Origin of the sequence: Xenophilus azovorans DSM 13620, assembly GCF_000745855.1 — a bacterium.
Taxonomy (GTDB): domain Bacteria; phylum Pseudomonadota; class Gammaproteobacteria; order Burkholderiales; family Burkholderiaceae_C; genus Xenophilus; species Xenophilus azovorans.
Map to the genome: position 1 here is coordinate 53,388 of NZ_JQKD01000011.1, position 54,182 is coordinate 107,569.

Below are 54,182 nucleotides of genomic sequence, written 5' to 3' on the forward strand. Positions count from 1 at the left end.
GCTCGGGAGGAAAGAAGAACCACCCGTGGGCTGATTGGCAGGCCCGGTCGTCGCTAGAACCGTCTGCTCATCCAGCAATCACACCCGGCCCATGTCGTGGCTGGGGCCGGCATCGTCTGGCGCACATCCGCGCACAAAGGGAGCCCGTTTTTGCGCCGGCGGGCACCGGCACCGAATACCGCTGACCACGAAGGGTCTCCGGGTGGCTCGCACAGGCAAGCCATCGGGGGACCCTTCGCAGCGTGCGGAAGAGATGCGGACGGGGAGAACGCGCGGGGTGCGGTTCGCGGAGAAGCTACCTTCAGGTCCCGCGGCCGGGGGCGGCTGAACGGGACGCGCACACGGACAAGAAGGCGTTGCGCGCTGGGCGTCCCGCAGGGCATGCGGAACACGGGCCACGCCGCCGATGGCGGGCACGGCTCACGGGGAACGGGGGTCGGTCAGGAGCCTTTGCGGCCGCTCTTGCGTGGGCGCGAGGCACCACGCTTGGACGTGCCGGTTTCGACCGGCAGCGTGCCTTTGCAGTCGGGATAGCGACTGCACGACCAGAACGGGCCGCTCTTGCCGGTGCGTTGGCGCGTGGGCGCGCCACACTGCGGACAAGCCGGTCCTTGGGGCACCTTGATGGACAGGGACGTGCTGCCGTACTGCGCGATCAACTGCGAAATCCATGCAGCCTGCTTGCCGATGAACACATCCAGGGTGAGTTGTCCGGCCTCGATCATGTCCAGCGCCTGTTCCCAGACGGCGGTGGTGCCGGGGTCGGCAATCGCCGCGGGCACGGCGTCTATCAGCGTGAGCGCCGCATCCGATGCGCGGATGGAGCGTCCCTTCTTCACGATGTAGCCGCGGGCGATCAGCCCGCTGATGATGTTGGCCCGGGTCGCCTCGGTGCCGATGCCCGTCGTGTCCTTGAGCTTCTGCTTCAGGCGCGGGTCGGTCACGAAACGCGCAACGCCCTTCATCGCCTTGACCAGTTCGCCCTGGGTATAGGGCTTGGGCGGCATCGTCTTGAGGGCCTTGATGTCGGCCCCGGCGACCTGACATGCCATCCCGTCGCGCAATGCGGGCAGCACCTGGCTGCGCGGGGCATCGCCGTCCTCGTCGGCGCTGCCTTCACGTTCTGGCTCGGCCAGCACCAGGAGCCAGCCCTTGACGACGACCTGCTTGCCCGTGGCCACCAGCTTCTGCTGGCCGCAGGAGAGGTCCGCCACGGTGCGGTCGAACTCGTGGTGCGGGAGGAACTGGGCCAGGTAATGCGCCCGGATCAGCCGGTACACCGCCTGCTCCTTCTCGCTCATGGCGGAGAGGTTCGCGGGTTCGAGCGTCGGGATGATGCCGTGGTGCGCCGTCACCTTGCTGTCGTTCCAGGCGCGCGAGCGCTGGGCGCGGTCGAGCTGGCCCATGATCGGGGCCAGCGTGGGATCGGTCTTGAGCAGGCTGTCCAGGACCGTGGGCACCTCGGCGAACATGCTTTCGGGCAGGTAGCCCGAATCCGAGCGCGGGTACGTCGTGGCCTTGTGCGTCTCGTACAGAGCCTGGGCGATCTCCAAGGTTTCCTGCACGTCCAGCCCAAGCTGCTTGGAACAGACTTCCTGCAAGGTGCCCAGGTCGAACAGCAGCGGCGGGCCTTCGCGCACGCGCTCGGTCTCGACCGACACCACCTGGGCACTGCCCGCGGCGCGGATCTGTTGCGCGGCCTGCTGTGCGACGGGCTGCTGCAGGCAGCGGCCGGCGTCGTCGGTGCTGGCGTCGGGTGCCACCCACTGCGCGGTGAACGTCTGACCGCCTGCGGACAGGGACACGTCGATGGCCCAGTACGGCACGGACACGAAGGCCGCGATCTCTCGGTCGCGGTCCACCACGAGTTTGAGCGTCGGGGTCTGTACACGCCCGACCGACAGCACGCCGTCGTAGCCGGCCTGCCGCCCGAGCACGGTGAACAGCCGGCTGAGGTTCATGCCGACGAGCCAGTCGGCGCGCGAGCGCGCCAGCGCCGAGTAATACATCGGCAGCGTCTCGGCCGAGGGCCGCAGCTTGGCGAGCGCGGTGCGGATGGACGCATCGTTGAGCGCCGACAGCCACAGGCGTGCTATGGGGCCGCGGTATCCGCACAGGTCGATGATCTCGCGGGCGATCAGTTCACCCTCGCGGTCGGCATCGGTGGCAATGACGAGATGGGTCGCCTTCGCCAGAAGCGTTTTGACGACCTTGAATTGCGTGGCGGTCTGCGGTTTGACCTCGACCCGCCACTGCTGAGGGATGATGGGCAACTGCTCCAACGACCAGCGCTTGAGCGCCGCGTCATAGACCTCGGGTGCTGCCGCTTCGACGAGATGGCCGATGCACCAGGTGACCGTGACGCCGGAGCCGTTGAGGCAGCCTTCACCGCGCTGCGTGGCGCCGAGAATCCGGCCGATGTCTTTGCCCTGGGAGGGCTTCTCGCACAGAAACAGCCGCATGTCCGTCCATCCGCTTCCCGTTGTTCATGGAGTTGCTGGGATCGAGGATGCCGAGCGCCTGTTGGGGCAGCAGCAAACAAGCTGCATGCGGCAGCGACCGCTTTCACGAGATGGGATGGCTGAGGCGGGGATGGCGTGCGGCCGGCGATGTGCGAGTCGGGAGCCGCGATGTTCGGGAGCGCGTGGAAGCCGGTGGACGCTGGTGGCGCTGTCCCCTGGGGATAGCTCGCGAGGACATGGGGGGCGGCAACGTACTGCGGCCGCCCCCCCGTCGGATCACTTCCTGCGCTTGGGCTCCTTCGGCGCAGCCGGTTCCTGGGCGGCCTGGGGCTTGGGCTGCGCGTCCTGTGCGGTCTCCTGCGATTTGGGGCTCAGGACGACGGACTCGATGCGGAACGGCAGGATGCCGACGCTGCGCGCGTTGATCTGCCAAGTCTCACGTGGCTGATCCTCGTTGTCGGTCCAGGGTTCGCGCTCCATGCGGCCGACGACCAGCACGCGCATGCCCTTCTGGTAGAGGTCCTTCCAGTGCGCGGCGTCGCGGTGCCAGATTTCCACCGGCGCCCAGAAGCCGCCGCGATCCTCATAGTCGCCGCCCTTGGTGGGAACGGGGTTGTCGAAATACACGTTCAGCCGCAACAAGCGCCGCGGTTCGTCGTTGCCGTTGGGGAACTCCCGGTACTCGGGGGGCGAGCCGATGTTGCCTTCGCCCGAAAAATGCGTGCTCATGTTGCAATCTCCTTGGTGGTTGAAATACCCGCACCTGGTCGGCGCCGGGCGCGTGCTGGGATGCCCGGCGCAATCACCGATCGCGCATTGCGGCGGGAAAGGACGTGAGCCGGCGCAGGTAGGCGTCTTCCGCCTCGGCGGCCTTGCTGGCGCACTCCTGCGCCTGCCTGCCCAGGGTGTGCAACAGGCTGATCTGCATGTTCAGCGTGATGCGCTGCAGCTCGATCGCGTGCAGGTCGGCCAGCAGGTTGACCGGCGTGCTGGTGCTCGCCATCAGCTCCTGCCACAGGGCCACGCCCATGGCCGAGCGGTCGTGCCTGCGCCAGCGCAGGAACGTCGTTCCCGCGCCAGTGGTCTGCTGGGCCAGTTCCACGGGCAGCAGGTGGAAGGGATGCCCACTGGCCTGTTGCAGCACTTGTCGCTGCGCCAAGCCGATCAACTCGTCGCGCATGGCGAAGCACTGGCCGGCCCAGGCCTCCAAGTCCCCTTTACCTTTAAAAGGCTTTAAAAGGCCTTTTAGAGAGGCCGCGTGTTCCAGGCGCATGAAGGCTCCCTGTTGCAGGCCCCGGAAGTAGCGGGTCGGCTGGTTCAGATCGCTCATGCGGATTCGTCCTCGCCGGCAGTGGCTGCGTTTTCGGACGGGTCGGCAGCAGCGGCCGCATCACCATCGACGCTGGTAGCGGCTGCGGCAGGACTCTCACCGCGCTGTTGCAGACCACGGCGCACGATGGGTGGCGCAAACTTCGAGCGGCGCGTGCCTTCGAGCACGTCCTGCGGCAACTCGCCGAACTTCTCCAGCGCGGCCCGCGCTGCCGCATTCTTCGCCGCGAAATCGTCGCGGGTGCAGCCCGAATAGCGATACTGCTGGGCCAGCGAGAACAGGCTGCGCAGCGCGTGCGCGCCCTCGTTGAGCCAGCGCTCTAAGGTGCTGCGGTCGATCAGCGCGGTGTGGTGGGCGAGGATCAGCTTGCGCGCGATGTCGTCGTAGTCGGCCAGGAGATAGACAGCGGCAAAGCCCAACTGCGCATTGACGAACAGCGGCAGCTTGACGGGCTGCACGTTGAGGTTCTCGCCCAGGGTCAACGCGGCGGGCACGCCGGCCAGGGCCTGGTCCACCTGTTCGCGCAGCGTCTGCAGCGTGGTCTTGGTCTGGTCGAGCTTGTCCTCGATGCGCAGCATCCACCAGTCGCTGTACGGGTCGTCCTGCTCCGAGCCGCGCTTCATTTTGTTCATGACGGCGATGTAGCCGTTCAGGCCGACGATGCCCGGTCGCCCCTCGGCGGCGGCGCGGCCATGCCAGATGCGCGAGGCGTGGTGGGTGTGCAGCGTCAGCGACATTGCGCTGCGCAGGGAGCCGAGGTTGAGTTGCATTGGTTCGTTGCTGGTTGCCATGGTGATCGCTCGCTGGTGGACAGGGAGCCGCCAGCATCCGCATGCGGCGGAAGGCAGTCAGTCAACAAACCGAAATGAGCCGGCCCCCGGTTCTGTGCGCGCTGGCGGCGCAGCGCGCAACGGTCCCCTGGGGACCGCTCCGCAGATGGGCATTCACGTTGGCGCTCCGGGCCTCGGTCGTCGACGGGTTGCGTGCTGCACCGCACGTCGCGCTGTCGTTCGACACCATCCTTCGCAGCACGGCCGTCCCCAGGGGACCGTTCCGCTGAGCGCCATGGAGGTTTGCTTCATGGCCTTGCCAGGCGCTTTGCCCAGGTTTCGCGCAGCAGGTCGCGCCGTCACCCGGCGCTTCACCGCACAGCCGTCCCCAGGGGACCGTTTCTGCCGACCGCCATGGAGATCTACTTCACGGCTTTGACGAGCCCTGTGCTCAGGTCTTGCGCAGCAGGTCGCGCAGGCGCTCGATGTGCTGCCGGGCCACCTCGGGCGGCACGACGTTGCGCGGCGGCTCGGATGGTGGCGCTCGCGCCGCCGATGGTGTTGGCGGTGCCGGGCCGGTCTGCTTGGCCCACGCATTGAACTCGCCGCGCATGGCGCGCTGGATGATGCCGAACAGATATCCGGCGGGGTTGCGGATGCCATGCTTGCCGCACCGTGCGGCCCATTCGTCCAGCACGGCCTGCCCCAGGGCAGCGTCCACCTGCTGCAACGCCATCCTGGCTCCGGCCTGCTGTTCCGCCTTCAGTTCCGCGAAGCGCTTGGGCCATTGCAGGTCGCCCAGCGCACGCGCCTGCGCGGTAGTACGTACTTCATTAATACGACTACTACGTACTGTACGGTCCTGCTTCGGATTCCGAAGAGCGCCGTCTGGCGCGGGTTTCGGCCCTGCTTCGGATTCCGAAGAGGGGCGTTCGCCATTCCGAAGAAGGCTCGCGGGCCCTTCTTCGGAATCGTGGATCGCATCCTCCTGTGGATAACTTTGAGTGGCGGTGATGCCCTGGTCGGCCAGGCGCTCGGCGAGCACTTGCAGCCGCGACGGCAAGGTGCGTCCGGACAACATCGGGTCGTCCGCGATCTCCTGGAGGGTGTTGAGTCCCACCACCTGAACGGCCTTGGCCGAATGCCCCAGCGACTGGCTGACCAGGGCCAGGTAGTCGGCGTCGAGCTGCATGGCCTCGAACGGTGTCAGGGGTTCGTCATGCAGGACGTAGAGGTTTCCGAGGATGCGGCCGGTCTTGGGGTCGCGCCGTCGTCGCACGAGGCTCAGCCAGCGCGTCAGGCGCAGCAGCGTCAGCGCCCGCGCGACGGTCTCGTGGGAGGCTTGTCCCGCGCAGGGCATGGACGCCAGCCAGGGGCGCAACTGCTCATAGGTCGGGAACGCCGTGACGCCGTCGTCGTTGAGCATCAGCCGGAACACCTGCCAGGCGTTGCGCTCCAGCGGTGTCAGGCGGCGGTCGAGGAACAGCCGCCGCGGCACGCTCTCGTGCCGATTGCCACTGAACAGGAAGGCGTCGCCGGACGCGGCAGGCGTGGGCACTGCCATGGGCGCTGGCGCGCTGGGATGTGGCTTGGGCGTGAGGTCCTTCAGCGCAGCGTCGAACAGGTCGGCGAGTGCGACGGGGCCTTGACGCGGGGCTCGTGGGGCGGTGTCGTCCACGGCCATGGCCTAGCCCAATCCCTGATCGACCCAGTTCCTGATCGCGGCCCAGACCACCGAGAGCGGCAGTGACATACCCTCGGCCAGGTCCATGGCCGCATCGAGAATCGAGGTCTCGTCCTCCAGATCGACGTTCCTGCTGCTGGTCACGGCTTTCCATTGCCGCCACAGTTCGGTGTCCTGGGTCTCGTCCAGGACGGGGTGGCGCCCCTTGCGCTTGGGCAGGCCGAGGATCTCCCGCCGCAGGGCGACTTCCTGATGGGTCAGGCCATAGAAGCGGCTGACCATCTCCGTGCTGGCCCCCAGCCGCAGCATGCGATCGACCGTGGCGATTTCCTTCTCCACGTCCTGTGCCTGGTTGAGCAGGCGCTGCAGCACTTCGCGGTTGACCGTGACCGAGCACCACGAGACGCTGGCGTTGGCCAGCACGCTGATCAGCGCGGGGTGCTTGAGCGCATCCAGCTCGGCCTCGCCGAAGCCCATGGCCTTGCAGCGGCGCAGTTGGCCGTTGCGAAGGTCATACAGCGCCTGGGCGATCACGGCCTGGTTGAGCGGATGCGATGTGGACATGCGACCTCCCTCGCTCACGTCCCGGGCGCCGTGGTGCCGGCTTCCAGGTCCAGCAGACGCCGGGCCAAGCGGAGCAGCCGAAAGAGCTTGACCAACGCGGTGTCGCTCAAGCGCCTTGCGCCGCTGCCATGGCCTTGGCTCTGGCCGTGCAACAGGGTCGGCAGGTCGGCGGCGAGCTGCGCGCCGTCCAGGCCCGCTTCGGCGACGGGCTGACCCGTCAGCGAAGTGAGGAGCGTCAGCACCGCGCGGCCGAGCGGCGACGGGGCTTGGCCGCGGGCGCGGCACGCAAACCCGATGCCATCGGCGCGATCCTCGATGTACTCGTCCAGGCCTGCCTCCCCGGCGATCTCGCGCGCGAACTGCGCGATGTGGATGCGCAGCCGATCGGGCGTGTCCAGGCCGGCGTCGATGTACCAGACATCGGAGATCGGATAGAGTCCGCCGGCTTGCACCGGGATGGACTGCAACACGCTCGCCGAGAAGTCGGGCGGCAGCGCATCGCCCAACTGGTCGGCGACCATGCGCTGGATCGACTGCAGCCGTTCGGTCGTCGGTGCCGGCGAGACGATGTGCTCACGAAGCAGATCGCTCGGTGCAGCCGCCGGGCTTCCCGTGGCCGCTTCGCCAGCCGCCGTGTCGTCGTGGCGCAAGGTGGGCTCGGACGCCGGAGGGCTGGCGGGTGGAGGACCGGCCGCCGCTGCAGGCGTGGCGATGGACGATGCTGCGCCCGGCGGAGTCGGCGTGCCGGCGGTGGGCGAAGGCAACGCCGGCTGCGCCGCAGGTGGCGTCGGGTCACTGACCAGCGCCCGGTGGCGGCTTTCCGATTCGGTCAGGTCCAGCGCCAGCACGTCGTAGCCGATGCCCAGCAGCTCGGACATCTGGCCGATCAGCTCGTCTTGCACGCGCTGCGGCGCGAACTCGTCGCCCTGCGTGTCGAACTGCGCCAGCACCTCCTGAAAAAAGCTGTCGAAGTCCAGCGGCAGCGAGCGGTCCTTGGCGTAGTGCTCCCAGGTGCGTTTGCAGGCCGTGCGCATGACCGACAGCCGCTCGACCTGGTGGCGCCCAAGGCCGCCATAAAGCACGGTGGGAATGGCGGGCAGCAGGTAGCGCACCGCGTCGGCCATGCGGGTGATGTGCGACCGCTGGACGGGGAAGCCATCGGCCGCCAGGCGGCGGGCCAGTTCCGACTGGCTCAGGGCGGCGCCGCTCTCCTGCTCGTAGAACTCCCGTGCTTTCTCGACGCCGAGCGCGCGCTCGATGAACGTGAGGCCGCCGCGCAGTTCGTTCTCGGCAAGATGCCCGGTCAGCGCGACGATTTCACCGCGCTCCGGCCATGGTCGGAACAGACACGATATGCGGAAGAAGCGTTCTTCCTTGGTCTCCGACCAGAGTTCGCGCAGGATCGCCAGCCGCGTGTTGCCGCCGTTGCGGATGATGTAGTGGTCCCCGCCGGGCCGGCGCGTGATAGCCGGCGCCGCGTCCAGGCCGCGCTCGCGGATGGACGCCTTGATTTCCTCGTAAGCCGGGTTGCGCTTCATGCGCGGGTCATGGTCGTAGGGCCGCAACTGGTCCAGCGTCACGACCATGGGCGTGTCCGCGATCGGGTCGCTCAAGGCCGTAGCCGCTGGGCCGCTGCGCTCGAAGCCGGCCGCGAGCAGCTTGCCTGCCATGTCCTGCGAGGTCATGTCAGCCATGGCCGCACCCCTCGCAGTCCCCACGACCGCCGGCCGGCGCCATGCGGGCCTCTCGCTCGGCGCGGCGGATCTGCGCACGGGCGTTCAATTCGGCCCGGTGGTCACTCGCTGTCGAACTCGTGTAGATCGCCGCGCAGCCGGCCTTGGTGAACTTGAGGTGCCCGCCCGGCGTGCGCTTGACGTGCCAGCCCTCACCGACCGCGAACTCGATCAGGGCGCGCAGCCGCTTGTGGCCGCGGGCCAGCTCATGTGCGTTCGCCATGGGGCCTCCCAGGATCAAGAGGTCGCTGCGGGCGGCCGGATACTTGAGCCAGTCGGTCCTGCCATTGCGGGAACAACTCGCTGGCGAGCGCGCGCATCGTGTCGAGCGCGGCAGGGGCGACTCTGCCGGGCGGCTGGCGGTGCTCGACCCGATGCACCGGCAGGCCGCGCGTTGCGGCACGTGGATACGCTTCTATGGCCGGCACGTCGGTGGCGAGCACGCGGATGCCGGCGCTGTCCTGGAACAGGTCGCGCAGGGCCTGCTGGATCAGCCGTGCGTTGGCGGACACCGGGTGGACGCGGTTGATGAGCAAGTGCAGCGGCGGCGGTTCGATACCCAGGTGCCGGTACGGCGCAATGTCTTCGAGCAACTGCATGGTGCCGCGCCGCAGCTCGCGTGCCGCGAGGATTTCCGGCGTGACGGGCGACAGCGCGAGATCGGAGGCGAGCACCGCCATCTCCAGCAGCACGGAACGCGCGCCCTGGGTGTCGATCAGCACCAGGTCGTAGAGGGGAGCAAGTGCTGGCAGCAGATGCCGCAACCGCAGGCGGCCATCCGGCGCATGCAGCAACAACGTGTTCAGCTCGCCCCGGTGGTCGTTGGACAGCACCAGGTCCAGGCCCGCGATGATCGTGCGGGACACGAGCTGGCCAAGGTCGCGCTCGTTGAAGGCCAACAGCTCATAGATGCCGCCCGGCGCGCGCTGGGTCAGTTCGTAGTAGGAGGACAAGGTGGGCTGCACGTCGAGATCGAGCAGCAGCACGCGCAGGCCCGCGTCCGCGGCGAGCCCGCCCAGGTTGGCGGCCGTCGTGGTCTTGCCGACGCCGCCCTTCGTTGAAATGATGGACACGACCTGCATGGCGCTCTCCGGCTGGGAATGGGAAGTCCGCGGGAGAGCGGGTCAGGTCCGGTGGTTGAGGCGCTCGGCGATCCACTGGTCGATTTCGATCGAATCCCAGCCGACAGCGCGCACGCCCAGGCGCAGCGCCTGAGGGAACTGGCGCTTCTTCATCAGGTTGTAGATGTGGGCGCGTTTGAAGCCGGACTTCGCTTCGACTTCATCGAGCCGCAGGATGCGGCGCTCGTTCGGCGGGAGTACAGGGGTCTGCGACATGGCGGTCACTCCTGAACGCTCGGTGGCGTTTGTTGGCGTGACCTCTATTCAATAGACCTGGCTGCGGAAAGACATTGCAAATGCAATCTCCGCGATTGCACATACAAGCTGGATAACCTCATGCGCTTGCGCTACGAACGTACCTCTTAGCGTTGGCGAACTTTCCGTTTAAGGTGCGCTCAGTGATGCCCATGGTGCCGCCGTAGTGGGCGACCAATGCAGAGACAAGGGCCTCCTGCGTTTTGAAGCTGGAATAGGGCACGCCTGAAGGCGACTGGCTCAGCATCAGCGTCAACATCCCTCCAATGATGTTGAGATAGGTCGTTTCCGCCCGTTCGCTGATCTCGCATTGCTTGGATGCCAACAGCACCGAGGATTGCTTGAGTAGCGTGTCGTGCTGCTCCTGCAGTTCTCGCATCTCACGTCGGGCTTGTTCAAGCGCGGCCTGAAGGGCCAGCCGCTCCACGAGGATCGCCTGTCCTGTTTCCATGGTGATGAAAGGATGCGCCATGCGTTCGCCACGGCTGAACAGAAATCCTGGCCGGTGCTCGGGATAGTGGGTGCGCATCCAGCGTTTTAGATCGACATGGCGAACAGTCAGATCCAGAGAATTGAGCAGCTTCGGATCATTGAGCGTGATCCCGTTCTTGCCGTAGGGCAGCTCTCCGTTGAGGATGCCGTCATAGATACGTTCCGAGTGCAGCCGGCACTCATTCCATCGAGGGCAGTTCAGCGACCGAGGCAGGACACGCGGTGACGCGATCGTGGCCAGGATCATCGGGAGATACCGCAGCAACCCAGCCCATCGGATGGCCGCCTCGATGGGACGATAGAACACCTTTGATGTTGAAATGTCCTTGTGCATGTCTTCGTCTCCTTTCGGGTGCGCTACATCACCGGCTCCTTTCTTGCCCAAGGGCTGTTGTGTCGTTATGGCCTGCGACGGACGCTTGAGGCGATGCCCTAAGCGAAGGCGGAGGAGGCCATTGGCGTCCGCCGCAGGTGGCCTTGTCTTGCTTGATATGCAAGAATCGATCAGTTGCCGGCCCATCGAGCGATGAGGACGCAAGCTCGATATTGGCGCTCACGGTACCAGCGTCATAGGTGGCGCAAAGCCCATCAAGACCGATTTGGTATGGTCTGATATCCAGACGGTTCAAGACCAGCGAGTTGAAGCGTTCGACGCCCCTACGTCCAGTTGGTGACTGGAAATCAGCGGTTAGTGATGCATCGCTCCACATGCTGATATATCGACAAAGTATCTGCCGCAGTACCAGTGACCCTGCCAGGTTGCCCCAGCACATAGGAGACGGAGATGGCTGAACATTCCCATGAACATCAACATCACACATCCGGTCAGATGGGTAAGCACGGCCGACCATACGCCAAGTTCTGGGTGAACATGGTGTTGGGCCTCGTCGTCATGTACTTCGTAATGTTCAGCATGATCGACGGCGCCAGGGACTTCAGAAACAATCTCAACATGCTCTACATGGCGGTCACTATGTGGGCGCCAATGGGCATCTTCATGCTAGCGACAATGCCCGGCATGTTTCCAAACCGGCGGCTCAATCTCGTGCTGTACGGCTTGTTTGCCGTTCTCACACTCGGTTCTTTTGCCGCGACCCGTGCTCAAACCGGAATCGGCGATCGACAGTTCATCGCGTCTATGGTCCCGCACCATTCGGGAGCGATCCTCATGTGCCGCGAGGCGCAGCTCTCAGATCCGGAACTCGTCAACCTATGCCAAGCGATTTCCGATGGCCAGCGCGCGGAGATCGAGCAGATGAACCGGATTGCTGCACGCCTTCGTTGAGGCTGGCTGCCACTACACTGGCGCCGCGTTGCGCTCCGGCGAAGTTAGCCGCAGCGATGTAAAGATGAGTACTTGCGGTGTTCCGATGCCGGCGGTTGTGTCCTACAGCCGTCCAGGTGCCAGGCAGTCCACGCGACACCACCCCGCGCTGCCTGCGGAGCGAGCGCAAGTCATGATCGTCGCAAGTTGGAGTTCGATAGCGAACCCGCTCAGCAGCTGGACGCATCAGGCGTAACGACGGGTGGATGGATCATCCTTGGACGCTGGTGGAAGTGGTTGGATGAACTTTGTTGCCGAGGGCGAAAAACAAGGCTATAATTGAGTTCTTCGCTGATCACCACAGTGGAGAAAGTGATTGGGAAACAGAGACTTAGCGCTCTAGTGCATGACTCGTTTCCCGCTCCAGTTTTGAAAAAGGGAAGCAGCCGCTTCCCTTTTTTTCAGGTGCCCTGGGTGCCTGAGCGGCGCGATAGCAAAGCGGTTATGCCCCGGATTGCAAATCCGGTCAGGCCGGTTCGACTCCGGCTCGCGCCTCCACCTCTTTGTCGCGAAGAGCCCCGCCAACCCGGTTGACGGGGCTCTTTTCGCATGGCTGGGCCGCTGCGGCGCCCGGCGCCCGGATGGTGAAATTGGTAGACACAGCGGACTTAAAATCCGCCGCCCCGAAAGGGGCGTACCGGTTCGATTCCGGTTCCGGGCACCACGGGCCTCGCTCCTTCCCAAAAAAAGAAACCCGCCGAAGCGGGTCCAACAGCAGCTCTTGCGGAGGAGGAGGGAGGAGAAGAGACGAGCTGCCGAACCCGCACTATCCCGGCGCCACCTTAGACGAGGCTTAAGCCGCGCCCGGCGCGCCGGCCGCCCTGTGCATCGAGATGGCGCGGAAGGGGCAGACGATGGCGCAGTCGCTGCATCCGGTGCAGCGCGCCGGATCGTGCAGCGTCGCGGTTTTCTTCCAACGGACGGCCTCCAGGCTCAAGGTGCGCGGCTCGCACGCGGCGACGCACCAGCCGCAGCCGGTGCAGCGGGCGGGGTCGATCCGGGGCAGCCAGCCGGGACGTGGAGGGTGGGCCATCAGGCGGTGCGGGGAAGAAGCTGCGAGTGTCGCCGCAACGGGCCGGTCGAATACACTGGCAGGCCTGCCGTGGCGCGCCGCCGGTCGGACGCCACGCCTGCACATCCACGGTGCCTTCCGGCATCGGCGGGGCCGGATGCTTCGGGCCCCGCGCGCCGCCGGTTCCACCATGCCACCACGAGTACAAGGGAGCTGCTCATGCCTCGCTACAACGCTCCATTCGAGATCCACGTGCACGGCGACGTGCCGCTGCGGTCCGACGTGACTTACACCCAGATCCAGGAAGCCCTCAAGCCGCTGTGGAGCTATGCCGGCGCGAAATCGCTGGCGGATGCCGCCGCCAGCGCCTACGAGGAGGAGCCGGGCATTCGCTACGAGCAGAAGGACCGCATGCTCCAGATGTGCTGGACGCTCGAGGGCGACGAGGACTTCCGCCAGGCCCTGGACGAGATGTGCATGGGCGTGAACGAACTGGCCGAGCAGGGCGCGGCCATCGAGGTCACCTTCTACGACACCGAGTTCGACGAGGAGGAGGACGGCGATCCCGAGGAGGAATCGCGCGACGACTTCATCATGCTATTCGTCGGCCCCAACCCGGCCGCCATCATGCAGGTGCAGCGCGACCTGCTGGTGGAGGACGTGGTCAACCTGATGGAGCGCCATTTCGACGGTGCCGAACTGGGCGGCGTGGTGGCCGAGATCGACAAGCTCTTCAGCGATCGCTTCGACGCGCTGGTGAACTCGCTCGAGATCGGCAAGCGCCCGCGCGGCGGCACCGGCGGCCCGGGGGCGGGCGGGCACGGCGGCGGCCGCAGGCCGCGCCACCTGCACTGACGGACGATAACGATGCCCGCCTTGGCGGGCATCGTCCTTCCATGTCCCTGTTTTCCTCATCGGTCCTGCTTTCCGGCGTGCGCAAGCGCGAGGTGTTCGGCTGGGCGATGTACGACTTCGCCAACTCGGGCTACACCACGGTCGTCATCACGGCCGTGTACGCGGCCTATTTCGTGGGCGGCATCGCCCGCTCGGCGCCGTGGGCGGCCTTTGCCTGGACGCTGGCCCTGAGCATCGCCTATGCGGTGGTGATGCTCAGCATGCCGGCCATCGGCGCCTGGGCCGACCGGCATGCCGCCAAGAAGCGCGTGCTGATGCTGGTCACCGCCGGCTGCGTGGTGGCCACCGCCGCGCTGGCGCTCACGCCGCGCTTCGCGCAGGACGGCGGCATGCAGGGCGTGCTGCTGGCGATGCTGCTGGTGGTCGTGTCCAACACCTTCTATTCCTACGGCGAGTCGCTCACCGGCGCCTTCCTGCCCGAACTGGCGCGGCCCGAGGGCATGGGGCAGGTCAGCGGCTGGGGCTGGGGCTTCGGCTACGTCGGCGGCATGCTGACGCTGGGGCTGTGCCTGGCCTACGTGCTGTGGGCACAGTCGCGCGGGCTGCCGGCCTCGCACTTCGTGCCGGTGACGATGCTGGTGACGGCCGTGGTGTATGCGCTGGCCGCCTGCGCCACCTTCGCGCTGCTGCCCGAGCGGGCCCGGCCGCAGCCGCAGCGCGCGCGGGTGAGCCCGTGGCGCCAGCTGCACGCCACCTTCGTCGCGGCGCGCACCCAGCGCGACTTCATGTGGCTGCTGGCCTGCACCGTCTGCTACCAGGCGGGGGTGGCGGTGGCGATCGCACTGGCGGCGATCTACGCGGAGCAGGTGATCGGCTTCGTGCCGCACGAGACGATGGTGCTCATCTTCGTGCTCAACCTGGCGGCTGCTGGCGGCGCCTTCGCCTTCGGCTACGTGCAGGACCGCATCGGCCACCGCCGGGCGCTGTCGATCACGCTGCTGGCCTGGGTGGCGGTGTGCCTGATCGCCGCAGGCGCGACGAGCAAGGGCGGCTTCTGGTGCGCGGCGGCCATCGCCGGGCTGGCGATGGGCTCCAGCCAGTCGGCGGGCCGCGCGATGACGGGCGTGCTGGCGCCGCCCGCCAAGCTCGCCGAGTACTTCGGCCTGTGGACCTTCGCCACGCGGCTGGCGAGCATCGTGGGGCCGCTGTCCTACGGCGCCATCACCTGGATGACCGGCGGCAACCAGCGGGTGGCGATCCTGTCGACGATGCTGTTCTTCCTGGCCGGGCTGGCGCTGCTGGCGCCGATCGACATGCGCCGGGGGCGCGAGGCGGCGCTGGCCGCGCGCTGACCTCGAGTCAGGGCGCCCGCAGCGCCCTGGGCACGGGGTAACGCCCGTCTTCGTAGCGCAGGGTCAGCGATTCGTAGCGCGCCGTGCCGGTCTTCTCCACGCACTGGCCGTCTTCCTGCACCAGGGAGCGCAAGGGGGTGAGCGTGCGGGCGAGCACCAGGTCGGCGAAGCCGTCGCCGGCATGCGGCCGGCCGACGGACACCAGCGTGCGCAACTGCTCGAACTGGCCGGCGCACTGCAGGTCCCATTCGCCGCTGTCGCGTTCCAGTTCGACCTCGTCGAGCACCTGCCGCAGCTTGCCGCCCTCGGGCACGTACAGGCGCAGCGTCTCGCTGGCGAAGGGGTTGGGCCGGGAGCTGCCGCCGTAGCGCACGCGCAGGCCGAAGGCGCGGGCGCCGGGCGAGAGCACATAGCGGCCGGTGTCGATGCGGATGTCGCGGATGCGGATGGCGTCCTCGGCCAGCGCCTCGGGCTGCAGCACGCGCGCCAGCACGGCGTCGCGGTCGGTGTTGCCGTTGTCGGGGCGCTGGATCACCAGCACCTCCAGGTCGAGCGTGCGGCCGGCGGCGCCGCTGCCTTCCCGCTCCAGCGGCAGCACGACGATGCTGCGGCCCGGGTAGGCGGGCCAGGCCTTGCAGGCGGCCAGGGCGCTGTCCAGCGTGCGCTTCGGATGCAGCCGGGCATGCATGCGTTCCGCCAGGCCGCTTTCGCAGGCGGCATGCGCCGCCGGCGCGGCGACGGCCAGGAGGGCCAGCAGGGAGGCGGACAGCAGCGCGGCGCGGCGGTGGCGCGGGAGGCGGGGACGCATGCCCCGATTGTCCGGCGCGCTCAGGCGGCCGGCAGGGCCTGCGGCGTCACGCGCTGCGCAGGATCGGTATCTTTCGACGCCTGCGCGCCCGGCGCGGGGGCGAGCCAGCGGCGGGCGGCGGCTTCCAGTGCGGGCAGGTCGCCGCTGCCGGTGAGTTCGATGCCGCCGGCAGCGCCGGGGCCTGCGAGCAGGCCGGCCTCGGCCAGCAGCTGGCGCGTGCGCAGGGACACCGGCGCGCCGGTGTCCAGGAAGCGCACCGAGGCCGGCGCATGGCGCCGCAGCACGCCGGTCGCGAAGGGGTAGTGGGTGCAGCCCAGCACCACGGTGTCCGTTTCGCCAGCCCCGGCACCGAAGGGGCCGGCCGCCTGCATGTAGCGGGCGCACAGCGCGTCGATTTCGCCGGCATCCGCGCGCTCGATGGCATCGGCCAGCCCGTCGCAGGGCACGGCCACCACCTGCGCGCGGGGCGCCGCCGTTTCCTGCAGCCGCCGGAACTTGGCGCTGGCCAGGGTGCCGCGGGTGGCCAGCACGGCAATGCGGCCGCGGCTGGCGGCCACGGCGGGTTTGAGCGCCGGTTCCACCCCCACGATGGGCAGCCCGGGCCACAGGGCCCGCAGTTCGTGGATGGCGGCGGCGGTGGCGGTGTTGCAGGCCACCACCAGCGCCTTCACGCCCCGGCCTTCGACCAAGTCATTCGCCACGGCCAGGGTGCGTGCGAGCACATAGGCGTCGCCGCGCTCGCCATACGGCGCGTGCGCGGTGTCGGCGTAGTAGACGAAACGCTCGTGCGGCAAGGCCTCGCGCAGCGCCTCGAGCACGCTCAGGCCGCCGACGCCGCTGTCGAACACGCCGATGGGCGAGCGGGCGTCGGCGTGCATGCGGTCAGGCCGTCTCCAGGGCGATGCCCTTGAACTCGCCGCTGGCGATGCGCTTGCTCCACTCGGCGGGGCCGGTGACGTGCGCGCTGGTGCCGCCGGCGTCGACCGCCACTGTCACCGGCATGTCCACCACGTCGAACTCGTAGATGGCTTCCATGCCCAGATCGGCGAAGCCGACCACCTTGGCGGTCTTGATCGCCTTGCTGACCAGGTAGGCGGCGCCGCCCACGGCCATCAGGTAGGCGCTCTTGTGCTTCTGGATGGCCTCGATGGCGGTCGGGCCGCGCTCGGCCTTGCCGATCATGGCGATCAGGCCGGTCTGCGACAGCATCATGTCGGTGAACTTGTCCATGCGCGTGGCGGTGGTCGGGCCAGCGGGGCCGACGGCCTCGTCCTTCACCGGATCGACCGGGCCGACGTAGTAGATGACGCGGTTGGTGAAGTCCACCGGCAGCGGTTCGCCCTTGGCCAGCATGTCCTGGATGCGCTTGTGCGCGGCGTCGCGGCCGGTGAGCATCCTGCCGTTCAGCAGCAGCGTCTGGCCGGGCTTCCAGCTGGCGACTTCCTCCTTGGTCAGCGTGTCCAGGTTGACGCGCTGGCTCTTCTGCGTGTCGGGCGCCCAGTCCACCTTGGGCCACAGGTCCAGGCTCGGCGGCGTGAGGTACGCCGGGCCGGAGCCGTCGAGCACGAAGTGCGCGTGCCGCGTGGCGGCGCAGTTGGGGATCATCGCCACCGGCTTGCTGGCCGCGTGCGTGGGATGCATCTTGATCTTGATGTCGAGCACCGTGGTCAGGCCGCCCAGGCCCTGCGCGCCGATGCCCAGCGCGTTGACCTTCTCGTACAGCTCCAGGCGCAGCTCCTCGACCTGCGTGAGTTTCTCGCCCTTGGCGGCCTTGGCCTGCAGCTCGTACATGTCCAGGTCGTCCATCAGCGACTCCTTGGCCATCAGCACCGCCTTCTCGGCCGTGCCGCCGATGCCGATGCCCAGCATGCCGGGCGGGCACCAGCCCGCGCCCATGGTCGGCACCGTCTTGAGCACCCAGTCGACCACCGAGTCGCTCGGGTTGAGCATCACCATCTTGCTCTTGTTCTCGCTGCCGCCGCCCTTGGCCGCGACGGTGATGTCCACCGTGTCGCCGGGCACGATCTCGGTGAAGACCACCGCGGGCGTGTTGTCCTTGGTGTTCTTGCGAGCGAACTGCGGATCGGCCACCACGCTGGCGCGCAGCGTGTTGTCGGGGTGGTTGTAGCCGCGGCGCACGCCCTCGTTGACGGCGTCTTCCAGGCTGCCGGTGAAGCCGCCCCAGCGCACGTCCATGCCGACCTTGAGGAAGACGTTGACGATGCCGGTGTCCTGGCAGATCGGGCGGTGGCCGGTCGCGCTCATCTTGCTGTTGGTGAGGATCTGCGCCATCGCGTCCTTGGCCGCCGCGCTCTGCTCGCGCTCGTAGGCGCGGGCCAGGTGGGCGATGTAGTCGGCGGGATGGTAGTAGCTGATGTACTGCAGGGCCGCGGCGATCGATTCGATCAGGTCGTCTTGCTGGATCGTGGTCATGGTCGTGTCGTGGGGGAGAGGAGGCAGATGGCCCGTCGTGGCGCGGGTCTGGCGGGATTATCGGACGGCCCGTCCCATCCACGCCGGCGCGGCAAGACCATGAAGATGAGAACTCTTCTCGTTTGAGCCGATACTCGCAGGTTCCGATCCACCGAGCGAACACGAGCATGACGACCAGCACCCGCACCGAGAAAGACACCTTCGGCCCCATCGACGTCCCGGCCGACCGGCTGTGGGGCGCGCAGACCCAGCGCTCCCTGCAGAACTTCGACATCTCCGGCGAGCGCCAGCCCAAGGAGATCATCCACGCGCTGGCGTTGGTCAAGCGCGCCTCGGCGGTGGTCAACCAGCAGCTCGGCCTGCAGGACGCGAAGAAGACCGACGCCATCGTCGCCGCGGCCGACGAGGTGCTGGCCGGCAAGCACGAGGGCGAGTTCCCGCTGGTGGTGTGGCAGACCGGCTCCGGCACCCAGACCAACATGAACGTCAACGAGGTGCTGGCCAACCGCGCCAGCGAGCTGCTGGGCGGCCCGCGCGGCGAGGGGCGGCTGGTGCATCCGAACGACGACGTGAACCGCAGCCAGTCGAGCAACGACGTGTTCCCCACCGCCATGCACGTGGCGGCGGTGCAGGCCGTCACGCACCGGCTGCTGCCGGCCATCGCCAGGCTGCGCGCCACGCTGGCGAAGAAGTCCGAGGACTTCATGGACATCGTGAAGATCGGCCGCACCCACCTGCAGGACGCCACGCCGCTCACCCTGGGCCAGGAGATCTCCGGCTGGGTCGCGCAGCTCGACCAGAACGAGCGGCACGTGCGCGCAGCGCTGCCGTACCTGTGCGAGCTGGCACTGGGCGGCACGGCGGTGGGCACCGGCTTGAATGCGCCCAAGGGCTATGCCGAGGGCGTGGCCGCCGAGCTGGCGCGGCTGACCGGGCTGCCCTTCGTCACCGCACCGAACAAGTTCGAGGTGATGGCCGCCTGCGACGCCTTCGTGCATGCGCACGGTGCGCTCAAGACGCTGGCCGCCAGCATGAACAAGATCGCCAACGACGTGCGCTGGCTCGCCAGCGGCCCGCGCAGCGGCATCGGCGAGCTGAGCATCCCCGAGAACGAGCCGGGCTCGTCGATCATGCCCGGCAAGGTCAACCCGACGCAGAGCGAGGCGGTGACCATGCTGGCCGCGCAGGTGATGGGCAACGACGTGGCCATCAACATCGGCGGCATGTCGGGCAACTTCGAGCTGAACGTGTTCCGCCCGATGGTGGCGCACAACTTCCTGCAGAGCGTGCGCCTGCTGGCCGACGGCATCACCAGCTTCAACGACCACTGCGCGGTGGGCATCGAACCCAACCGCGAGCGCATCGCCGAGCTGGTGAGCCGTTCGCTGATGCTGGTGACGGCGCTGAACACGCACATCGGCTACGACAAGGCGGCCTTCATCGCCAAGAAGGCGCACAAGGAGGGCACCTCGCTACGCGAGGCCGCCATCGCCTCGGGGCATCTGACGGGCGAGCAATTCGACGCGTGGGTCGTGCCGGAGAAAATGACGGGCCGCTGAGCCGGCGCGAATGAAAAAAGGCCGCATCCAGCGGCCCTTTTCCTTGTGCGCGGCGCTCAGCCGCCCGCGGCCTTCAGCGCCGCATCGATCCAGCCGTCGAAGGTCTTCTGGTGGCCCTTGATCCAGGCATCGGTGTGGCGCTCCACGTCGGCAGGCTTGTTCTCGCCGTCGCGCATGCGCAGGTTCTGCGCGTTGATGTCGCCCACCGGGAGCTGCATCACCTCGAACAGCTTCGCGGCGGCCGGGTTCTTCTCGGCGAAGGCCTTGTTCGCCACGATGCGCTGGGTGTTGGCGACGAAGCCGTAGTTCTTGCCGTTGGCCAGCTTGGTGTCGATCTTGGCCTGCTCGCCGGGCAGGGCGGAGAAGGGCACCTGCAGCCAGGCCACTTCCTGGCCGGGGCGCAGCACGCCGCTCACCCAGTAGGGCGTCCAGGTGTAGTAGAGGATCGGCCTGCCCTGCTTGAAGCGCGTGATGGTGTCGGCCATCAGCGCCGCATAGCTGCCCTGCACGTGCCGGACGCTGTCGCGCAGCTTGTAGGCGTCGAGCTGGTGCTCGATCACCGCCTCGCAGCCCCAGCCGGGGTTGCAGCCCGTCAGGTCGGCCTTGCCGTCGCCGTCGGCGTCGAAGAGCTTGGCGATCTTCGGGTCGGCGAGCTGGTCGATGCTGGTGATGCCGTGCTCGTCGGCGGTCTTCTTGTCGATCAGGTAGCCCTGCACCGCGCCGGTCGAGTACCTGCCGGTGCGCGAGAGCTTGGCGTCGCCGCCGGCGTTCTTGTAGAAGTCGGCGTGCAGCGGGTCCCAGTGGTCGGCCATGAAGGTGGCGTCGCCGTTGGCGATGGCGATGTGGGCCGTCGGGTACTCCACCTCGCGGATGGGCTGCACGTCGTAGCCGAGCTTCTCCAGCGCGCGCGAGACCAGCAGCGTCTGGAAGGTCTCCTCGGCGATCGAGCTTTGCAGCGGCTGCACCCGGATGCCCTTGCCGGGCAGGGCCTGTGCAGTGGCGGCGGCGCTGCCGGCGGCCAGCAGGCCGGCGGCGAGGAGGGCGCGCCAGCGGGCGAGGGGAGAGGACGGGATCGTCATGCGGTGGCTCCTTTGGGTGTTGTTGCGGGAGAAGCAGGGGCTCAGTGCGTGCGGGCGGCGAGGACCGGCTGCGCTTCGGCGTTCGGTGTGGAAGCTGCGTCGGCAGTGGCCTGCCGCTTCGGCTGCATGAGCCGCCAGGCCAGCCCGACCGGCCCGGCCTGCCACCAGTGGCGCGCGCCGCGGCGCGGCTGGCCCATGGCCTGGGTGATGCGGTCCAGCGTGATGGCCAGCAGCACGATGCCCAGGCCGCCGATGGTGGCCAGGCCCATGTCCAGGCGGCCGATGCCGCGCAGCACCATCTGGCCCAGGCCGCCAACGGCGATCATGGAGGCGATCACCACCATCGACAGCGACAGCATCAGCGCCTGGTTGATGCCGGCCATGATCGAGGGCATCGCCAGCGGCAGCTGCACCTTGGCCAGCAGCTGCCAGGGCGAGGCGCCGTACGAGCGCGCGGCCTCCACCAGGTCGGGCCGCACCTGGCGGATGCCCAGCGTGGTCAGGCGCACCAGCGGCGGCAGCGCGAAGACGATGGTGACGATCACGCCCGGCACGTTGCCGATGCCGAACAGCATCACCACCGGCACCAGGTAGACGAAGGCGGGCGTGGTCTGCATCGCGTCGAGCAGCGGGCGCACGATGCGCTGGGCGCGCTCGCTGGCGGCCAGGCCGATGCCCAGCGGCAGCCCGATCAGGACGCAGAAGGCCAGCGAGGTCAGCACCAGCGAGAGCGTGGTCATGGCCTCGGGCCAGATGCCCAGCAGCGCCACCAGCAGCAGCGAGACCACGGCGCCGATCGCCACCGCGCGTCCGGCGCACTGCCAGGCGATCAGGCCCAGCAGGGCCAGCATCACCGGTGCGGGCACCGCCAGCAGCGCCGACTCCACGCCGCCGAGCGTGGCGTCGATGGGGCCGCGCACGGCCTGGAAGAAGGGGCGGAAGTGCTCCACCGTCCAGGCCAGGCCGCCGTTGATCCAGTCGTGCACCGGCAGGCTGCCGTCCCACAGCTGGGAGAGCTGGAACCCGCCGGCGGTGTCGAGCGCGCCGGGATCGGGGGTGGCGGCGGCCGCGGTGCCGTCCAGCCAGCCGGCGTCGCCGCCGCCCTCGGCGATGGCGGCCCACGGGTCGTCATCCGCCGCGGGCGCGGGGCTCGCCGGCGCGGCGCCGACGGCCGCCCAGGGATCGTCGGCGGCCGGTGCGCCGGGGTTCACCAGGCCGTCGAGCGCAGTGCGGTCGGTCGTGCTCGGAAGGGTGTTGTCGTCCATCTTTCTGTCCTCCTGAGGTGTGGGTTCAACCGGTGTTGCGGTCCATGAAGCGCAGCAGCGTGGTCTTGCTGATGGCGCCGACGTAGCGGCCGCCTTCGTCCACCACCGGCAGCGGCCAGGGCGACTGCGCCACCTGGCCGAACAGTTCATTGACGGGGTGGATGGCGGCCACCGTGCGCACCTCGGGCAGGAAGGCGTGGTGCAGGCCCAGCGAGCCCTCGTGGTCCTTCAGCGCGGTGCGCAGCGATTCGGCCGAGACCAGGCCGAGGAACTGCTGGCGCGTGTCGACCACGAAGCCGAACTCGCGGTCCTGGCTCTCCAGCATCGACAGCGTGGAGCGCGCGCCGCGGCTGGGCGTCTCGGCCACCACCACCTGGGTGCGCCGAGCGATGTCGCCGGCCTTGAACACGGCCGCCGCATCGACGCCGCGCACGAAGTTGCGCACGTAGTCGTCAGCCGGGTTGCGCAGGATCTCCTCGGGCGTGCCCACCTGCACCACCTGGCCGTCCTTCATGATGGCGATGCGGTCGCCGATGCGCATGGCCTCGTCCAGGTCGTGCGAGATGAAGACGATGGTGCGCCGCTTGACCTGCTGCAGCCGCAGCAGCTCGCTCTGCATGTCGGTGCGGATGATCGGGTCGAGCGCGGAGAAGGCCTCGTCCATCAGCAGGATGGACGGGTCCGAGGCCAGCGCGCGGGCCAGGCCCACGCGCTGCTGCATGCCGCCGGAGAGTTCGTCGGGGTAGCTGTCGCCCCAGCCGGCCAGGCCGACTTGCGCCAGCGCCTCGTCGGCCTGCGCCAGGCGCGCTGTCTTGTCCACGCCGGCCAGCTCCAGGCCGAAGGCGGTGTTGTCGCGCACCGTCATGTGCGGCAGCAGCGCGAAGGACTGGAACACCATGCTGATGTCCTTGCGGCGCAGGGCGCGCAGCTCGGCGTCGGAGAGCTTGAAGATGTCGCGCCCGTCGACGACGACGCGCCCGGCGCTGGGCTCGATCAGCCGGTTGAGCAGGCGCACCAGCGTGGACTTGCCCGAGCCGGACAGGCCCATGATGACGAAGATCTCGCCGGCCTTGATGTCGAAGTGCGCGTCGAAGACGCCGATGGACTGCCCGGTGCGGGCGAGGATCTCCTGCTTGGACAGGCCCTCGCGCACCAGCGCGAGCGCGGCCTCCGGGTCGTCGCCGAAGACCTTGAACACGTGGTCGATCTGGATGTCTTTTGCCATGGCGGCAGGCCTCCTTGGGTAAGGGTGGGCTTGGCAATGGCCGCCTGGAAAAGCAAGCGTGCAGGCGACCGCGGACCGCAGCCGCAGGGCAGGCACTGAAGACGACGAGGTGCGACGCAGCCAGCGCCCGTCACGCACAGCGGGGGCCGTTCGGCGGGCCTGGTCGAGGGGGCCGAGCGGAGCAGTGCGACGCGGCGTCGGGGTGGCTGGCAGCGCCAGCCGCCGCCGGCCAGGGGCCGGCGCAGGGATCTGGCGCCGCGACGGGATGCAGGAACGATCCGCGAGTAGCGCGCAGAGCGCCGGCGGAAAGCCCGCCGGCTGTGGAAAAGACCTCTATTGTAGTCGACTTTGTCCGGATGAAATCCGGATGTTCCCGAATTCAGCCGCGTTCTGTGGTCATGTCACCGGGATGTGGATGGATCAGCCGGCAATTCACTGGGGCCGTCGGCGCGAGGCCGATCGCGCGGCTGCCAGCCGCTCGATGCGGTCGACCACCCAGTCGACCGTGCGGTCCGTCCAGGCGTCGACGCGCTCGCCCAGCGTGGGCATGGGAGGTCGGTCCAGTTCCAGTTGCGCGATGAGTTCGCGCGCTTTGTCGCTGCCCTGCGCGGCCGCCAGGCGCAGCCAGCGCTCGGCTTCCAGCAGGTCGGGTGCCGGGCCGTCGTGGCGCAGGTGCAGGCGGGCCGCCTGCAGTTGCGCTTCGAGCAGGCCGGCCTCGGCGGCGCGCCGGTACAGGTCCAGCGCGGCGCCCAGGTCGGGGGCGGCGGCCTCGCCGTGCGTCAGGCGCTGGGCACGGATGCACAGGGCCTCGGGTGAATCCTCGGACGGCTGGCTGGGCGCGGGCATCTCCGGCGGCCAGGGCTCGCCGGCGCGCGGCGGCAGGGGCGCCTTGGCCCGTTCGGCATCGCGCAAGGCCTCGGGCCACCAGGCGGCGGCCGCCGCCTGCAGCCCCTGCGGCACCGCGCCGGATGTGCCGAACAGCCGTCCGCACAGGGCCGCCAGGGGCAGGAAGAGCAGGGCGCCGTCGGCATTCCGCGCATCGCCGAAGCGCGCGCTCAGCGCGGCATGGAAGGGGTGGGCCGGCAGCGGCGGCGGCGGCGCCAGCGCCGCGGCCTGCGCCGGCAGCAGCCACTGCGGGGCACGCTCCATCGCGCGGCCGATCACTTCGCCGGCATAGAAGGCCAGCAGGCACAGCAGCTGGCGCTGCGCCGCGTCGGCCAGGAAGTCGGCCTCCTGCGGCCGGCGCGCGCTGCGCACGGCGTCCAGGAAGATGTCGATGCGCCCCAGGCTGGCCGGGGAATAGTCGAGCCGGCAGCGGCGCAGCAGGGGCTCGAAGGGCAGGCCGCCCTCGGAGGGCAGGCCGCGCTCCCACCGGGCAAGACTCGACTGTGCGGCGGCGCCCGGGGTCACGGCCTGGCCTTTCAGTGCCTGTCTTCCGGGCCGGACATCAGCCGGTCGGTGTAGGCGATGGCCATGGCCGAGAGCAGGAACACCGCATGGATCACCGTCTGCGCGATCAGCACCTTGTCGGTGTAGTTCTCGGCGTTGATGAAGGTCTTGAGCAGGTGGATGGAGCTGATGCCGATGATCGACATCGCCAGCTTGACCTTGAGCACGGAGGCGTTGACGTGGCTGAGCCACTCGGGCTGGTCGCGGTGGCCCTCGAGGTTCATGCGGCTGACGAAGGTCTCGTAGCCGCCGACGATCACCATGATGAGCAGGTTGGAGATCATCACCACGTCGATCAGCGCCAGCACCACCAGCATGATGACCGTCTCGTTGAGCGTGGTGATGGGCGCCGTGGTCTTGTAGCCGATGCTGGTGATCAGCGCCTGCAGGGCCTTCTCGCTGCCGAAGGCGGCCTCGACCAGGTGCGTCAGCTCGATCAGGAAGTGCACCACGTACACCGCCTGGGCCACGATCAGGCCCAGGTACAGCGGCAGTTGCAGCCAGCGGCTGGCGAAGATCAGGCTGGGCAGCGGGCGCAGGGGCGAGCCCTTGGGCGGGTTCATGTCGGAAGGATCGGGCAGGGACATCGCGGCGAGGGTGTCGTCGGGGGAGGCGGATTCTAGAAGCCCGCAGGGCCGCGCCTTCGCCCCGATGCACCCGTGCGCGGGCAGGACTACCATCGTCCGCGTCAGTGCTTCGTAAGAGTGGCGCCGCACAGTCCGTCCCGACAACTGCCTAGAAGGAGACACCAGTCATGAGCAGCAGCTCGTCCGCGATCGAATCCGTCCTCGTCGAGAACCGCGTCTTCGAACCCGACGCCCGTGCGCGCGAAGGTGCGCGCATCGCGGGCATGGACGCCTACCAGGCGCTGTGCGACGAGGCGGCGAAGGACTTCGAGGGCTTCTGGGCCCGCCGCGCCCGCGAGCAGCTGCAGTGGACCAAGCCCTTCACGAAGACGCTGGATGAATCCAACGCGCCCTTCTACCAGTGGTTCGCCGACGGCGAACTCAACGCCAGCGCCAACTGCCTGGACCGCCACGTCGGCACGCCGGTCGAGAACAAGACCGCGATCATCTTCGAGGCCGACGACGGCACCGTCACCCACGTCACCTACAAGGAACTGCTGGCGCGCGTGGGGCAGTTCGCCAACGCGCTGAAGGCGCAGGGCATCGCCAAGGGCGACCGCGTGGTCATCTACATGCCGATGGGCGTGGAGGGGGTGGTGGCCATGCAGGCCTGCGCGCGCATCGGCGCCACGCACAGCGTGGTGTTCGGCGGCTTCTCGGCCAAGGCGCTGCAGGAGCGCATCATCGACGCTGGCGCGGTGGCCGTGATCACCGCCAACTTCCAGTTGCGCGGCGGCAAGGAGATGCCGCTGAAGGCCATCGTCGACGACGCCGTGGCGATGGGCGGCTGCGACACGCTGAAGACCGTGCTGGTCTACGAGCGCACGGCCTCGGCGTGGAACCGCGTCGAGGGCCGCGACAAGACCTTCGCCGAGGTGCTGGCCGGCCAGAGCAGCGAATGCGCGCCGGTGCCGGTGGGCGCGGAGCATCCGCTGTTCATCCTCTACACCTCCGGCTCCACCGGCAAGCCCAAGGGCGTGCAGCATGCCACTGGCGGCTACCTGCTGTGGGCGCGGCTGTCGATGCAGTGGTCCTTCGACATCCGACCCGAGGACGTCTTCTGGTGCACAGCCGACATCGGCTGGGTGACCGGCCACTCCTACATCGTCTACGGCCCGCTGGCCGCCGGCGTGACGCAGGTGGTGTTCGAGGGCGTGCCCACGTATCCCCATGCCGGCCGCTTCTGGCAGATGATCGAGCGCCACAAGGTCTCGGTGTTCTACACCGCGCCCACGGCGATCCGCTCGCTCATCAAGGCCTCCGACTCCGACGCCAAGGTGCATCCGAAGAACTGGGACCTGACCAGCCTGCGCATCCTCGGCTCGGTCGGCGAGCCGATCAATCCCGAGGCGTGGATGTGGTACTACCGGAACGTCGGCGGCGAGCGCTGCCCGATCGTCGACACCTGGTGGCAGACCGAGACCGGCGGCCACGTGATCAACCCGCTGCCGGGCGCCACGCCGCTGGTGCCGGGCTCGTGCACGCTGCCGCTGCCGGGCATGCAGGCCGCCATCGTCGACGAAACCGGCCACGACATGCCCAACGGCTCGGGCGGCATGCTGGTCATCAAGCGGCCCTGGCCCTCGATGATCCGCACCATCTGGAACGACCCGGAGCGTTTCAAGAAGAGCTATTTCCCCGAAGAGATGGGCGGCAGGATCTACCTCGCCGGCGACGGCGCCGTGCGCGACGCGAAGACCGGCTACTTCCGCATCACCGGGCGCATCGACGACGTGCTCAACGTCAGCGGGCACCGCCTGGGCACGATGGAGATCGAGTCGGCCCTGGTCGCCAAGACCGACCTGGTGGCCGAAGCCGCGGTGGTGGGCCGCCCCGACGACCTGACCGGTGAGGCGATCTGCGCCTTCGTGGTGCTCAAGCGCGGCCGGCCCACAGGCGAAGAAGCCAAGGCCATCGCCAACGAGCTGCGCAACTGGGTGGCCAAGGAGATCGGCCCGATCGCCAAGCCCAAGGACATCCGCTTCGGCGACAACCTGCCCAAGACGCGCAGCGGCAAGATCATGCGGCGCCTCTTGCGCTCCATCGCCAAGGGCGAGGCGATCACGCAGGACACCTCCACCCTTGAGAATCCGGCCATCCTCGATCAACTGGCCGAGACCAACTGACGCCCGCGACCGGCCAGCTTGCGACGGCCCGCGCCACCGGACTACAGGGGCGCGGGCCGTCCTGCGTTACAAACGGCGGAGTTGAAAACTAGGAGAGGTTCACCATGGGATTGCGCACAGGCATCCTTCTCGTCGTCGTTCTGCTCATCGCCGCGCTGGCCGCGCTCAACTGGGGCACGCTGGCCACGCCGACGATGATGTCCGTCGGCTTCATGCAGGTCACGGCCCCGCTGGGGCTGATCATGCTGGGGCTGACGGTGCTGCTGGGCTTGTTCTTCCTGATCTACGTGCTGTGGCTGCAGAGCAGCGTGCTGATGGACGCACGGCGCCACAGCAAGGAGATGCAGGCGCAGCGCGACCTGGCCGACAAGGCCGAGGCGTCCCGCTTCACCGAACTGCGCAACTTCCTGGCGGCGCAGGAGAACGAGCACATGGCCCGCAACGGCGAGCGCCACGCCGCGCTGCTGGCGCGCATCGAGCAACTGGAAGATGCGCTGCGCCAGCGCGCCGAGCAGATGGACAACACCGTGGCGGCGCACATCGGCCAACTGGAAGACCGGCTGGATCGCAGGGCGCAGCAACAGCCGCTGCCGCCGGCATCGTCGCCGGCCGGCGACGTCATCGGCCCCTGAGCGCGTCCGGAAGCCTGCGCGTCAGCGCTGCGGCATGTCCTTGCAGGAGTAGCCCAGGCTGACGGTGGCGTCCTCGGGGATGGGCGGCATGGTGTCGTTCCACGCCTCCCAGGCTTGGCGCATGGCCGCCAGCCGCCCGGGCTCCTTCCTGGCCTGGTTGGCCCGCTCGCGCTCGTCGGCCTCGACGTCGAACAGGTAGTCGTTGCCATCCACCCGCAGGTACTTCCAGCGCCCCTGGCGCAGCGCCCGCTGGCCCCGGTGGTTCATGCGCCAGTGCAGGTCCCGCTCGAAGCCGCCTTGCGCCGGATCGCGCAGCACCCCCAGCAGCGACACCCCGTCCAGCGGGTACTCCGGATGCGCCGCCACCCCGGCCGCCTCCAGCATCGTGGCCGACCAGTCCATCGTCATGCACAGTTGACCGCTTTCGCCGCCCGCCCGGATAGCAGCCGGCCAGTGCGCGATCCACGGCACCCGGATGCCCCCTTCGGTCAGGTCCATCTTGCCGCCCACCAGCGGCCAGTTGTCCGAGAAGCGCTCGCCGCCGTTGTCGCTGGTGAACACGATCAGCGTGTCGTCCAACTGGCCGTTCTTCTCCAGCGCCTGCACCAGCCAGCCGATGCCCTCGTCCATGTGGTGGATCATGCGCCGGTAGGTGTCCACGTTGCCGCCGGCCAGGTCGAACAGGTTGTCCTTGACCACGGCAGCGCGGCCGGCGTCCTCGCGCGTCTCCCAGGGCCAGTGCGGGGCGGTGTAGTGCAGGCTCAGGAAGAAGGGATCGTCGCCTTGGGCCATGCGATCCACAAAGTCCACGGCGCGGCGCGAGAGCAGATCGGTGAGGTAGCCCTCGTGCTGCTTTTCCTCCTCGCCGAACCACAGGTCGTGGCGCCCGGCGGAGTCGCAGTGCGTCCAGTAGTCCACGCCGCCGGACAGGGGGCCGAAGAACTCCTGGTAGCCCGAGCGCAGGGGGCCGAAGGCGGGCGGGTAGCCCAGGTGCCACTTGCCCACGAGGGCGGTGCGGTAGCCGGCGTCCTGCAGCAGCGAGGGCAGCGTGGGGTGCTCGGGCGGCAGGCCCAGGGTGGTGCTGCCGCGGCTTTTGCTGTTGATGGGCTCCTCGGCGGCGCCGCGCAGGCGGTACTGGTAGCGCGCGGTGATCAGGCCGAAGCGGGTGGGCGAGCACACGGGGGAGTTCGAGTAGCCCTGGGTGAATCGGATGCCCTGCGCGGCCAGGCGGTCGAGCACGGGGGAGACGGGGCCGAAGGAGGCCTCGCGCCCGCCGTAGCAGCCCAGGTCGGCGTAGCCCAGGTCGTCGGCAACGATGAAGATGAGGTTCGGCCGCTTCATGGGCATCAGTCCAGCTTGAGGCCGATCGATTCGACGATCTTGCCGTAGCGCTGCCGGTTGGCTTCCAGGCGGTCGGCCGCGGCCTGGCCCGTCTCGCCCAGCGGCACCATGTCCAGCGTTCCCAGGCGCTGCTTCACCTCGGGCTGGGCCAGGGCATGCTGCAACGCGCCCTGCAGCTTCTTCACCACCGCATCGGGCGTGGCGGCCGGCACCATGGTCAGGTACAGCACGTCGAAGCCCAGGTCCTTCAAGCCCAGCTCGGCGACGGTCGGCGTCTGCGGCAGCAGCGGCGAGCGCTGGCTGCCCGTGACCGCCAGCGGCCGGGCCTTGCCGGCCTGGATCTGCGGCAGCAGCCCGGGCGTGGCCAGGATGCCGGCCTGCACTTCGCCCGCGATCAAGGCCGTCACGGCGGGCGCATTGCCCTTGTACGGCACGTGCGTGATGCGGGCGCCGGTGCCGCTGGCGAACAGGGCGGAGGCGATGTGCCCCGGGCTGCCGTTGCCGGCCGAGGAGAAGGTCAGTTCCTGCTTCTTGCCCATGTCCGCGAACTCGCGCAGCCCGCTGGCCGGCACGCTGGGGTTGACCGCCAGGGTCAGCCCTGAGGACGAGAGGATCATCAGCGGCTTCAGGTCCTTCGGCGCGAAGGGCATCTTCCGGTAGACGTGCGGGTTGATGGTGAGGGTAGTGTCGATGGTCAGCAGCACCGTGTAGCCGTCCGGCGCGCTCTTGGCGACCGCGTCGGCGCCGATGTTCCCACCGGCGCCCGGGCGGTTGTCGATGACGAAGGGCTGGCCCAGCTCGGCCTGCAGCGGGATGGCGAGTTGCCGGCCCAGCACGTCCAGCGGCCCGCCGGCCGGGAAGTTGGTGACCAGGCGCACCGGCTTGTCGGGCCAGGCGCTCTGTGCCGAGGCGGTGCCGCCCGCGAGGGCGGCCAGGGCCAGGCCGAGGAGGGAGGCGGCGAGCACGGGGCGGCGGCGCGGCGAGACGGCGTCGCGGGCGAGGGTTCGGGGCATGGGAGTCTCCTGTGGTTGCTGGCGGGCAGGCGCCGTGGCGGCGCGTGTCCGATGACCGCACTCTAGGTGGCGCGTCCCCTCGGCACAACTGAAAGCTCGTTGCTTACGTATTCAAGAAATTAATATCTCGGCTGGCTACGCCATCGAGCAGGTGTTCGTCCAGGAGATCGAGAGCCATGAATTTTTCACGACTGAAGCTGCGCCACCTGCAATGCCTGGCCGTCGTCGGGCAGGAGCGCAACCTCGTGCGCGCGGCCCGGGCGCTGGCCCTGACGCAGCCCGCCGTGTCCAAGACCGTGGCCGAGCTGGAGGACATCGTCGGCCGGCGCCTGCTGCTGCGCCGGCGCCGCGGCGTGGAACTCACGGCCGCCGGCGAGGTGCTGATGAAGCATGCCGTGAGCACGCTGCGCGCCCTGCAGGAAGGGTTGGCGCAGGCGCTCGAGCAGCCCGAGGCCGACGAGCTGCGGGTGGCCGTCGGCGCCCTGCCCAACATGGCGGCGGGCCTGCTGCCGGCGGCGGTGGCGCGGCTGGCGGCGCTGGAGCCGGCGCTGCGGGTGCGGGTGGTGAGCGGGACCAATCGCCAGCTCATGGCGCAGTTGCGACAGGGCGAGATCGATCTGGTGCTGGGGCGCCTGGCGCAGCCCTCGGCGATGGTCGACCTGTCCTTCCGCGCGCTGGGCAGCGAGCCGCTGGTCCTGGTGGCTGCGCCCGGGCACCCGCTGCTGGCGCGCGAGGCGCCGCCCACGCTGGAAGAGCTTGCCGGCCACCTGCTCATCGTGCCGGTGCAGGGCACGCTGGTGCGCGACACGGCCGATGCCTTCCTGTACGCGCGCGGCACGCGGCCGCCGCCGCGCCTGGTCGAGGCCACCGACACCAGCTTCGCCCTGGAGCTGCTGCGCAGCATCGACGCGGTGTGGTTCGCGCCGGAGGGCGCCGTGCGCTGCGCGCTGGCGCGCGGCGAACTGCGGCGCCTGCCCTTTGACACCGGCAGCACCGACGGGCCCGTCGGCGTGACGCTGCGGCGCACGGGCGAGCCCACGGTGGGCGCGCGGCGGCTGCTGGAGGCGATCGAGGCCGAACTGGCCGTGCAGCCGCGCGTCGGTTGAGGCGCGTCCGCCGCCCGTGGCCTATTTGGTCGACAGCACCCAGGCCGCCAGCTTCTTCGCGTCGGCCTCGCTGACCTGGGTGTTGGCCGGCATCGGCACCGGCCCCCACGCGCCGGCCCCGCCCTTGAGGATCTTGGTGGCCAGCAGGTCGGCGGCGCCGGCCTGGCCCTTGTACCGCGCCGCGATGTCCTTGAAGGAGGGCCCGACCACCTTGCGCTCGACGGCGTGGCAGCTCATGCAGTTCTTGGCCGTCGCCAGCGCGAGGTCGGCCGCGGCCGGCGCCGCGGCACCGAGCCAGAGGAGGGCGGCGCTGCCGCAGAGGATGGAAAGACGGAACGGACGCATGGGGCGGGGCGTGGCTGCTGTACAGTGGCTCGCACGGATTCTAGGTAGGGAGCGCGACGTGCCGGCCAGGCGCGCGCCATGCAAGTCGGAGGGGTTGTTCCATGTGGTTTCTCGGTCTGGGTGTGCTGGGTGTCGTCCTCAAGCTGCTCGAGGTGGGCTTCGTCGCCCGCCTGAGCTGGTGGATCGTGCTCATTCCCTTCGCCTTCGCGGCGGCCTGGTGGTGGTATGCGGACGCGTCCGGCTACACCAAGCGCAAGGCGATGGAGCGTGAGGACGAGCGCAAGCAGGCGCGCATCGAGCGCCAGCGCAGCCAGCTGGGCATGCTCAGCGCCCGCTCCAACCGCAAGCGCAGCAGGCGCTGAGCGGCGCGATCCTCCCGGCGCCCGGCGAGGCGGGGCATGGACGACGCCCTGGTCACGAGATGGCTGCTGGCCTTCTTCGGCGCCTGCGTGCTCGGTCCGGCGCTGGGCGCGCTGGTGGGGCGCTGGGCGGGCTTCTCCGTCGGCGTGGCGATCGGCACGCTGGTCATCGGCCTCACCGGGCTGACCGGCGCCGGCGTGGCCGTCTGGGAGGGCTGGAAGAACAGCGCGGACTCGATGGCCGTGCCCGGCCGGCTGATCGAGTTCGAGGGCGACCGTCCGGTGGTGGAGTTCACCGCGCCCGACGGGGCCACGCACCGCATCACCGGCCTGGGCGGCAGCCAGCCGCGCGCAGGGCCCGGCGACGAGGTGCCGGTGCGCCTGCCGCAGGGCGACGCCGCCCGCGCACGCATCGACGACCTGCAGAACGCCAGCGGCCTGGCGATCGCCCTGGGCCTGTTCGGCCTGCTGCCCACGCTCTTCGGCGTGTTCTTCACGGCGCAGGCCGTGAGCGAGCGCCGCGGCGAGGTGCCGCCGCGTCCGCCCACGCCGGCGCAGCGGCGCCGGCGCACGCAGCTCACGGTGGTCGCCAACGTGGTGTTCCTGGGCGGCTTCGCGGTCAGCTTCCTTGGCGAGGACCTGACGCGCTCGCTCGGCGCCGGCTTCATGATCGTCGGCGGCGGCTGCCTGCTGCACTTCGTCGCACAGAGCCTGCCGCCGGCCGCGATGCCCTTTCACACGCGCTTCATCTTCGTGGTCGTCGGCGTCGGCTTCGCGGCCTTCGGTCTGGTGGCACGCCTGCTGGGCGGGTGACCGCCCTGGGCGCGGCTCAGTAGTTGTCGAGCACCGCGCCCTTGCTGGCGCTGGCCGCGTTGAAGGCGAACTTGGCCTGCACGCCGCGCGTGTAGCGCGGAGCCGGCGGCGTCCAGCCCTTCTTGCGCTCGGCCAGCTCGGCGTCGCTCACGTTCAGCTCCAGCAGCAGCTTGTGCGCATCGATGGTGATGCTGTCGCCTTCCTTCACGAAGGCGATGTTGCCGCCGGCCGCAGCCTCGGGCGCCACGTGGCCGACCACCATGCCCCAGGTGCCGCCGGAGAAGCGGCCGTCGGTGATCAGGCCCACCGACTCGCCCAGGCCGGCGCCGATCAGCGCGCCGGTGGGGGCCAGCATCTCGGGCATGCCGGGGCCGCCCTTGGGGCCCAGGTAGCGCAGCACCATCACGTCGCCGGCCTTGATCTTGCCGTCGAGGATGGCTTGCAGCGCCGACTGCTCGTCGTCGAACACGCGCGCCGGGCCGGTGATGACGGGGTTCTTCAGGCCGGTGATCTTGGCCACCGCGCCCTCGGGGCTGAGGTTGCCCTTGAGGATGGCGAGGTGGCCTTCCTTGTAGAGCGCCTGGTCGATCGGGCGGATCACGTCCTGGTCGGCGCGCGGCTGGTCGGGCACGTCGGCCAGCGTCTCGGCGATGGTCTTGCCGGTGATGGTCATGCAGTCGCCGTGCAGCAGGCCGGCGTTCAGCAGCACCTTCATCACCTGCGGGATGCCGCCGGCCTGGTGCAGGTCCACCGCCAGGTACTTGCCGCTGGGCTTGAGGTCGCAGATCACCGGCACCCGCTTCCTGATGCGCTCGAAGTCGTCGATGGTCCATTCCACGTCGGCCGCGTGCGCGATCGCCAGGAAGTGCAGCACCGCGTTGGTCGAACCGCCGGTGGCCATGATGACCGACACCGCGTTCTCGATCGCCTTCTTGGTGACGATGTCGCGCGGCTTGAGGTCCTTCCTGATCGCCTCGATCAGCACCTTGGCCGATTCCTTCGCCGAGTTCTGCTTCTCGTCGTGCGGGTTGGCCATGGTGGAGGAGTAGGGCAGGCTCATGCCCAGGGCCTCGAAGGCGCTGGACATGGTGTTGGCCGTGTACATGCCGCCGCACGAGCCGGTGCCGGGGATGGCGTGCTGCTCGATCTCCTTGAGGTCGGCGTCGCTGAGCTTGCCGGCGGCGTTCTGGCCCACGGCCTCGAACACGCTGACGATGTTCAGGTCCTGTCCGCGCCACTTGCCCGGCAGGATGGTGCCGCCGTAGACGTAGATGGCCGGCACGTTGGCGCGCAGCATGCCCATCATGCCGCCGGGCATGTTCTTGTCGCAGCCGCCGACGACGACCACGCCGTCCATCCACTGGCCCTGCACGCAGGTCTCGATGCAGTCGGAAATCACCTCGCGGCTGACCAGCGAGTACTTCATGCCCTCGGTGCCCATCGCCATGCCGTCGGAGATGGTGGGCGTGCCGAACACCTGCGCGTTGCCGCCGGCTTCCTCGATGCCGGCGATGGCGGCGTCGGCCAGCTTCTGCAGGCCGGAGTTGCAGGGGGTGATGGTGCTGTGGCCGTTGGCCACGCCGACCATGGGCTTCCTGAAGTCGTCCTCCGTGTAGCCCATGGCGTAGTACATGGAGCGGTTGGAGGCGCGCGCCTTGCCTTCGGTGATGTTGGCGCTGCGGCGGTTGATCTGGATCGTCTTGGTGTCCATCGGTCTCGCTCGGGTTTCGTGGGGGAGAAGGCGGCATTGTCGCGCCGGCTTCTCATTGCATCCAATCCTCTTTGCAGCGTGGATTGATATGCTGTGTGAATGAGTCAAGAGGCCATCGACCTGCGCACCTGGCGCCAGTTCCTCGCCGTGGCGGAGGAGCTGCACTTCGGCCGCGCCGCCCAGCGCCTGGCGATGACGCAGCCGCCCGTCACCCAGGCCATCGCCCGGCTGGAGCGCGTGCTGGGCGTGCGCCTCTTCGACCGCACGCGGCGGCGCGTGGCGCTCACCCCGGCCGGCGAGGCGCTGCTGCCCGAGGTGCGCGCGCTGCTGGCGCAGGCGCAGGGCCTGCCCGCGCGGGCGCGCGCCGCGGCGGCGGGCGAGGTGGGACGGGTGCGCCTGGCCTTCGTCTCCACCGCCGGCTTCGAGCAGGTGCCGGCATGGGTGCGCGCCTTCCGCGTCCACAGCCCCGGCGTGGCGCTGGAGCTGGTGGAGGCCACGGGCGACGTGCAGCTCGCGGCCTTCGCGCGCGGCGAGATCGACGCCGGCCTGATGCTGCACACCCCCGGCGCCGCGCCGCCGGGCCTGGTGCGGCTGGCGGTGGCGACGGAGCCGATGGTGCTGGCGCTGCCGACGCAGCATCCGCTGGCCCGGGCGGACCGGCCGGCGCTGGCGCAGGTGCTGGCCGAGCCGCTGGTGATCTTCCCGCGCCGCATCGTGCCGTCGCTGCACGACGCGGTGATGGCGCTCTACCAGTCGGCGGGCTGCGCGGCGCGCGTCGCGCAGGAGGCGATCCAGATGCAGACCATCGTCAACCTGGTGGCCGGGGGCGTCGGTGTGGCCTGGGTGCCGGAGAGCGTCACCCAGTTCCGGCGGGCCGGGGTGGTGTATCGCTCGGGCGAGGTGCTGGGCGGCTCCCGCCGGCGGGCCGTGCTGCCGCTGTGCGAGACCAGCCTGGTGTGGCCCGGCGGCGCCGTGTCGCCGGCGCTGGCGCGCTTCGTGGACTTCGTGCGCGCCCGCGTGCAGGGCTGACGGCTCAGCCCATCTGCGACTGCAGGTAGTTGGGCAGCCCGATCTTGTCGATCAGCGCCAGCTGCTTCTCCAGCCAGTAGGCGTGGTCTTCCTCGGTGTCGTGCAGCTGCGCGACGAGGATGTCGCGGCTGACGTAGTCGGCGAGGCTCTCGCACAGGCGGGCGCCTTCCTTCAGCGCCTGGCGCACCTCGTATTCGGTGGCGAGGTCCTTGGCCAGCATGTCGGGCACGGTGGTGGCGGGGGTGAAGTCCTTGGGCTTCATGTCCGGCTGCGCGCCCAGCATCAGCAGGCGCTGCATCAGTGCGTCGGCGTGCTGGGTCTCTTCCTCCATCTCGTGGTTCAGCCGCTCGTACAGGCGCTGCAGGCCCTGGTCCTGGTAGTTGCGGGAGTGGGCGAAGTACTGGTCGCGGGCGGCCAGCTCGCCGCGCAGCAGGTCCTTGAGGCAGTCGATCACTTGGGGGTGGCCTTGCATGGCGGTCCTCTTCTTGTCGTTGGCAACGGGCGCGCGGGCGCCCAACCGGTGAAGTATGCGCCGCCGGCCGCGGCGGGGCGAGGGCCGCCGGCGCAAGCCCCCGCGTCCGCGCTCTGCGTGCGCATCGCTGTCGTTCTCATTGACATCCATCGGCCGTCAGGCGGCCAGCTGCGGCTGCAGGAGCCCGGCCAGCCAGGCGCTGAAGGCCTGCACGCGGCGCGACAGGTGGCGCCGATGCGGATAGACGAAGTGCACCGGCATGGGCGGCGCAGGCCAGTACGGCAGCACCTCGACCAGCTCGCCGGCCGCCAGGTGCTCGCGCACGTCGAAGGCCGGGATCTGGATCAGCCCCAGGCCCGCCAGGCAGCAGGCGATGTAGGTCTCGGCGTTGTTGGCGGCCACCCGGCCGCTCATCGCCAGTGCCTGGGGTGCGCTGTCCTCCTGCCACTCCCAGGGCGCGATGCGCCCGCTGGTCGGCGAGGCGTAGTTGACCGCCAGGTGCCGCGGCAGGTCGAGCGGCGTGCGCGGCGTGCCGTGGCGCGCCAGGTAGGCGGGGCTGGCGCAGTTGATCAGGCGCATCGTCCCCAGCGGCCGCGCCACCAGGCTGCTGGCCGCGAGCGTCCCGACGCGCAGCGCGCAGTCGATGCCCTCGTGCACCAAGTCGACCGCGCGGTCGCTGGAGCCCAGCTCGACCTCGATGCCCGGATGCCGTTCGAGGAAGGCGGGCAGGGCGGGCGCCACCAGCCGGCGGGCGACGCGGCTGGGCAGATCCACCCGCAGCCGGCCGGCGAGGGCGCCGCCGGCGGGGCGGAACTGCTGCTCCAGCTCGTCCACGTCGGCGACCACGGCGCGGGCGCGTTCCAGCAGCGACTCGCCGTCGGGCGTGAGGCTGACGCGTCGCGTCGTGCGGTGCAGCAGCCGCACGCCCAGACGGCCTTCGAGCTGCTGCACGGCGGTGGAGACGCTGGCCCGCGGCAGCGCGAGCTGGTCGGCCGCCAGCGTGAAACTGCCGCACTGGGCGACGCGCAGGAAGATGCGCAACTGGTCGATGCGGTCCATGCTGATTGGTATGAATTCCTGAACAGTCTAGCCAGAGGGAGGCTGTTTATCGAATCGATGCTGCTCAATAGACTGAATTCCGCCATTCATTCATCAGGAGGTTTCGATGTCGAGCAAGCACAGCATCCAGGGCAAGGTGGCCCTCATCGCCGGCGGTGCCAAGAACCTGGGCGGCCTGATCGCCACCGATCTGGCGCAGCACGGCGCCAAGGCGGTCGCCATCCACTACAACAGCGCCGCCAGCCGGGCCGACGCCGAGAAGACCGTCGCGGCCATCGAGAAGGCGGGCGCCAGGGCGGTGGCGCTGCAGGCCGACCTGACCGGCGCCGCGGCGATGGAGAAGCTCTTCGCCGACACCGTGGCCGCCATCGGCCGGCCCGACATCGCCATCAACACCGTCGGCAAGGTGCTCAAGAAGCCGCTGGCCGAGATCACCGAGGCCGAGTACGACGAGATGGCGGCGGTCAACAGCAAGTCGGCCTTCTTCTTCCTGAAGGAGGCCGGCCGGCACGTCAACGACAACGGCAAGGTCGTGACGCTCGTCACCTCGCTGCTGGGCGCCTTCACGCCCTTCTATGCCTCGTACGCCGGCACCAAGGCACCGGTGGAGCACTTCACCCGCGCGGCGGCCAAGGAGTTCGGCGCGCGCGGCATCTCGGTCACGGCGGTCGGCCCGGGCCCGATGGACACGCCCTTCTTCTACCCGGCCGAGGGCGAGGACGCGGTGGCCTATCACAAGACGGCGGCGGCGCTGTCGCCCTTCAGCAAGACGGGCCTGACCGACATCGAGGACGTGGTGCCCTTCATCCGCCACCTGGTCAGCGACGGCTGGTGGATCACCGGGCAGACCATCCTGATCAACGGCGGCTACACCACCAAGTAGGCGATCATCGGCGCCTCATCCGACGCGAAGGGATTCCCCATGCACATGGCGATGGTCATCGGCGGCGGCATCGTGCTGCTGGGCCTGTTCATCCTCTTCGGCCACCTGTGGGGCGCCAGCACCGCCGCCATGGCGCTGGCGGCGCGCTGGTTCGTGCCGGCGTGGGCGCTGGTGGCGCTGGTCAACATGTGGGTGGGCGTGACCCACGCCGGCTACACCGTGCGCGCGGAACTGCCGATCCTCGGCATCGTCTTCGTGGTGCCGGCGGCCGTCGCCTTCGCGGTGGCCTGGATGCTCGGCCGCGGCTGAGGCATCGCCGGCCGCGCCCCGGGCGCGCCACGGCCGGCGGGCACAATCGGCGCCCATGCTGATGTACCCGCAGTTCAACCCCGTGGCCCTGCAACTGGGCCCGGTCGCCATCCACTGGTATGGCCTGACCTACCTGGCCGCCTTCGGCCTCTTTTTCTTCCTCGCCACGCGCCGGCTGCGGCACGAGCCCTTCCGCTCGGTGGCGGGCGAGGGCGCCTGGTCGCGCAAGGACGTGGAGGACATGCTCTTCCTCGGGGTCATGGGCGTCATCGTGGGCGGGCGGCTGGGGTACTGCCTGTTCTACAAGCCCGGCCACTACCTCACGCACCCGCTGGAGATCCTGATGGTCTGGCAGGGCGGCATGAGCTTCCACGGCGGGCTGCTGGGCGTGATCGGCTCGATGGTGTGGTTCGCCCGCTCGCGCGGCAAGCCCTTCTGGCAGGTGATGGACTTCGTCGCGCCCTGCGTGCCCACCGGGCTGGCCGCGGGGCGCATCGGCAACTTCATCAACGGCGAGCTGTGGGGCCGCTTCGCCAGCCCCGACCTGCCGTGGGGCATGGTCTTCCCGCAAAGCGGCTCGATGCTGCCGCGCCATCCCTCGCAGATCTACCAGTTCCTGCTCGAGGGGCTGCTGCTGTTCGTGATCCTGTGGCTCTATGCCCGCAAGGAGCGGCGCGAGCGCCGCGTGTCGGCCGTGTTCCTGATCGGCTACGGCGCGATGCGCTTCATCGCCGAGTACTTCCGCGAGCCCGACGACTTCCTCGGCCTGCTGGCGCTGAACATGAGCATGGGGCAGTGGCTGTGCGTGCCGATGATCCTGTTCGGTATCTGGCTGTACGCCACCGCGCCGCGCGGGCAGCGCGCGGCGGCCTGATCAGCCGGGCAGGCCGGCGAGCGTCCGTTCGCTCGCGAAGCGTCGCGCCTGGCCCGTCACCGGGTCGGTGAAGGCCAGTTCTCTTGCCAGCAACTGCAGCGGCCGGTTGAAATCGTCCGCACCTTCGGGCCGCAGCACGGGGTAGATGCCGTCGCCCACGATCGGCACGCCCAGCGCGTGGCAGTGGGCGCGCAACTGGTGCTTGCGTCCGGTGCGCGGCGCGAGGGCCAGGCGGGCGAAGCGCTCGCCGGCGTCGAGCAACTCGATGGCCGTCTCGCTGTTGGGCTCGCCCGGCACGTCCTCCGAGCGCATGAAGACCGGCATCAGCCGGCTGCGGTGGACGGCGGGCAGGGGCCGGGGCGGCGGCCAGTGGACGACGGCCTCGTAGCGCTTGGCCACCGCACGCTGCTCGAACAGGCGCTGGTAGGCGCCGCGCGTGGCGGGCTGCACGCTGAAGACGACCAGGCCCGCCGTCTCGCGGTCGATGCGGTGGATGGGCACCAGCGTGTCCAGCCCCAGGCGGCGCTTCAGGCGGGCCAGCAGCGTCTCGCGCACGTGGCGGCCGGAGGGCGTGACGGGCAGGAAGTGCGGCTTGTCGGCCACCACCAGCAGTTCGTCCTGGAAGACGATGCGCTCCTCGAAGGGGATGCGCGGCTCGTCGGGCCACTCGCGGTAGTACCAGACGCGCAGGTCTTTCTCGTAGGCGCGCCCGGGGGTGAGCGGGTGGCCGGCGCCGTCCACCACCCGGCCGGCGGCCATGCGCTCGCACCAGTCCTGCCGCGCCACCATCGCGAAGCGCTCGCACAGGAAGTCCAGCACCGTCGCCCAGGGGCCGGGCGGCAGCGCCACGCAGCTGGCGCCCACGCCGTCGCGCATCGGCAGGGGGCGCGGCTGGCGGGCGCGGCGGGTGCTCTGGGCGCTGCGGGACATGCGAGGCGGGGAGGGGAATGGCGTGGAGGGAAACCGACTGTAAAGGGGCTTTTTCTGCCGCCGACCGCATTGCGCGATGCTGCGCAGCCTCTCATAATTACGCGTAATTACTCCGACCTCGCCGTTTCCCGCTTCCTTCCCCGATTCCCGCTGCCCCACCCGTCCGACGTTCTACCGCCCACCCGCCCTCCGCCGCGATGAGCATCGTCCCCCACTCCCTGCACGACGAGGTGGCCCACCGGCTGCGCGAGGAGATCTTCGACGGCGATCTGGCGCCCGGCAGCTTCCTGGACGAGGCGGCGCTGTGCGCGCGGCTGCAGATCTCGCGCACGCCGCTGCGCGAGGCGTTGAAGGTGCTGACGGCCGAGGGCCTGCTGCGCCACGAGCCGCGCCGCGGCTGCTTCGTCGCCGAGGTGACGGACAAGGACCTGGACGACATCTTCCCCGTCATCGCGCTGCTGGAAGGGCGCTGCGCCTTCGAGGCGGCGCGCAACGCCACCGACGCGGAGCTGGACGCCCTCGAGGCCATGCACCAGCGGCTGGCGCGCTGCGCCAAGGCGCGCCGCATCAACGACTACTACGCCGCCAACTACGCCATCCACGAGGCCATCATCGCGATGGCAGACAACCGCTGGCTGGCGCAGGTGATCGGCGACCTGCGCAAGATCCTCAAGCTGGCGCGCCTGCAGACGCTGCAGGTGCCGGGCCGGCTGGAGCAGAGCCTGTCGGAGCACCTGGCCGTGTTCGCCGCCCTGAAGGCGCGCGACAGCGAGGGCGCCGACGCCGCCATGCGCACCCACCTGCAGCGCCAGCGCGAGGCGCTGCGCACCCTGGCCAAGAACCCCCGACCGAGATTTTGAACATGACGCCTCCCGAATGGATCCAGCGCGGCGTGTCGCTGCTCAAGCCTTCCGAGAAGAACGCGGACGCCGCGGCACGCCCCGCGCGCGCGCCGGCCGCGAAGAAGCCCGCGGCCGACGCGCGCGCGCCGCGCACCCTGGCCGAGCGGCTGGAGGCGACCCTGCGCCGCCACGGCGAGGCGATGGCGCCGCGTACGCTGCGCAAGGCGCTGGAGGACCTGCAGGCGGTGGTCGACCCGCGCGTGAGCGAGGTCGAGGCCGGCCGGCGCGCGCACGACATCGCGCTCTGGTACGCGCAGCTGCCGCGCGAGGAGCGGCGCGACGTCTGGCTGCTGATGAACGAGTGCTTCGCGCCCGACGCCGCGAAGCTCAAGGCCGCGCACGCGCAGTTCGAGTCGGCGGCGACCGGCTCGGCCGAGCACGGCCAGGCCGAGGTGCGGCTGCGCCGCGCGCTGGTCTCGCCACGTGCGCGGCTGCTGCAGCGCTTCGCCATCCACCCGGAGGGCCTGCGCTTCCTGGTCGAGCTGCGCGCCGAGCTGCTGGCGGAGCTGAAGAAGGACCGCCGCCTGCTCGCGCTCGACGCCGAGCTGGAGCAGCTGTTCTCGACCTGGTTCGACGTGGCCTTCCTCGAGCTGCAGCGCATCAGCTGGGACTCGCCCGCCTCGCTGATCGAGCGGCTGATCGAGTACGAGGCGGTGCACGACATCAAGAGCTGGTCGGACGTGAAGAACCGGCTGGACGAGCGCGACCGGCGCTGCTACGGCTTCTTCCATCCGCGCATGCCGGGCGTGCCGCTGATCTTCGTGGAGGTGGCGCTGACGCAGGCCATCAGCGACAGCATCACGCCGCTGCTGGACGAGTCGGCCAAGCCGGGCGCCGAGAAGGCCGGCACGGCGATCTTCTATTCGATCAGCAGCACGCAGGCCGGCCTGCGCGGCGTGAGCTTCGGCGACTCGCTCATCAAGCGCGTGGTGGAGACGCTGCGCGAGGAATTCCCCAAGCTCAAGACCTTCGCCACGCTCTCGCCCATCCCCGGCCTGCGGCAGTGGGTGGGGCAGAACGCGGCGACGCTGCTGCCGCGCCTGCCCGAGAAGCAGGCCGAGGCGCTGGGCCGCGCGCTGGGCGCGCTGCCGCCCACGGCCGACCGCCTGCTGCCGGCGCTGGACGAGGCGCTGGCGATGACGCCGCGCTCGCCGCTGCGCCAGGTGCTGACGCAGTTCGCCGCCGAGTACCTGGGGCGCGCGCTCGTCGACGGCCGCCCCGTGGACGCGGTGGCGCGCTTCCACCTGGGCAACGGCGCGCGGGTGGAGCGGCTGAACTGGGCCGCCGACCCGTCGCCCAAGGGCGTGAAGCAGTCCTGGGGCCTGATGGTCAACTACCTGTACGACCTCAAGCGGCTGGACAAGCACCGCGAAATGCTGGCCGGCGGGCGGATTCCCGTCTCCGGGGACGTGGAAGCCCTGATGCTCAAGACCTGAAACAGCCTTCACCATTCCGGGCCGACCTCATCGACACGGACGCCGAAGGCCCCGGCGTCGCCACTACAGGAGACAAGAGACCATGATCCATGACATGCAACGGCGCGACATGCTGCGCCTGGCGGCCGCGGGCGCCGCCCTGGCCGGCTTCGGGGCACGCGCCGACGCCAACTGGCCCTCCAAGCCGGTGACGCTGGTGGTGCCGTTTCCGGCCGGCGGCGGCACGGACGCCTTCGCGCGGCCGCTCGCCGCCCAGTTCTCCAAGGCCACCGGCCAGACGCTGGTGATCGACAACCGCGGCGGCGCCGGCGGGACCGTGGGCGCCAGCATCGCCGCCAAGGCGCAGCCGGACGGCTACACGCTGTTCATGGGCGCGGTGCACCATGCCATCGCGCCGTCCATCTATCCCAGGCTGGACTACGACATCGAGAAGGACTTCGTGCCCATCATGCTGCTGGCGAACGTGCCGCAGGTGGTGGTGGTCAACCCGCGCCGCGTCACGCAGAACACGCTGCAGGAGTTCGTCGCCTACGCCAAGAAGAACCCCGGCAAGCTCAACTACGCCAGCGCCGGCGCCGGCACCTCGCACCACCTGGCGGGCGAGCTGTTCAAGCTGCAGACGGGCACCTTCATCACCCACATCCCGTACCGCGGCGCCGGGCCGATGCTGCAGGACCTGATCGCCGGCAACGTGGACTGCGGCTTCGACGGCCTGGGCTCCTCGGCCCAGCACATCAAGGCCGGGCGCATCAAGGCGCTGATGGTCGCCGGCAGCCAGCGCAACCCGGCCTTCCCCGACGTGCCCTGCGCCAGCGAGGTGGGCCTGCCGGACTACACCGTCACCACCTGGTACGGCCTGTGGGCGCCCAAGGGCACGCCGCCCGAGGCGGTGGCGCGCATCACCGAGAGCATGCGCAAGGCCCTGGCGACGGACGAGACGCGCACCATCTGGACCAGCAACGGCTCGGAGATCCCGAACCTCACCGGCGCGGCCTACGGCCAGTTCGTCGGCAGCGAAGTCCGCCGCTGGGCAGGGGTCGTCAAGGCCTCGGGGGCCAAACTGGAGTAGAACCGGCCCTTCGCCGCCATCCGCAGAAAAAGAACCGCCGCCGCCTCCGGGCGGCGGCCTGCCATTTCGCAGCAGCACACCATGAGCCCGACTTCCTCCTCCGCCAACGCCAACCTCTTCGCCGCCCTGCGCGCGGCCTTCCCGCACGACCTGGACGCCATTGCCGTGGAGACGGACGACGGCCTGGCCTATTCCTGGCGCGACCTGGACCGAGCCAGCGCCATGATCGCCAACCTGCTGGTCGCCCTGAAGCTCAAGGAGGGCGCGCGCATCGCGGTGCAGGTGGAGAAGTCGGTCGAGGCCATGCTGCTGTACCTGGCCACGCTGCGGGCGGGCTACGTCTTCCTGCCGCTGAACACGGCCTACCAGAGCGCGGAGATCGAGTACTTCGTCACCAACGCCGAGCCCGAGGTGGTGGTGTGCACCAGCCGCAATGCGCCCTGGGTCGGGCCCATCGCGCAGAAGGCGAAGACCCGGCACGTCTTCACCCTGGACGACGACCGCACCGGCACGCTGCTGGAGATGGCCGCCCAGTGCAGCGACGAGCACCGCATCGCGGTGAAGAAGCCCGACGACCTGGCCGCCATCCTCTACACCAGCGGCACCACCGGCCGCAGCAAGGGCGCGATGCTCACGCACCGCAACCTGCTGTCCAACGCCGAGGTGCTGAAGGACTACTGGGGCTGGACCCACGGCGACGTGCTGCTGCACGCGCTGCCCATCTTCCACGTGCACGGCCTGTTCGTCGCCATCCACGGTGCGCTGCTCAACGGCAGCAAGATGATCTGGTTCGCGAAGTTCGACCCGAAGCGCGTCATCGCCCGCATGCCGGAGGCGACCGTGTTCATGGGCGTGCCCACGCTGTACGTGCGCATGTTGGCCGAGCCCACGCTCACGCACAAGCAGTGCGAGGACATGCGCCTGTTCATCTCCGGCTCGGCGCCGCTGCTGATCGAGACCTTCACCGAGTGGCAGCAGCGCACCGGCCACACCATCCTGGAGCGCTACGGCATGAGCGAGACCATCATGCTCACCTCCAATCCCTACACCTCGGTGCAGGGCGCGCGGCGCGGCGGCACGGTGGGCTTCCCGCTGCCGGGCGTGAGCCTGCGCGTGCGGGACGACCAGGGCGGGGAGTGCGCCACCGACGAGATCGGCAACATCGAGGTCAGCGGCCCCAACGTCTTCGCCGGCTACTGGCGCATGCCGGAGAAGACCAAGGAGGAGTTCACCGCCGACGGCTACTTCCGCACCGGCGACGTGGGCAAGGTCGACGGCCTGGGCTACGTCACCATCGTCGGCCGCAGCAAGGACCTGATCATCAGCGGCGGCTACAACGTCTACCCGGCCGAGATCGAGGGCTACATCAACGAGCTGCCCGGCGTGGCCGAGAGCGCGCTGGTGGGCGTGCCGCACCCGGATTTCGGCGAGGTGGGCATCGCCATCGTCGTGCCGCGGGCCGGCGCCACGCTGGACGCCGAGGCCATCGTGGCCGAACTCAAGGGCAAGCTGGCCAACTTCAAGATCCCCAAGCGCTGCTTCGTGGCGGAAGACCTGCCGCGCAACACCATGGGCAAGGTGCAGAAGGCGCTGCTGCGGGGGCAGTACAAGAACCTGTTCGGCTGACCTGCCGCCGCCCTGCCCGCGGCGGGGCGGCAGGGGGCGGGCTCACTGCACCAGCAGCACCGACATGCCCGCCTCGGCGATCACCTTGGTCGCCACCGAGCCCATCAGCGCCCGGCCGATCGTGCCGTGGCCGTGGGTGCCCATGACGATGAGGCCGGCGCCGGCCTCCTTGGCTGCGCGCACGATCTCCTCCGCCGCGCGGCCGTGCCGCGCCAGGACCTGGTAGCCGGCGATGCCGTGGCCGTCGAGGATGGCCTTGACCGGGTCGATCACCTTGGCCGATTCCTCGGCGTAGTACTCGTCCAGCGTGCTCTTGCTGATGTGGCGCGCCACGTGGCCGGGGATGCCGGCGCACACGTTCAGCACGACCAGCTCGTTGCCGTCCACGAACATGCCGCGGTGGCCGGCCAGGTAGTCGATGGCCTTGCGGGTGAAGGGGCTGCCGTCGACGGCGATGAGGATCTTCATGCGGTATCTCCTTGGGAGGAATGAGAAGGTATTCAGGGCAGGGCGGCGCGTCCTGCCGCCACGGTTGCGTTTGTAGCCGTGCCGGCACCGGGCGGCGCGCATGCTGCGGCGTCGCGTGGGGTTGTTGCCCGGTGCAGCAAGGCCGCGGGTGAACGGCGGTGCCAGCTTAGTGTGCCCGTCTGCCGGCGGATTGACGCAGGTCAAGACTGTTCGCCGCTGCCCGGCGCACCATGGGCGCCCATGATGCAGGCCGCCCTTGCCACCGATACGGCGCCGCCGGCGCCCCGGCCCGGCCGCGGCGCCGTGCCGGACGCCGACCGCGACGCCGCGTCGTGGACGCTGCTCGACGACCCGCAGGAGTGGGCCGCCTTCGGCCGCCCGCTGGGCGCCGCCGAAGCACCGGCCTGCTGGGAGTCGCACGTCGCCGTGGAGGGCATCCACTGCGCCGCCTGCGCCATGACCATCGAGGACGCGCTGGGCGCCGTGCCGGGCGTGCAGGCGGTGCGCGTCAACGCCGCCAGCCGGCGCGCGCGCATCGTGTGGTCGCCGGCCGAGGCGCGCCCCTCGCAATGGTTCGCCGCCGCCGCGCAGGCCGGCTACCGCTTCGTGCCCGCCGGCGACGTCTCGCGCCAGCAGGCCCGCCGCATCGAGTCGCGCCGGGCGCTGTTCCGCTGGCTGGTCTCGGGCCTGTGCATGATGCAGGTGATGATGTACGCCGTGCCCGCCTACGTGGCCGGGCCCGGCGACATGACGCGCGACATCGAGCTGCTGCTGCGCTGGGCCTCCTGGGTGCTCACCTTGCCGGTGATGCTGTTCGCCTGCGGCCCCTTCTTCTCCGGCGCCTGGCGCGACCTGACCAGGCCCCCAGGGCCGGCCGTGGGCCGGCCCGCCCCCCGAGGGGGAGCAAGAAGGCTTGGGGCGGCCCTGCGCCTTCTTGGGCAACGCCGCATCAGCATGGACCTGCCGGTGTCGCTGGGCATCCTCATCACCTTCTTCGTCAGCACGGCCGGCACCTTCGACCCCGACGGGCCGCTGGGCCGCGAGGTCTTCTTCGACTCGCTGACCATGTTCGTCTTCTTCCTGCTCACCGGCCGCTGGCTGGAGGCGCGCCTGCGCGACCGCACCGCCGGCGCGCTGGACGCGCTGATGGGCCGGCTGCCCGACAGCGTGGAGCGCCGCGGCCCGGACGGCGGCTTCGCCCCCGTGGCCGCCCACCGGTTGGCGCCGGGCGACGTGATCCGCGTGCGGCCGGGCGAGGCCTTCGCCGCCGACGGGGTGGTCATCGAAGGCGACACCTCGGCCGACGAGGCGCTGCTCACCGGCGAATCCACGCCCGTGCCGCGCCCCTGCGGCGCCCGCGTGCTGGCCGGCAGCCACAACCTGGGCGCGGCGGTGCTGGTGCAGGTGGGCGCGGTGGGGCAGGCCACCCGCTTCGGCCAGATCGTCGCGCTGATGGAGGACGCCGCCACGCAGAAGCCGCGGCTGGCGCAGCTGGCCGACCGCGTGGCGCGGCCCTTCCTGGTGGCGGTGCTGGCCGCCGCCGCGCTGGCCGCCGTGTGGTGGTGGCCCGCCGGGCCGGGGCATGCGCTGATGGTGGCCGCCTCGGTGCTCATCGTCACCTGCCCCTGTGCGCTGTCGCTGGCGACGCCCGCGGCGATGCTGGCCAGCGCCGGCGAGCGCGCACGCCAGGGCGTGCTGGTGGCCCGGCTGCAGGCGCTCGAATCGCTGGCCGCGGTCGACACGGTGGTGTTCGACAAGACCGGCACGCTCACCCGCCGCCAGCCGCGGCTGGCGCGCATCTACAGCCGCCGAGGCGTGCCGCCCGGCGATGCGCTGGCGCTGGCCGCCGCGCTGGCCGAGGCCACGCTGCACCCCGCCGCGCAGGCGCTGGCCGATGCCTGGCGCGCCCAGGGCGCTGTCAGCAACTGGGTTCTGGCCGAGGCGCAGGAGCACGCGGGGCAGGGCGTGCAGGGCCGCTTGCGCCCCCGCCGGCCCGGCGGCGCGGCGCGCGCGCTGCGGCTGGGCTCGGCCGCCTTCTGCGGCGTGCCGCGGCTGGATGTGCCCGCCATGCAGGTCCACCTGAGCGGCGATGACGGCTGGGTCGCCAGCTTCGTGCTGGAGGAGGACCTGCGCGCCGACGCCGCTGAGGCCGTGGCCGCGCTGGGCGGCGAGGGCGTGCAGGTGCAGTTGCTGTCCGGCGACCGCGACGCCGCCGCCCGCCGTCTGGCGGCCGGGGCCGGCATCGCCCTGGCGCGCGGCGGCTGCCTGCCGGAGGACAAGCTCGACGCCGTGCGCCGCATGCAGGCCGCCGGCCGCCGCGTGGCGATGGTGGGCGACGGGCTGAACGACGGCCCGGTGATCGCCCAGGCCGACGCCTCCTTCGCCTTCGGCCATGCGGTCGCGCTGACCAGCGCGCGGGCCGACTTCATCGTGCTGGGCGACGCGCTGTCGGCCATCCCCGCCACGCTGTCGCAGGCGCGGCGCACGCTGCGGGTGGTGCGGCAGAACCTCGCCTGGTCGGCCGCCTACAACGCCGTCAGCGTGCCGCTGGCCCTGGCCGGCTGGATGCCCGCCTGGCTGGCCGGGCTGGGCATGGCCGCCAGCTCGCTGCTGGTGGTGCTCAACAGCGCCCGGCTGGCGAAATGAAGCACCCCCCAAGCCGCTTCGCGGCTCCCCCCTCTCTGGCGCCTTCGGCTTGGAGGGGGGCGCACCCAGAGGCCTGGCGAAGCCAGTTCCTCGGGTGCCCTGGCATGGCCTGCTCCGCGGCCTTCGGAACAGAGACGGCCGATGTGTTTCACCCGTTGCGGGTGGCGCGCAGCGCCATGGATGACTGAAAAGAAGATGGAGATCCTTTTCGTCCTCGTCCCGCTGTCGGTCGTGCTGGTGCTGCTCATCGTCGCCGGGCTGTGGTGGGCCGTCGAGCGTGGCCAGTTCGACGACATCGAGCAGGAAGGCGAGCGCATTCTGCGCGGCGATTGATCTTCGTCAAACCGATGCCGGGAACCGGCACGGAAACTGGCTTTTGTCCCATCCACCGTACCCACGATGCAGTCAAACCACACACCCGCGGCGGTCTACAACGACACGGTCGTCCGCCAGTTCTCCCTGATGGCCGTGGTCTGGGGCGTGGTCGGCATGGCGGTCGGCGTCCTCATCGCCGCGCAGCTGACCTGGCCCGAGCTGAACCTGGGCATCCCCTGGCTGAGCTACGGCCGCCTGCGGCCGCTGCACACCAACGCGGTGATCTTCGCCTTCGGCGGCTGCGCCCTGATCGGCACCAGCTTCCACGTGGTGCAGCGCACCTGCCAGGTGCCGCTGTTCGCGCCCAAGCTGGCCTCCTTCGTCTTCTGGGGCTGGCAGGCGGTGATCGTGGCGGCGGCCATCTCGCTGCCGCTGGGCTACACGCAGGGCAAGGAATACGCCGAGCTGGAGTGGCCCATCGACATCCTGATCACCCTGGTGTGGGTGGCCTACGCGATCGTCTTCTTCGGCACCGTGGGCACGCGCAAGGTGCGCCACATCTACGTGGCCAACTGGTTCTACGGCGGCTTCATCCTGGCCATCGCGCTGCTGCACGTGGTCAACAGCGCCGCCATCCCGGCCGGCTGGATGAAGAGCTACGCCGCCTATGCGGGCGTGCAGGACGCGATGGTGCAGTGGTGGTACGGCCACAACGCCGTCGGCTTCTTCCTCACCGCCGGCTTCCTCGGGATGATGTACTACTACATCCCCAAGCAGGCCGAGCGCCCGGTCTACAGCTACCGCCTGTCGATCGTGCACTTCTGGGCGCTGATCTTCACCTACATGTGGGCCGGCCCGCACCACCTGCACTACACCGCGCTGCCGGACTGGACGCAGTCGGTGGGCATGGTGTTTTCGCTGATCCTGCTGGCCCCGAGCTGGGGCGGGATGATCAACGGGATCATGACCCTCTCGGGCGCCTGGCACAAGCTGCGCACCGACCCGATCCTGCGCTTCCTGATCGTGGCCCTGTCCTTCTACGGCATGTCCACCTTCGAGGGCCCGATGATGTCCATCAAGACCGTCAACGCGCTCTCGCACTACACCGACTGGACCGTCGGCCACGTGCACGCCGGCGCGCTGGGCTGGGTGGGCCTGATCACGATGGGCTCGCTGTACTACCTGATCCCGCGCATGTACGGCCGCACCGCGATGCACAGCGTCAAGGCCATCGAGCTGCACTTCTGGCTGTCCACCATCGGCATCGTGCTGTACATCGCGGCGATGTGGATCGCCGGCGTGATGCAGGGCCTGATGTGGCGCGCCATCAACCCCGACGGCACGCTGACCTACACCTTCGCCGAAAGCGTCAAGGCCACCTTCCCCTTCTATGTGGTGCGCCTGACCGGCGGCGTGCTGTTCCTCGGCGGCATGCTGGTGATGGCCTGGAACACATGGATGACGGTGGCCCGCGGCCGCGCGACGCGCGCGCCCATCCCGGCCGTCGCCCACGCATGAACGAACAGCGAGAACAACGAGCATGAGCACCCCAAGCCAGAAGTCCGGCTTCTCCCACGAGAAGATCGAGACCAACAACTTCCTGATGATCGTGCTGATCGTGCTGGTCGTCGCCGTCGGCGGCCTGGTCGAGATCGTGCCGCTGTACTTCCAGAAGTCCACCACCGAGCCGATCGCCGGGCTGAAGCCGCCCACCGCGCTGCAGCTGGCGGGGCGCGACATCTACGTGCGCGAGGGTTGCTACAACTGCCACTCGCAGATGATCCGCCCCTTCCGCGCCGAGACGCTGCGCTACGGCCACTACTCGGTGGCCGGCGAGTTCGTCTACGACCACCCCTTCCAGTGGGGCAGCAAGCGCACCGGCCCCGACCTGCACCGCGTGGGCGGCAAGTACAGCGACGAATGGCACCGCGTGCACCTGAACAACCCGCGCGACGTGGTGCCGGAGTCGAACATGCCCGCCTACCCCTGGCTGGAGAAGACGCCGGTGGACGCGGACGCCATCCCGCGCCACATGGCCGCGCTGCGCAAGGTGGGCGTGCCCTACACCGACGAGGAGATCGCCGGCGCCCGCGCCGAGGTCGAGGGCAAGACCGAGATGGACGCCACGATCGCCTACCTGCAGTCGCTGGGCCGCCTGCTCAAGTAAGCCGCCGTCACCTGAACCGGGAGCCGTCATGGACCTCACCTTCCTGCGCGAAGCCGCCACCGTCATCTGTTTCCTGCTGTTCATCGGCATCGTGGCCTGGGCCTATGCGGGCCGCAACCGCGAACGCTTCGAGGAGGCCGCGCGCCTGCCCTTCGAACAGGACTGAGCGCGTTCTCGCCAACCCCACGACGACAAGAACATTCCCATGAGCGATTTCGTCAGCAACTTCTGGTCGAACTATGTGGCCGGCGCCTCGGTGCTCGGCATCCTTGGCTGCCTGCTGCTGCTGTGGCTCACGGCGCGCAAGCGCACCCCGTCCGCCGGCACCGACAACACCACCGGCCACGTGTGGGACGGCGACCTGCGCGAGGCCAACAACCCGATGCCGATGTGGTGGATGGGCCTGTTCGTCATCACCATCGTGTTCTCGCTGGCCTACCTGTTCTTCTACCCGGGGCTGGGCAAGGCCGAAGGCCAGCTCGGCTGGACCTCGGCCGGCCAGTACGAGGCCGAGGTGAAGAAGGCCGAGGCCGAACTGGCGCCCGTGTACCAGCGCTTCGCATCGATGTCTGTCGAGCAGATGGCTGCCGACCCAGCCGCGCAGGCCATCGGCGAGCGCCTGTTCATGAACAACTGCGCCCAGTGCCACGGCTCCGACGCGCGCGGCAGCAGGGGCTTTCCCAACCTGACGGACAACGACTGGCTGTACGGCGGCGAGCCGGCCGCGATCGTCGAGACCATCACCAAGGGCCGCCAGGGCGTGATGCCGCCGATGGCCGCCGCGGTGGGCACCGCCGACGACGTGAAGAACGTGGCGAACTACGTGCTGAGCCTGTCGAACAGCCCGCACGACTCGGTGCGCGCCGGCCTGGGCAAGGCCAAGTTCGCCGCCTGTGCGGCCTGCCACGGCCCCACCGGCGGCGGCAACCCGGCGCTGGGCGCACCGCGGCTGTCCGACAACATCTGGCTGCACGGCTACGGCGAGGCGGCCATCGTCTCGGCCATCACCAACGGCCGGCACGGCGAGATGCCGGCGCAGGAAGGCCGGCTGACCGAGGCCCAGATCCAGGTGCTGGCGTCCTACGTCTGGGGCCTGTCGAACCGCCCGGTCGCAGCGCGCTGAGGGCGGGCGTCATGGACGAGTCCGGCCAGCAGCAGGGCGCGCCGGCGCCGCGCGCCGCGCGCAGGGTGATCCCCATCGCCGCCGCGCCGCAGGAGGCGGACGGCGCGCTCTACGCCGCCTCGAAGAAGGTCTATCCGCGCAGCATCCAGGGCCTGTTCTCGCGCTGGCGCTGGATCATGGTCTTCGCCACGCAGCTGGTCTTCTACGGCCTGCCGTGGCTGCAGTGGGGCGACCGGCAGTCGGTGCTGTTCGACCTGGCGGCGCGGCGCTTCTACCTGTTCGGCCTGGTGCTGTACCCGCAGGACCTGATCTACCTGGCGGGCCTGCTGGTCATCTGCGCGCTGTCGCTGTTCCTCTTCACCGCGGTGGCGGGGCGCCTGTGGTGCGGCTTCAGCTGCCCGCAGACGGTCTACACCGAGATCTTCATGTGGGTGGAGCAGAAGATCGAGGGCAACCGCAGCGCCCGCATCCGGCTGGACGGCGAGCCGCTGTCGATGGAGAAGCTGGTCAAGAAGTGGTTCAAGCACCTGGTCTGGATCGGCATCTCGCTGTGGACCGGCTTCACCTTCGTCGGCTACTTCACGCCCATCCGCGACCTCGGCATGGCCTTCCTGCAGACGCAGATGGGCTCGTGGGAGGTGTTCTGGGTCTTCTTCTACGGCTTCGCCACCTACGGCAACGCCGGCTTCATGCGCGAGCAGGTGTGCAAGTACATGTGCCCCTACGCGCGCTTCCAGAGCGCGATGTTCGACCGCGACACGCTGATCGTCAGCTACGACCCGCAGCGCGGCGAGCCGCGCGGCCCGCGCCGCAAGGACGCCGACGCGAAGGCCGCCGGCCTGGGCGACTGCATCGACTGCAGCCTGTGCGTGCAGGTGTGCCCGGTGGGCATCGACATCCGCGACGGGCTGCAGTACGAGTGCATCGGCTGCGGCCTGTGCGTGGACGCCTGCAACTCGGTGATGGACAAGGTGGGCTATCCGCGCGGCCTGATCCGCTACGACACGCAGAACGGCATGGCCGCGCGCTGGACGCCGCGCCAGTTGCTGCGCCGCGTGCTGCGGCCGCGCGTGCTGATCTACACCGGCGTGCTGGCCGTGATGGTGGCGGGCCTGCTGGGCAGCCTGGTGGTGCGCACGCCGCTGAAGGTGGACGTGGTGCGCGACCGCGCCTCGCTGGCGCGGCTGGTGGAGGGCGGCCGGCTGGAGAACGTCTACCGGCTGCAGATCATGAACGCCACCGAGCGGCCGCAGCGCTACCGCATCGACGCGCGCGGGCTGGACGGGCTGGCCGTGGCCAGCGAGACGCAGGTGGAGATCGGCCCCGCGGACTCGCGCTGGGTGGCGGTGCGCCTGCAGATCATGGACGGCAGCGCCACGCCCGGCTCGCACGCCATCCACTTCGACGTGCGGCAGGAGGGCGGCGGCGCACAGGTCTCCGAGAAGGCCGTGTTCCTGGTGCCGCGCTGAGAGCGTGAGAAGCATTCGGCCATGACCGCTCACGCTTTGAATTCCGCTTTCAAGAAAGGCTTGCTGCAATGACCGACCAGAAGACCGACGAAGGCGCCTCGCCCTGGTGGCGCCACCCGATCATGTGGATGGTGGTGGGCGGCCCCGCCGCCGTGGTGGTGGCCGGCTGCGTGACGGCATGGATCGCCGTGCACGGCGCCGACCCGGTGGTGGACGCCGACTACTACCGCCACGGCGTCGAGATCAACCGCACGCTGGGCGCCAAGGCCATGCTGCCGGCGCAGACCGGCCGCAACCACGCCATGACGCCGGCGCGCGACCTGCCGCCGGCGAAGCCCTGAGGAGGCCCCGCGATGCAGGCGCGCCGCGTGATGGCTGTGGGCTGGTCGTCCTTCCTGGCGGCCTGCGTGCTCGAGTTCCTGGTGTTCGCCTGTGTCGATCCGGGCGAGCTGCAGTGGTTCGGTCAGGCGCTGCCGCCGAGCCGCCAGCTCGTGTACGCGCTGTCCTTCTTCGTCTTCTGGACCGTGACGGCCCTGTCGGGCGCCCTGGCGCTGCTGCTGA

The 54,182-nt window shown here is 69.7% G+C and carries 54 protein-coding genes and 2 tRNA genes (1 of these 56 only partly in view); 28 read left to right on the top strand and 28 right to left on the bottom strand.

Translation table 11 applies throughout. The annotated features are described in order from the left end of the window. Nucleotides 1–440: 440 nt before the first annotated feature. From Q392_RS08135 to Q392_RS08185, 11 genes are all read right to left on the bottom strand, one after another. The gene (locus tag Q392_RS08135) at nucleotides 441–2,462 is read right to left on the bottom strand and encodes a DNA topoisomerase III (protein WP_033962290.1); all 2,022 of its coding nucleotides are present in this window, start codon (nucleotides 2,460–2,462) and stop codon (nucleotides 441–443) included. A 276-nt stretch (nucleotides 2,463–2,738) separates the two neighbouring features. Continuing rightward, entirely contained in the window at nucleotides 2,739–3,191 is a 453-nt protein-coding gene (locus tag Q392_RS08140; protein ID WP_003120036.1) for a single-stranded DNA-binding protein, read from the bottom strand. A gap of 73 nt (nucleotides 3,192–3,264) precedes the next feature. Continuing rightward, nucleotides 3,265–3,792: a DUF3158 family protein gene (locus tag Q392_RS08145; RefSeq protein ID WP_003090100.1), complete on the bottom strand. Its 528-nt coding sequence runs from the start codon at nucleotides 3,790–3,792 to the stop codon at nucleotides 3,265–3,267. Next, entirely contained in the window at nucleotides 3,789–4,583 is a 795-nt protein-coding gene (locus Q392_RS08150) for a PFL_4669 family integrating conjugative element protein (protein ID WP_038204410.1), read from the bottom strand. Before Q392_RS08150 ends, Q392_RS08145 begins: the two co-directional genes overlap by 4 nt. A 430-nt stretch (nucleotides 4,584–5,013) precedes the next feature. Next, nucleotides 5,014–6,246 carry an STY4528 family pathogenicity island replication protein gene (locus Q392_RS08155; protein WP_023113902.1) on the bottom strand — a complete coding sequence of 411 codons (1,233 nt, stop codon included), beginning with the start codon at nucleotides 6,244–6,246 and terminating at the stop codon, nucleotides 5,014–5,016. A 3-nt stretch (nucleotides 6,247–6,249) separates the two neighbouring features. Next, nucleotides 6,250–6,810, bottom strand: a complete 561-nt coding sequence (locus tag Q392_RS08160; protein WP_003090097.1) for a DUF2857 domain-containing protein — start codon at nucleotides 6,808–6,810, stop codon at nucleotides 6,250–6,252. A 14-nt stretch (nucleotides 6,811–6,824) separates the two neighbouring features. Next, the gene (locus Q392_RS08165; protein ID WP_023108429.1) at nucleotides 6,825–8,504 is read right to left on the bottom strand and encodes a ParB family protein; all 1,680 of its coding nucleotides are present in this window, start codon (nucleotides 8,502–8,504) and stop codon (nucleotides 6,825–6,827) included. Beyond that, nucleotides 8,497–8,766: a hypothetical protein gene (locus tag Q392_RS08170; protein WP_003050422.1), complete on the bottom strand. Its 270-nt coding sequence runs from the start codon at nucleotides 8,764–8,766 to the stop codon at nucleotides 8,497–8,499. The genes Q392_RS08165 and Q392_RS08170 overlap by 8 nt, the downstream gene beginning before the upstream one ends. Continuing rightward, nucleotides 8,750–9,625, bottom strand: coding sequence for a ParA family protein (locus tag Q392_RS08175; RefSeq protein WP_003090095.1), 876 nt, complete (start codon nucleotides 9,623–9,625; stop codon nucleotides 8,750–8,752). The genes Q392_RS08170 and Q392_RS08175 overlap by 17 nt, the downstream gene beginning before the upstream one ends. A gap of 42 nt (nucleotides 9,626–9,667) precedes the next feature. Continuing rightward, nucleotides 9,668–9,880: an AlpA family transcriptional regulator gene (locus Q392_RS08180; protein ID WP_003090093.1), complete on the bottom strand. Its 213-nt coding sequence runs from the start codon at nucleotides 9,878–9,880 to the stop codon at nucleotides 9,668–9,670. 118 nt (nucleotides 9,881–9,998) lie between these two features. Then, on the bottom strand, nucleotides 9,999–10,745 hold the full coding sequence (locus Q392_RS08185; RefSeq protein ID WP_003120040.1) for a hypothetical protein: 747 nt from the start codon (nucleotides 10,743–10,745) through the stop codon (nucleotides 9,999–10,001). Between the two features lie 450 nt (nucleotides 10,746–11,195). Here Q392_RS08185 and Q392_RS08190 point away from each other — a divergent pair, with 450 nt between their 5' ends. The 3 genes from Q392_RS08190 to Q392_RS08200 all read left to right on the top strand — a co-directional run bounded on the left by Q392_RS08190 (nucleotide 11,196) and on the right by Q392_RS08200 (nucleotide 12,399). Then, nucleotides 11,196–11,696 (top strand): DUF305 domain-containing protein, encoded by a 501-nt coding sequence (locus tag Q392_RS08190; protein WP_003098996.1) that lies wholly within the window; start codon nucleotides 11,196–11,198, stop codon nucleotides 11,694–11,696. A 463-nt stretch (nucleotides 11,697–12,159) separates the two neighbouring features. Next, nucleotides 12,160–12,233: transfer RNA gene (locus tag Q392_RS08195), tRNA-Cys, on the top strand. 77 nt (nucleotides 12,234–12,310) lie between these two features. Then, nucleotides 12,311–12,399 (top strand) — tRNA-Leu (locus Q392_RS08200). Nucleotides 12,400–12,528: 129 nt separating this feature from the next. Here Q392_RS08200 and Q392_RS31800 read toward each other — a convergent pair. Then, nucleotides 12,529–12,768, bottom strand: coding sequence for an ATP-binding protein (locus Q392_RS31800; RefSeq protein WP_084216943.1), 240 nt, complete (start codon nucleotides 12,766–12,768; stop codon nucleotides 12,529–12,531). Nucleotides 12,769–12,966: 198 nt separating this feature from the next. Here Q392_RS31800 and Q392_RS08205 point away from each other — a divergent pair, with 198 nt between their 5' ends. Then, the gene (locus Q392_RS08205) at nucleotides 12,967–13,602 is read left to right on the top strand and encodes a DUF6806 family protein (protein ID WP_038204420.1); all 636 of its coding nucleotides are present in this window, start codon (nucleotides 12,967–12,969) and stop codon (nucleotides 13,600–13,602) included. 41 nt (nucleotides 13,603–13,643) lie between these two features. After that, nucleotides 13,644–14,954, top strand: a complete 1,311-nt coding sequence (locus tag Q392_RS08210; RefSeq protein WP_038204429.1) for an MFS transporter — start codon at nucleotides 13,644–13,646, stop codon at nucleotides 14,952–14,954. A 7-nt stretch (nucleotides 14,955–14,961) separates the two neighbouring features. Here the strand turns inward: Q392_RS08210 and Q392_RS08215 are convergent, their stop codons facing one another. The 3 genes from Q392_RS08215 to Q392_RS08225 are packed head-to-tail and all read right to left on the bottom strand — an operon-like array spanning nucleotide 14,962 to nucleotide 18,195. Continuing rightward, nucleotides 14,962–15,762 (bottom strand): PA3715 family protein, encoded by an 801-nt coding sequence (locus Q392_RS08215; RefSeq protein ID WP_051953084.1) that lies wholly within the window; start codon nucleotides 15,760–15,762, stop codon nucleotides 14,962–14,964. A 20-nt stretch (nucleotides 15,763–15,782) separates the two neighbouring features. Beyond that, the gene (gene murI, locus Q392_RS08220) at nucleotides 15,783–16,640 is read right to left on the bottom strand and encodes a glutamate racemase (RefSeq protein WP_051953086.1); all 858 of its coding nucleotides are present in this window, start codon (nucleotides 16,638–16,640) and stop codon (nucleotides 15,783–15,785) included. Nucleotides 16,641–16,644: 4 nt separating this feature from the next. Continuing rightward, nucleotides 16,645–18,195, bottom strand: a complete 1,551-nt coding sequence (locus Q392_RS08225) for a fumarate hydratase (protein WP_038204430.1) — start codon at nucleotides 18,193–18,195, stop codon at nucleotides 16,645–16,647. A gap of 167 nt (nucleotides 18,196–18,362) precedes the next feature. Here Q392_RS08225 and fumC point away from each other — a divergent pair, with 167 nt between their 5' ends. Further along, entirely contained in the window at nucleotides 18,363–19,754 is a 1,392-nt protein-coding gene (fumC, locus tag Q392_RS08230) for a class II fumarate hydratase (protein ID WP_038204432.1), read from the top strand. Nucleotides 19,755–19,810: 56 nt separating this feature from the next. Here the strand turns inward: fumC and proX are convergent, their stop codons facing one another. The 5 genes from proX to Q392_RS08260 form a co-directional block, all read right to left on the bottom strand. Beyond that, nucleotides 19,811–20,833 (bottom strand): glycine betaine/L-proline ABC transporter substrate-binding protein ProX, encoded by a 1,023-nt coding sequence (gene proX, locus Q392_RS08235; protein WP_038204443.1) that lies wholly within the window; start codon nucleotides 20,831–20,833, stop codon nucleotides 19,811–19,813. Nucleotides 20,834–20,874: 41 nt separating this feature from the next. Then, entirely contained in the window at nucleotides 20,875–22,098 is a 1,224-nt protein-coding gene (proW, locus tag Q392_RS08240) for a glycine betaine/L-proline ABC transporter permease ProW (RefSeq protein ID WP_038204445.1), read from the bottom strand. 25 nt (nucleotides 22,099–22,123) lie between these two features. Then, a complete protein-coding gene (gene proV / locus Q392_RS08245) occupies nucleotides 22,124–23,323 on the bottom strand; it encodes a glycine betaine/L-proline ABC transporter ATP-binding protein ProV (protein WP_038204448.1) in 1,200 nt (399 codons plus the stop codon). Between the two features lie 432 nt (nucleotides 23,324–23,755). Beyond that, nucleotides 23,756–24,733 (bottom strand): tetratricopeptide repeat protein, encoded by a 978-nt coding sequence (locus Q392_RS31245; protein WP_051953088.1) that lies wholly within the window; start codon nucleotides 24,731–24,733, stop codon nucleotides 23,756–23,758. Between the two features lie 11 nt (nucleotides 24,734–24,744). Beyond that, nucleotides 24,745–25,359 carry a TIGR00645 family protein gene (locus Q392_RS08260; RefSeq protein WP_038204451.1) on the bottom strand — a complete coding sequence of 205 codons (615 nt, stop codon included), beginning with the start codon at nucleotides 25,357–25,359 and terminating at the stop codon, nucleotides 24,745–24,747. A 167-nt stretch (nucleotides 25,360–25,526) separates the two neighbouring features. Between Q392_RS08260 and acs the strand changes: the two genes are divergently transcribed. After that, nucleotides 25,527–27,524: an acetate--CoA ligase gene (acs, locus tag Q392_RS08265; RefSeq protein ID WP_038204454.1), complete on the top strand. Its 1,998-nt coding sequence runs from the start codon at nucleotides 25,527–25,529 to the stop codon at nucleotides 27,522–27,524. Nucleotides 27,525–27,628: 104 nt separating this feature from the next. Then, on the top strand, nucleotides 27,629–28,156 hold the full coding sequence (locus Q392_RS08270) for a signal transduction histidine kinase (protein ID WP_038204456.1): 528 nt from the start codon (nucleotides 27,629–27,631) through the stop codon (nucleotides 28,154–28,156). A 21-nt stretch (nucleotides 28,157–28,177) separates the two neighbouring features. Here the strand turns inward: Q392_RS08270 and Q392_RS08275 are convergent, their stop codons facing one another. Together Q392_RS08275 and Q392_RS08280 are read right to left on the bottom strand one after the other, a co-directional pair. After that, nucleotides 28,178–29,497, bottom strand: a complete 1,320-nt coding sequence (locus tag Q392_RS08275; RefSeq protein WP_038204800.1) for a sulfatase family protein — start codon at nucleotides 29,495–29,497, stop codon at nucleotides 28,178–28,180. 5 nt (nucleotides 29,498–29,502) lie between these two features. Next, entirely contained in the window at nucleotides 29,503–30,510 is a 1,008-nt protein-coding gene (locus tag Q392_RS08280; protein WP_038204459.1) for a Bug family tripartite tricarboxylate transporter substrate binding protein, read from the bottom strand. Between the two features lie 176 nt (nucleotides 30,511–30,686). On the opposite strand from Q392_RS08280, the gene Q392_RS08285 reads away from it, so the two are divergent. Further along, nucleotides 30,687–31,616, top strand: a complete 930-nt coding sequence (locus Q392_RS08285) for a LysR substrate-binding domain-containing protein (RefSeq protein WP_038204462.1) — start codon at nucleotides 30,687–30,689, stop codon at nucleotides 31,614–31,616. A gap of 21 nt (nucleotides 31,617–31,637) precedes the next feature. Here the strand turns inward: Q392_RS08285 and Q392_RS08290 are convergent, their stop codons facing one another. Then, a complete protein-coding gene (locus Q392_RS08290; RefSeq protein ID WP_051953090.1) occupies nucleotides 31,638–31,961 on the bottom strand; it encodes a c-type cytochrome in 324 nt (107 codons plus the stop codon). A 101-nt stretch (nucleotides 31,962–32,062) separates the two neighbouring features. Between Q392_RS08290 and Q392_RS08295 the strand changes: the two genes are divergently transcribed. Then, the gene (locus Q392_RS08295; protein WP_038204466.1) at nucleotides 32,063–32,323 is read left to right on the top strand and encodes a TIGR04438 family Trp-rich protein; all 261 of its coding nucleotides are present in this window, start codon (nucleotides 32,063–32,065) and stop codon (nucleotides 32,321–32,323) included. Nucleotides 32,324–32,359: 36 nt separating this feature from the next. Then, nucleotides 32,360–33,133 (top strand): DUF3592 domain-containing protein, encoded by a 774-nt coding sequence (locus Q392_RS08300; protein ID WP_038204469.1) that lies wholly within the window; start codon nucleotides 32,360–32,362, stop codon nucleotides 33,131–33,133. Nucleotides 33,134–33,149: 16 nt separating this feature from the next. Here the strand turns inward: Q392_RS08300 and ilvD are convergent, their stop codons facing one another. Beyond that, nucleotides 33,150–34,844: a dihydroxy-acid dehydratase gene (ilvD, locus tag Q392_RS08305; protein ID WP_038204472.1), complete on the bottom strand. Its 1,695-nt coding sequence runs from the start codon at nucleotides 34,842–34,844 to the stop codon at nucleotides 33,150–33,152. 99 nt (nucleotides 34,845–34,943) lie between these two features. Between ilvD and Q392_RS08310 the strand changes: the two genes are divergently transcribed. Next, entirely contained in the window at nucleotides 34,944–35,873 is a 930-nt protein-coding gene (locus Q392_RS08310) for a LysR family transcriptional regulator (protein WP_038204475.1), read from the top strand. 4 nt (nucleotides 35,874–35,877) lie between these two features. On the opposite strand, the gene Q392_RS08315 is transcribed toward Q392_RS08310, so the two are convergent. Then, nucleotides 35,878–36,345: a bacterioferritin gene (locus Q392_RS08315; protein WP_038204478.1), complete on the bottom strand. Its 468-nt coding sequence runs from the start codon at nucleotides 36,343–36,345 to the stop codon at nucleotides 35,878–35,880. Between the two features lie 156 nt (nucleotides 36,346–36,501). Further along, complete coding sequence (locus tag Q392_RS08320) at nucleotides 36,502–37,404, bottom strand: LysR family transcriptional regulator (protein ID WP_038204481.1); 903 nt, start codon at nucleotides 37,402–37,404, stop codon at nucleotides 36,502–36,504. A 106-nt stretch (nucleotides 37,405–37,510) separates the two neighbouring features. Between Q392_RS08320 and Q392_RS08325 the strand changes: the two genes are divergently transcribed. From Q392_RS08325 to lgt, 3 genes are read left to right on the top strand one after another with little or no spacing between them, the layout of a single operon-like run. Then, complete coding sequence (locus Q392_RS08325) at nucleotides 37,511–38,287, top strand: SDR family oxidoreductase (RefSeq protein WP_038204484.1); 777 nt, start codon at nucleotides 37,511–37,513, stop codon at nucleotides 38,285–38,287. Between the two features lie 39 nt (nucleotides 38,288–38,326). Then, entirely contained in the window at nucleotides 38,327–38,596 is a 270-nt protein-coding gene (locus Q392_RS08330) for a hypothetical protein (protein WP_038204486.1), read from the top strand. Nucleotides 38,597–38,651: 55 nt separating this feature from the next. Beyond that, the gene (gene lgt / locus Q392_RS08335; protein WP_038204496.1) at nucleotides 38,652–39,470 is read left to right on the top strand and encodes a prolipoprotein diacylglyceryl transferase; all 819 of its coding nucleotides are present in this window, start codon (nucleotides 38,652–38,654) and stop codon (nucleotides 39,468–39,470) included. Here the strand turns inward: lgt and Q392_RS08340 are convergent, their stop codons facing one another. Next, nucleotides 39,471–40,400 (bottom strand): pseudouridine synthase, encoded by a 930-nt coding sequence (locus Q392_RS08340; RefSeq protein ID WP_051953092.1) that lies wholly within the window; start codon nucleotides 40,398–40,400, stop codon nucleotides 39,471–39,473. 197 nt (nucleotides 40,401–40,597) lie between these two features. On the opposite strand from Q392_RS08340, the gene Q392_RS08345 reads away from it, so the two are divergent. From Q392_RS08345 to Q392_RS08360, 4 genes are all read left to right on the top strand, one after another. Next, nucleotides 40,598–41,260, top strand: coding sequence for a GntR family transcriptional regulator (locus tag Q392_RS08345; protein ID WP_038204499.1), 663 nt, complete (start codon nucleotides 40,598–40,600; stop codon nucleotides 41,258–41,260). Between the two features lie 2 nt (nucleotides 41,261–41,262). Further along, nucleotides 41,263–42,738 carry a malonyl-CoA decarboxylase gene (locus Q392_RS08350; RefSeq protein ID WP_038204502.1) on the top strand — a complete coding sequence of 492 codons (1,476 nt, stop codon included), beginning with the start codon at nucleotides 41,263–41,265 and terminating at the stop codon, nucleotides 42,736–42,738. Between the two features lie 82 nt (nucleotides 42,739–42,820). Further along, nucleotides 42,821–43,807, top strand: coding sequence for a Bug family tripartite tricarboxylate transporter substrate binding protein (locus tag Q392_RS08355; protein WP_038204505.1), 987 nt, complete (start codon nucleotides 42,821–42,823; stop codon nucleotides 43,805–43,807). A gap of 81 nt (nucleotides 43,808–43,888) precedes the next feature. Continuing rightward, nucleotides 43,889–45,433: a malonate--CoA ligase gene (locus Q392_RS08360; protein WP_038204508.1), complete on the top strand. Its 1,545-nt coding sequence runs from the start codon at nucleotides 43,889–43,891 to the stop codon at nucleotides 45,431–45,433. A 42-nt stretch (nucleotides 45,434–45,475) separates the two neighbouring features. Here the strand turns inward: Q392_RS08360 and Q392_RS08365 are convergent, their stop codons facing one another. After that, nucleotides 45,476–45,901: a universal stress protein gene (locus tag Q392_RS08365; RefSeq protein ID WP_038204519.1), complete on the bottom strand. Its 426-nt coding sequence runs from the start codon at nucleotides 45,899–45,901 to the stop codon at nucleotides 45,476–45,478. A gap of 243 nt (nucleotides 45,902–46,144) precedes the next feature. On the opposite strand from Q392_RS08365, the gene Q392_RS08370 reads away from it, so the two are divergent. The 9 genes from Q392_RS08370 to Q392_RS08410 form a co-directional block, all read left to right on the top strand. Beyond that, nucleotides 46,145–48,547: a heavy metal translocating P-type ATPase gene (locus tag Q392_RS08370; RefSeq protein WP_038204804.1), complete on the top strand. Its 2,403-nt coding sequence runs from the start codon at nucleotides 46,145–46,147 to the stop codon at nucleotides 48,545–48,547. A 195-nt stretch (nucleotides 48,548–48,742) separates the two neighbouring features. Further along, complete coding sequence (ccoS, locus tag Q392_RS08375) at nucleotides 48,743–48,880, top strand: cbb3-type cytochrome oxidase assembly protein CcoS (protein WP_038204530.1); 138 nt, start codon at nucleotides 48,743–48,745, stop codon at nucleotides 48,878–48,880. A gap of 66 nt (nucleotides 48,881–48,946) precedes the next feature. Further along, nucleotides 48,947–50,380, top strand: a complete 1,434-nt coding sequence (gene ccoN / locus Q392_RS08380) for a cytochrome-c oxidase, cbb3-type subunit I (protein WP_038204533.1) — start codon at nucleotides 48,947–48,949, stop codon at nucleotides 50,378–50,380. Nucleotides 50,381–50,402: 22 nt separating this feature from the next. Beyond that, nucleotides 50,403–51,029, top strand: coding sequence for a cytochrome-c oxidase, cbb3-type subunit II (ccoO, locus tag Q392_RS08385; protein WP_038204536.1), 627 nt, complete (start codon nucleotides 50,403–50,405; stop codon nucleotides 51,027–51,029). A gap of 28 nt (nucleotides 51,030–51,057) precedes the next feature. Next, on the top strand, nucleotides 51,058–51,195 hold the full coding sequence (locus Q392_RS08390; RefSeq protein WP_038204539.1) for a CcoQ/FixQ family Cbb3-type cytochrome c oxidase assembly chaperone: 138 nt from the start codon (nucleotides 51,058–51,060) through the stop codon (nucleotides 51,193–51,195). A 39-nt stretch (nucleotides 51,196–51,234) separates the two neighbouring features. Then, complete coding sequence (gene ccoP / locus Q392_RS08395; RefSeq protein WP_038204542.1) at nucleotides 51,235–52,152, top strand: cytochrome-c oxidase, cbb3-type subunit III; 918 nt, start codon at nucleotides 51,235–51,237, stop codon at nucleotides 52,150–52,152. 11 nt (nucleotides 52,153–52,163) lie between these two features. Beyond that, on the top strand, nucleotides 52,164–53,621 hold the full coding sequence (gene ccoG, locus Q392_RS08400; RefSeq protein ID WP_051953094.1) for a cytochrome c oxidase accessory protein CcoG: 1,458 nt from the start codon (nucleotides 52,164–52,166) through the stop codon (nucleotides 53,619–53,621). A gap of 68 nt (nucleotides 53,622–53,689) precedes the next feature. After that, nucleotides 53,690–53,962 carry a FixH family protein gene (locus Q392_RS08405; RefSeq protein ID WP_038204544.1) on the top strand — a complete coding sequence of 91 codons (273 nt, stop codon included), beginning with the start codon at nucleotides 53,690–53,692 and terminating at the stop codon, nucleotides 53,960–53,962. 12 nt (nucleotides 53,963–53,974) lie between these two features. Further along, a protein-coding gene (locus tag Q392_RS08410; RefSeq protein WP_038204547.1) for a hypothetical protein crosses the window boundary here: on the top strand, nucleotides 53,975–54,182 show its 5' portion. The gene runs 35 nt beyond the window's last position; only the first 208 of its 243 coding nucleotides appear in the window; the start codon lies at nucleotides 53,975–53,977; the stop codon falls past the right edge of the window.

Bases quoted from the DNA above. Each gene is read 5' to 3' on its own strand.
- Q392_RS08135 (WP_033962290.1), bottom strand. From the start codon at position 2,462: ATGCGGCTGTTTCTGTGCGAGAAGCCCTCCCAGGGCAAAGACATCGGC.
- Q392_RS08140 (WP_003120036.1), bottom strand. From the start codon at position 3,191: ATGAGCACGCATTTTTCGGGCGAAGGCAACATCGGCTCGCCCCCCGAG.
- Q392_RS08145 (WP_003090100.1), bottom strand. From the start codon at position 3,792: ATGAGCGATCTGAACCAGCCGACCCGCTACTTCCGGGGCCTGCAACAG.
- Q392_RS08150 (WP_038204410.1), bottom strand. From the start codon at position 4,583: ATGGCAACCAGCAACGAACCAATGCAACTCAACCTCGGCTCCCTGCGC.
- Q392_RS08155 (WP_023113902.1), bottom strand. From the start codon at position 6,246: ATGGCCGTGGACGACACCGCCCCACGAGCCCCGCGTCAAGGCCCCGTC.
- Q392_RS08160 (WP_003090097.1), bottom strand. From the start codon at position 6,810: ATGTCCACATCGCATCCGCTCAACCAGGCCGTGATCGCCCAGGCGCTG.
- Q392_RS08165 (WP_023108429.1), bottom strand. From the start codon at position 8,504: ATGGCTGACATGACCTCGCAGGACATGGCAGGCAAGCTGCTCGCGGCC.
- Q392_RS08170 (WP_003050422.1), bottom strand. From the start codon at position 8,766: ATGGCGAACGCACATGAGCTGGCCCGCGGCCACAAGCGGCTGCGCGCC.
- Q392_RS08175 (WP_003090095.1), bottom strand. From the start codon at position 9,625: ATGCAGGTCGTGTCCATCATTTCAACGAAGGGCGGCGTCGGCAAGACC.
- Q392_RS08180 (WP_003090093.1), bottom strand. From the start codon at position 9,880: ATGTCGCAGACCCCTGTACTCCCGCCGAACGAGCGCCGCATCCTGCGG.
- Q392_RS08185 (WP_003120040.1), bottom strand. From the start codon at position 10,745: ATGCACAAGGACATTTCAACATCAAAGGTGTTCTATCGTCCCATCGAG.
- Q392_RS08190 (WP_003098996.1), top strand. From the start codon at position 11,196: ATGGCTGAACATTCCCATGAACATCAACATCACACATCCGGTCAGATG.
- Q392_RS31800 (WP_084216943.1), bottom strand. From the start codon at position 12,768: ATGGCCCACCCTCCACGTCCCGGCTGGCTGCCCCGGATCGACCCCGCC.
- Q392_RS08205 (WP_038204420.1), top strand. From the start codon at position 12,967: ATGCCTCGCTACAACGCTCCATTCGAGATCCACGTGCACGGCGACGTG.
- Q392_RS08210 (WP_038204429.1), top strand. From the start codon at position 13,644: ATGTCCCTGTTTTCCTCATCGGTCCTGCTTTCCGGCGTGCGCAAGCGC.
- Q392_RS08215 (WP_051953084.1), bottom strand. From the start codon at position 15,762: ATGCGTCCCCGCCTCCCGCGCCACCGCCGCGCCGCGCTGCTGTCCGCC.
- murI (WP_051953086.1), bottom strand. From the start codon at position 16,640: ATGCACGCCGACGCCCGCTCGCCCATCGGCGTGTTCGACAGCGGCGTC.
- Q392_RS08225 (WP_038204430.1), bottom strand. From the start codon at position 18,195: ATGACCACGATCCAGCAAGACGACCTGATCGAATCGATCGCCGCGGCC.
- fumC (WP_038204432.1), top strand. From the start codon at position 18,363: ATGACGACCAGCACCCGCACCGAGAAAGACACCTTCGGCCCCATCGAC.
- proX (WP_038204443.1), bottom strand. From the start codon at position 20,833: ATGACGATCCCGTCCTCTCCCCTCGCCCGCTGGCGCGCCCTCCTCGCC.
- proW (WP_038204445.1), bottom strand. From the start codon at position 22,098: ATGGACGACAACACCCTTCCGAGCACGACCGACCGCACTGCGCTCGAC.
- proV (WP_038204448.1), bottom strand. From the start codon at position 23,323: ATGGCAAAAGACATCCAGATCGACCACGTGTTCAAGGTCTTCGGCGAC.
- Q392_RS08260 (WP_038204451.1), bottom strand. From the start codon at position 25,359: ATGTCCCTGCCCGATCCTTCCGACATGAACCCGCCCAAGGGCTCGCCC.
- acs (WP_038204454.1), top strand. From the start codon at position 25,527: ATGAGCAGCAGCTCGTCCGCGATCGAATCCGTCCTCGTCGAGAACCGC.
- Q392_RS08270 (WP_038204456.1), top strand. From the start codon at position 27,629: ATGGGATTGCGCACAGGCATCCTTCTCGTCGTCGTTCTGCTCATCGCC.
- Q392_RS08275 (WP_038204800.1), bottom strand. From the start codon at position 29,497: ATGAAGCGGCCGAACCTCATCTTCATCGTTGCCGACGACCTGGGCTAC.
- Q392_RS08280 (WP_038204459.1), bottom strand. From the start codon at position 30,510: ATGCCCCGAACCCTCGCCCGCGACGCCGTCTCGCCGCGCCGCCGCCCC.
- Q392_RS08285 (WP_038204462.1), top strand. From the start codon at position 30,687: ATGAATTTTTCACGACTGAAGCTGCGCCACCTGCAATGCCTGGCCGTC.
- Q392_RS08290 (WP_051953090.1), bottom strand. From the start codon at position 31,961: ATGCGTCCGTTCCGTCTTTCCATCCTCTGCGGCAGCGCCGCCCTCCTC.
- Q392_RS08295 (WP_038204466.1), top strand. From the start codon at position 32,063: ATGTGGTTTCTCGGTCTGGGTGTGCTGGGTGTCGTCCTCAAGCTGCTC.
- Q392_RS08300 (WP_038204469.1), top strand. From the start codon at position 32,360: ATGGACGACGCCCTGGTCACGAGATGGCTGCTGGCCTTCTTCGGCGCC.
- ilvD (WP_038204472.1), bottom strand. From the start codon at position 34,844: ATGGACACCAAGACGATCCAGATCAACCGCCGCAGCGCCAACATCACC.
- Q392_RS08310 (WP_038204475.1), top strand. From the start codon at position 34,944: ATGAGTCAAGAGGCCATCGACCTGCGCACCTGGCGCCAGTTCCTCGCC.
- Q392_RS08315 (WP_038204478.1), bottom strand. From the start codon at position 36,345: ATGCAAGGCCACCCCCAAGTGATCGACTGCCTCAAGGACCTGCTGCGC.
- Q392_RS08320 (WP_038204481.1), bottom strand. From the start codon at position 37,404: ATGGACCGCATCGACCAGTTGCGCATCTTCCTGCGCGTCGCCCAGTGC.
- Q392_RS08325 (WP_038204484.1), top strand. From the start codon at position 37,511: ATGTCGAGCAAGCACAGCATCCAGGGCAAGGTGGCCCTCATCGCCGGC.
- Q392_RS08330 (WP_038204486.1), top strand. From the start codon at position 38,327: ATGCACATGGCGATGGTCATCGGCGGCGGCATCGTGCTGCTGGGCCTG.
- lgt (WP_038204496.1), top strand. From the start codon at position 38,652: ATGCTGATGTACCCGCAGTTCAACCCCGTGGCCCTGCAACTGGGCCCG.
- Q392_RS08340 (WP_051953092.1), bottom strand. From the start codon at position 40,400: ATGTCCCGCAGCGCCCAGAGCACCCGCCGCGCCCGCCAGCCGCGCCCC.
- Q392_RS08345 (WP_038204499.1), top strand. From the start codon at position 40,598: ATGAGCATCGTCCCCCACTCCCTGCACGACGAGGTGGCCCACCGGCTG.
- Q392_RS08350 (WP_038204502.1), top strand. From the start codon at position 41,263: ATGACGCCTCCCGAATGGATCCAGCGCGGCGTGTCGCTGCTCAAGCCT.
- Q392_RS08355 (WP_038204505.1), top strand. From the start codon at position 42,821: ATGATCCATGACATGCAACGGCGCGACATGCTGCGCCTGGCGGCCGCG.
- Q392_RS08360 (WP_038204508.1), top strand. From the start codon at position 43,889: ATGAGCCCGACTTCCTCCTCCGCCAACGCCAACCTCTTCGCCGCCCTG.
- Q392_RS08365 (WP_038204519.1), bottom strand. From the start codon at position 45,901: ATGAAGATCCTCATCGCCGTCGACGGCAGCCCCTTCACCCGCAAGGCC.
- Q392_RS08370 (WP_038204804.1), top strand. From the start codon at position 46,145: ATGCAGGCCGCCCTTGCCACCGATACGGCGCCGCCGGCGCCCCGGCCC.
- ccoS (WP_038204530.1), top strand. From the start codon at position 48,743: ATGGAGATCCTTTTCGTCCTCGTCCCGCTGTCGGTCGTGCTGGTGCTG.
- ccoN (WP_038204533.1), top strand. From the start codon at position 48,947: ATGCAGTCAAACCACACACCCGCGGCGGTCTACAACGACACGGTCGTC.
- ccoO (WP_038204536.1), top strand. From the start codon at position 50,403: ATGAGCACCCCAAGCCAGAAGTCCGGCTTCTCCCACGAGAAGATCGAG.
- Q392_RS08390 (WP_038204539.1), top strand. From the start codon at position 51,058: ATGGACCTCACCTTCCTGCGCGAAGCCGCCACCGTCATCTGTTTCCTG.
- ccoP (WP_038204542.1), top strand. From the start codon at position 51,235: ATGAGCGATTTCGTCAGCAACTTCTGGTCGAACTATGTGGCCGGCGCC.
- ccoG (WP_051953094.1), top strand. From the start codon at position 52,164: ATGGACGAGTCCGGCCAGCAGCAGGGCGCGCCGGCGCCGCGCGCCGCG.
- Q392_RS08405 (WP_038204544.1), top strand. From the start codon at position 53,690: ATGACCGACCAGAAGACCGACGAAGGCGCCTCGCCCTGGTGGCGCCAC.